53 protein-coding genes and 1 tRNA gene (2 of these 54 cut by a window edge) are annotated in these 56881 nt (G+C 67.0%); 25 read left to right on the top strand and 29 right to left on the bottom strand.

What is annotated here, in order from left to right:
* The 7 genes from J8I82_RS09950 to J8I82_RS09920 form a co-directional block, all read left to right on the top strand.
* Positions 1–209, top strand: partial view of a PACE efflux transporter gene (locus J8I82_RS09950; protein ID WP_209756802.1) — the final stretch only. It extends 247 nt beyond the left edge of the window; only the last 209 of its 456 coding nucleotides appear in the window; its start codon lies off the left edge, out of view; its stop codon occupies positions 207–209.
* A 135-nt stretch (positions 210–344) separates the two neighbouring features.
* Positions 345–1598 carry a flavin-dependent oxidoreductase gene (locus J8I82_RS09945; RefSeq protein WP_209756800.1) on the top strand — a complete coding sequence of 418 codons (1254 nt, stop codon included), beginning with the start codon at positions 345–347 and terminating at the stop codon, positions 1596–1598.
* Between the two features lie 53 nt (positions 1599–1651).
* The gene (locus J8I82_RS09940) at positions 1652–2812 is read left to right on the top strand and encodes an ABC transporter substrate-binding protein (RefSeq protein WP_209756798.1); all 1161 of its coding nucleotides are present in this window, start codon (positions 1652–1654) and stop codon (positions 2810–2812) included.
* Positions 2809–3393 carry a MarR family winged helix-turn-helix transcriptional regulator gene (locus J8I82_RS09935; RefSeq protein ID WP_209756796.1) on the top strand — a complete coding sequence of 195 codons (585 nt, stop codon included), beginning with the start codon at positions 2809–2811 and terminating at the stop codon, positions 3391–3393. Before J8I82_RS09940 ends, J8I82_RS09935 begins: the two co-directional genes overlap by 4 nt.
* 44 nt (positions 3394–3437) lie before the next feature.
* Positions 3438–5063 (top strand): D-alanyl-D-alanine carboxypeptidase/D-alanyl-D-alanine endopeptidase, encoded by a 1626-nt coding sequence (gene dacB / locus J8I82_RS09930; protein WP_209756794.1) that lies wholly within the window; start codon positions 3438–3440, stop codon positions 5061–5063.
* Between the two features lie 190 nt (positions 5064–5253).
* Positions 5254–6069: an AzlC family ABC transporter permease gene (locus J8I82_RS09925; RefSeq protein ID WP_209756792.1), complete on the top strand. Its 816-nt coding sequence runs from the start codon at positions 5254–5256 to the stop codon at positions 6067–6069.
* A complete protein-coding gene (locus tag J8I82_RS09920; RefSeq protein WP_209756790.1) occupies positions 6066–6389 on the top strand; it encodes an AzlD domain-containing protein in 324 nt (107 codons plus the stop codon). The genes J8I82_RS09925 and J8I82_RS09920 overlap by 4 nt, the downstream gene beginning before the upstream one ends.
* 53 nt (positions 6390–6442) lie before the next feature.
* Here J8I82_RS09920 and J8I82_RS09915 read toward each other — a convergent pair whose 3' ends face one another.
* The 7 genes from J8I82_RS09915 to J8I82_RS09885 form a co-directional block, all read right to left on the bottom strand.
* On the bottom strand, positions 6443–7429 hold the full coding sequence (locus J8I82_RS09915) for an L-threonylcarbamoyladenylate synthase (protein ID WP_209756788.1): 987 nt from the start codon (positions 7427–7429) through the stop codon (positions 6443–6445).
* A gap of 44 nt (positions 7430–7473) precedes the next feature.
* Positions 7474–8718, bottom strand: coding sequence for a 5-(carboxyamino)imidazole ribonucleotide synthase (locus J8I82_RS09910; RefSeq protein ID WP_209756786.1), 1245 nt, complete (start codon positions 8716–8718; stop codon positions 7474–7476).
* Between the two features lie 41 nt (positions 8719–8759).
* Positions 8760–9257 carry a 5-(carboxyamino)imidazole ribonucleotide mutase gene (gene purE / locus J8I82_RS09905; protein ID WP_209756784.1) on the bottom strand — a complete coding sequence of 166 codons (498 nt, stop codon included), beginning with the start codon at positions 9255–9257 and terminating at the stop codon, positions 8760–8762.
* 53 nt (positions 9258–9310) lie between these two features.
* On the bottom strand, positions 9311–10219 hold the full coding sequence (locus tag J8I82_RS09900; RefSeq protein WP_209756782.1) for a phosphoribosylaminoimidazolesuccinocarboxamide synthase: 909 nt from the start codon (positions 10217–10219) through the stop codon (positions 9311–9313).
* A gap of 231 nt (positions 10220–10450) precedes the next feature.
* Positions 10451–11515 carry a class II fructose-bisphosphate aldolase gene (fba, locus tag J8I82_RS09895; RefSeq protein ID WP_029048146.1) on the bottom strand — a complete coding sequence of 355 codons (1065 nt, stop codon included), beginning with the start codon at positions 11513–11515 and terminating at the stop codon, positions 10451–10453.
* A gap of 50 nt (positions 11516–11565) precedes the next feature.
* On the bottom strand, positions 11566–13002 hold the full coding sequence (gene pyk / locus J8I82_RS09890; protein ID WP_209756780.1) for a pyruvate kinase: 1437 nt from the start codon (positions 13000–13002) through the stop codon (positions 11566–11568).
* 73 nt (positions 13003–13075) lie between these two features.
* Positions 13076–14272, bottom strand: coding sequence for a phosphoglycerate kinase (locus J8I82_RS09885; RefSeq protein WP_209756778.1), 1197 nt, complete (start codon positions 14270–14272; stop codon positions 13076–13078).
* A 370-nt stretch (positions 14273–14642) separates the two neighbouring features.
* On the opposite strand from J8I82_RS09885, the gene J8I82_RS09880 reads away from it, so the two are divergent.
* Both J8I82_RS09880 and J8I82_RS09875 read left to right on the top strand, forming a co-directional pair.
* Entirely contained in the window at positions 14643–15749 is a 1107-nt protein-coding gene (locus J8I82_RS09880; RefSeq protein ID WP_209756776.1) for a helix-turn-helix transcriptional regulator, read from the top strand.
* A gap of 111 nt (positions 15750–15860) precedes the next feature.
* Positions 15861–17000: a helix-turn-helix transcriptional regulator gene (locus tag J8I82_RS09875; RefSeq protein ID WP_209756774.1), complete on the top strand. Its 1140-nt coding sequence runs from the start codon at positions 15861–15863 to the stop codon at positions 16998–17000.
* 493 nt (positions 17001–17493) lie between these two features.
* On the opposite strand, the gene J8I82_RS09870 is transcribed toward J8I82_RS09875, so the two are convergent.
* Together J8I82_RS09870 and J8I82_RS09865 are read right to left on the bottom strand one after the other, a co-directional pair.
* On the bottom strand, positions 17494–18513 hold the full coding sequence (locus tag J8I82_RS09870; protein ID WP_209756772.1) for a Bug family tripartite tricarboxylate transporter substrate binding protein: 1020 nt from the start codon (positions 18511–18513) through the stop codon (positions 17494–17496).
* Between the two features lie 151 nt (positions 18514–18664).
* Complete coding sequence (locus tag J8I82_RS09865) at positions 18665–21703, bottom strand: DEAD/DEAH box helicase (RefSeq protein WP_209756770.1); 3039 nt, start codon at positions 21701–21703, stop codon at positions 18665–18667.
* Positions 21704–21867: 164 nt separating this feature from the next.
* On the opposite strand from J8I82_RS09865, the gene J8I82_RS09860 reads away from it, so the two are divergent.
* The 6 genes from J8I82_RS09860 to J8I82_RS09835 all read left to right on the top strand — a co-directional run bounded on the left by J8I82_RS09860 (position 21868) and on the right by J8I82_RS09835 (position 26503).
* A complete protein-coding gene (locus J8I82_RS09860) occupies positions 21868–22788 on the top strand; it encodes a branched-chain amino acid transaminase (RefSeq protein WP_209756768.1) in 921 nt (306 codons plus the stop codon).
* A gap of 95 nt (positions 22789–22883) precedes the next feature.
* Positions 22884–23078 carry a zinc-finger domain-containing protein gene (locus tag J8I82_RS09855; RefSeq protein ID WP_209756767.1) on the top strand — a complete coding sequence of 65 codons (195 nt, stop codon included), beginning with the start codon at positions 22884–22886 and terminating at the stop codon, positions 23076–23078.
* Positions 23079–23238: 160 nt separating this feature from the next.
* Positions 23239–24261: a lipopolysaccharide heptosyltransferase II gene (waaF, locus tag J8I82_RS09850; RefSeq protein ID WP_209756765.1), complete on the top strand. Its 1023-nt coding sequence runs from the start codon at positions 23239–23241 to the stop codon at positions 24259–24261.
* Between the two features lie 18 nt (positions 24262–24279).
* Complete coding sequence (locus J8I82_RS09845) at positions 24280–24720, top strand: YybH family protein (RefSeq protein WP_209756763.1); 441 nt, start codon at positions 24280–24282, stop codon at positions 24718–24720.
* A gap of 78 nt (positions 24721–24798) precedes the next feature.
* On the top strand, positions 24799–25893 hold the full coding sequence (locus J8I82_RS09840; protein ID WP_209756761.1) for a YheT family hydrolase: 1095 nt from the start codon (positions 24799–24801) through the stop codon (positions 25891–25893).
* 43 nt (positions 25894–25936) lie between these two features.
* Positions 25937–26503, top strand: a complete 567-nt coding sequence (locus tag J8I82_RS09835; RefSeq protein ID WP_209756759.1) for a DUF2946 family protein — start codon at positions 25937–25939, stop codon at positions 26501–26503.
* Positions 26504–26530: 27 nt separating this feature from the next.
* On the opposite strand, the gene J8I82_RS09830 is transcribed toward J8I82_RS09835, so the two are convergent.
* A complete protein-coding gene (locus tag J8I82_RS09830) occupies positions 26531–28348 on the bottom strand; it encodes a M48 family metalloprotease (protein ID WP_209756757.1) in 1818 nt (605 codons plus the stop codon).
* Positions 28349–28430: 82 nt separating this feature from the next.
* Between J8I82_RS09830 and moaC the strand changes: the two genes are divergently transcribed.
* The 4 genes from moaC to J8I82_RS09810 all read left to right on the top strand — a co-directional run bounded on the left by moaC (position 28431) and on the right by J8I82_RS09810 (position 31481).
* Positions 28431–28916 carry a cyclic pyranopterin monophosphate synthase MoaC gene (gene moaC / locus J8I82_RS09825; RefSeq protein WP_209756754.1) on the top strand — a complete coding sequence of 162 codons (486 nt, stop codon included), beginning with the start codon at positions 28431–28433 and terminating at the stop codon, positions 28914–28916.
* Positions 28917–29073: 157 nt separating this feature from the next.
* Positions 29074–30285, top strand: coding sequence for an NO-inducible flavohemoprotein (gene hmpA, locus J8I82_RS09820; RefSeq protein ID WP_209756752.1), 1212 nt, complete (start codon positions 29074–29076; stop codon positions 30283–30285).
* 232 nt (positions 30286–30517) lie between these two features.
* Positions 30518–30958 carry a hypothetical protein gene (locus J8I82_RS09815; protein WP_209756750.1) on the top strand — a complete coding sequence of 147 codons (441 nt, stop codon included), beginning with the start codon at positions 30518–30520 and terminating at the stop codon, positions 30956–30958.
* A gap of 16 nt (positions 30959–30974) precedes the next feature.
* Positions 30975–31481, top strand: coding sequence for a hypothetical protein (locus tag J8I82_RS09810; RefSeq protein ID WP_209756748.1), 507 nt, complete (start codon positions 30975–30977; stop codon positions 31479–31481).
* A 1-nt stretch (position 31482) separates the two neighbouring features.
* Here the strand turns inward: J8I82_RS09810 and J8I82_RS09805 are convergent, their stop codons facing one another.
* The 8 genes from J8I82_RS09805 to recA all read right to left on the bottom strand — a co-directional run bounded on the left by J8I82_RS09805 (position 31483) and on the right by recA (position 39916).
* Complete coding sequence (locus J8I82_RS09805) at positions 31483–33291, bottom strand: PglL family O-oligosaccharyltransferase (RefSeq protein ID WP_209756747.1); 1809 nt, start codon at positions 33289–33291, stop codon at positions 31483–31485.
* A 93-nt stretch (positions 33292–33384) separates the two neighbouring features.
* On the bottom strand, positions 33385–33879 hold the full coding sequence (locus J8I82_RS09800) for a pilin (protein ID WP_209756745.1): 495 nt from the start codon (positions 33877–33879) through the stop codon (positions 33385–33387).
* 317 nt (positions 33880–34196) lie between these two features.
* A complete protein-coding gene (locus tag J8I82_RS09795) occupies positions 34197–34892 on the bottom strand; it encodes a TerC family protein (RefSeq protein ID WP_209756742.1) in 696 nt (231 codons plus the stop codon).
* A gap of 254 nt (positions 34893–35146) precedes the next feature.
* The gene (gene sucD, locus J8I82_RS09790; protein ID WP_062796940.1) at positions 35147–36028 is read right to left on the bottom strand and encodes a succinate--CoA ligase subunit alpha; all 882 of its coding nucleotides are present in this window, start codon (positions 36026–36028) and stop codon (positions 35147–35149) included.
* Between the two features lie 99 nt (positions 36029–36127).
* Positions 36128–37294, bottom strand: coding sequence for an ADP-forming succinate--CoA ligase subunit beta (gene sucC / locus J8I82_RS09785; protein WP_209756740.1), 1167 nt, complete (start codon positions 37292–37294; stop codon positions 36128–36130).
* A 91-nt stretch (positions 37295–37385) separates the two neighbouring features.
* On the bottom strand, positions 37386–38093 hold the full coding sequence (locus J8I82_RS09780; protein ID WP_209756737.1) for a DUF2889 domain-containing protein: 708 nt from the start codon (positions 38091–38093) through the stop codon (positions 37386–37388).
* Positions 38094–38294: 201 nt separating this feature from the next.
* Positions 38295–38765 (bottom strand): recombination regulator RecX, encoded by a 471-nt coding sequence (gene recX, locus J8I82_RS09775; protein WP_209756735.1) that lies wholly within the window; start codon positions 38763–38765, stop codon positions 38295–38297.
* A gap of 95 nt (positions 38766–38860) precedes the next feature.
* Positions 38861–39916, bottom strand: coding sequence for a recombinase RecA (recA, locus tag J8I82_RS09770; protein WP_133093781.1), 1056 nt, complete (start codon positions 39914–39916; stop codon positions 38861–38863).
* 226 nt (positions 39917–40142) lie between these two features.
* Here recA and J8I82_RS09765 point away from each other — a divergent pair, with 226 nt between their 5' ends.
* The 5 genes from J8I82_RS09765 (at position 40143) to J8I82_RS09745 (ending at position 44944) form a co-directional block, all read left to right on the top strand.
* Positions 40143–40832, top strand: a complete 690-nt coding sequence (locus J8I82_RS09765) for a response regulator transcription factor (RefSeq protein ID WP_116317177.1) — start codon at positions 40143–40145, stop codon at positions 40830–40832.
* A 66-nt stretch (positions 40833–40898) separates the two neighbouring features.
* A complete protein-coding gene (locus J8I82_RS09760) occupies positions 40899–42452 on the top strand; it encodes a sensor histidine kinase (RefSeq protein ID WP_209756732.1) in 1554 nt (517 codons plus the stop codon).
* Complete coding sequence (locus J8I82_RS09755) at positions 42449–42778, top strand: DUF4212 domain-containing protein (protein ID WP_209756731.1); 330 nt, start codon at positions 42449–42451, stop codon at positions 42776–42778. The genes J8I82_RS09760 and J8I82_RS09755 overlap by 4 nt, the downstream gene beginning before the upstream one ends.
* A 250-nt stretch (positions 42779–43028) precedes the next feature.
* On the top strand, positions 43029–44726 hold the full coding sequence (locus J8I82_RS09750) for an MFS transporter (protein WP_209756729.1): 1698 nt from the start codon (positions 43029–43031) through the stop codon (positions 44724–44726).
* A gap of 141 nt (positions 44727–44867) precedes the next feature.
* Positions 44868–44944, top strand: a tRNA-Met gene (locus tag J8I82_RS09745).
* A 102-nt stretch (positions 44945–45046) separates the two neighbouring features.
* Here the strand turns inward: J8I82_RS09745 and J8I82_RS09740 are convergent.
* From J8I82_RS09740 to hpsN, 10 genes are all read right to left on the bottom strand, one after another.
* Positions 45047–45787, bottom strand: a complete 741-nt coding sequence (locus J8I82_RS09740) for a GntR family transcriptional regulator (protein WP_209756727.1) — start codon at positions 45785–45787, stop codon at positions 45047–45049.
* A gap of 117 nt (positions 45788–45904) precedes the next feature.
* Positions 45905–46936, bottom strand: coding sequence for a Bug family tripartite tricarboxylate transporter substrate binding protein (locus J8I82_RS09735; protein ID WP_209756725.1), 1032 nt, complete (start codon positions 46934–46936; stop codon positions 45905–45907).
* 77 nt (positions 46937–47013) lie between these two features.
* Positions 47014–48039, bottom strand: coding sequence for an Ldh family oxidoreductase (locus J8I82_RS09730; protein ID WP_209756722.1), 1026 nt, complete (start codon positions 48037–48039; stop codon positions 47014–47016).
* A complete protein-coding gene (locus J8I82_RS09725) occupies positions 48036–48971 on the bottom strand; it encodes a hydroxyacid dehydrogenase (protein ID WP_209756846.1) in 936 nt (311 codons plus the stop codon). Before J8I82_RS09725 ends, J8I82_RS09730 begins: the two co-directional genes overlap by 4 nt.
* Positions 48971–50146 (bottom strand): UxaA family hydrolase, encoded by a 1176-nt coding sequence (locus J8I82_RS09720; RefSeq protein ID WP_116317169.1) that lies wholly within the window; start codon positions 50144–50146, stop codon positions 48971–48973. The genes J8I82_RS09725 and J8I82_RS09720 overlap by 1 nt, the downstream gene beginning before the upstream one ends.
* 54 nt (positions 50147–50200) lie before the next feature.
* Positions 50201–50482, bottom strand: a complete 282-nt coding sequence (locus tag J8I82_RS09715) for a UxaA family hydrolase (protein ID WP_029048819.1) — start codon at positions 50480–50482, stop codon at positions 50201–50203.
* Positions 50483–50615: 133 nt separating this feature from the next.
* Entirely contained in the window at positions 50616–51629 is a 1014-nt protein-coding gene (locus J8I82_RS09710) for an alcohol dehydrogenase catalytic domain-containing protein (protein WP_209756720.1), read from the bottom strand.
* Between the two features lie 70 nt (positions 51630–51699).
* Positions 51700–53043 carry an MFS transporter gene (locus tag J8I82_RS09705; protein ID WP_209756718.1) on the bottom strand — a complete coding sequence of 448 codons (1344 nt, stop codon included), beginning with the start codon at positions 53041–53043 and terminating at the stop codon, positions 51700–51702.
* A 95-nt stretch (positions 53044–53138) separates the two neighbouring features.
* Positions 53139–53930 (bottom strand): (S)-sulfopropanediol 2-dehydrogenase HpsO, encoded by a 792-nt coding sequence (hpsO, locus tag J8I82_RS09700; RefSeq protein WP_209756716.1) that lies wholly within the window; start codon positions 53928–53930, stop codon positions 53139–53141.
* Between the two features lie 2 nt (positions 53931–53932).
* Positions 53933–55243: a sulfopropanediol 3-dehydrogenase gene (gene hpsN / locus J8I82_RS09695; RefSeq protein WP_209756714.1), complete on the bottom strand. Its 1311-nt coding sequence runs from the start codon at positions 55241–55243 to the stop codon at positions 53933–53935.
* Between the two features lie 272 nt (positions 55244–55515).
* Between hpsN and J8I82_RS09690 the strand changes: the two genes are divergently transcribed.
* On the top strand, positions 55516–56505 hold the full coding sequence (locus tag J8I82_RS09690; RefSeq protein ID WP_284183048.1) for a LacI family DNA-binding transcriptional regulator: 990 nt from the start codon (positions 55516–55518) through the stop codon (positions 56503–56505).
* 33 nt (positions 56506–56538) lie between these two features.
* Here J8I82_RS09690 and mepK read toward each other — a convergent pair whose 3' ends face one another.
* Positions 56539–56881: the 3' portion of a peptidoglycan L,D-endopeptidase MepK gene (mepK, locus tag J8I82_RS09685; protein WP_209756712.1), read on the bottom strand. It continues 218 nt past the right edge of the window; the window shows 343 of its 561 coding nt (coding positions 219–561); its start codon lies off the right edge, out of view — the gene reads right to left on this strand; it ends in the stop codon at positions 56539–56541.

Genomic DNA, 56881 nt, shown 5'->3' with positions numbered 1-56881 from the left:
TGTTCGAGCTGGGCCTGCTGGTGGTGTTTTTGCCGGCGCTGGCGTGGTACCTGAATATCAGCCTGATCGATGCGCTGATCATGGATATCGCGGTGGCCGTCTTCTACATGCTCTACGCGCTGGTGTACAACTGGCTTTACGACATCGTTTTCCCGGTGCCGTCGCTGAAGCAAGCCGCGGCCAGGCCCGACGGCGTGGCAGCCGGCTGAGGCCGGGTTTTTCCTGACCCCGGACAGGCCACTCCGGGGTGTTCCCCGCCTTGCCCAGCGGACGCGAGTTGTTATACTACATAACAAAATTCGACGACCTGGCGCGTACCTGCGCGCCACAAGCGGGGAGACAACATGAAGATCGCAATCGCCGGCGGCGGCATCGGCGGGCTGACGCTGGCGCTGCTGTGCCACCGCCACGGCATCGACGCCGAAGTCTGGGAAGCCAGCGAATCGCTGCGCCCGCTGGGCGTGGGCATCAACCTGCTGCCGCACGCGGTACGCATCCTGTCCGAGCTCGGCCTGCGCGATGCACTGGCCGAGCTCGCGATCGAGACCTCGTCGCTCTCCTACTACAACAAGCTGGGCCAGCGCATCTGGCATGAACCGCGCGGACTGGCGGCGGGCTACGACTGGCCGCAGTTCTCGATCCATCGCGGCGAGTTCCAGATGTTGCTGCATCGCACCGTGGTCGAACGGCTAGGTGCCGATGCGGTCCACACCGGGCATGCGTTCGAGACCGTGCTCGATACCGGCGCGCGCGGGCCGGCGCGTTTCGGCCTGCGCCGCCGCGGCGATGGCGCCGAGGTCGAAGCCAGCGCCGACGTGCTGGTCGGCGCCGATGGCATCCACTCCGCGGTGCGCCGCCACTTCTTTGCCAGCGGCGATGCCCCGCGCTTCTCGCGCCGCATGTTGTGGCGCGCGGTCACTGAGGCGCCCCCCTATCTCGACGGACGCTCGATGTTCATGGCCGGTCACCAGGACCAGAAATTCGTCGCCTATCCCATCTCCGAGCCGCTGCGCCGGCAGGGCCGCTCGCTGGTCAACTGGATCGCCGAGCTGCGCGTGCCCGACAGCGTGCCGGACACCCCGCCGCGCAGCGACTGGAACAAGCAGGTCGACAAGTCGGTGTTCCGGGCACAGTTTGCCGGCTGGCAGTGGGACTGGATCGACATCCCCGCGCTGATCGACGGTGCCGAGGCGATCTATGAATTCCCGATGGTTGACAAGGACCCGCTGCCGCGCTGGACCTTCGACCGCGTCACGCTGCTGGGCGACGCCGCGCACCCGATGTACCCGATCGGCTCGAACGGCAGCGCGCAGGCGATCCTGGATGCGCGCTACCTGCTCGACAGCCTGCTTGGCACGCAAGACACGGCCTACGCGCTGCGCGAGTACGAGGCCGAGCGCCTGCCGCGCACTGCGGGCATCGTGCTGCGCAACCGCATGAACGGGCCGGAGCAGGTGATGCAGCTGGCGGAGGAACGCGCGCCCCAGGGGTTCCACGATGTCGAACAGGTGATTCCGCGCGCCGAGCTGGAAGCGATTTCGCTGCGCTACAAGCAGCTGGCGGGGTTCGACCGGCAGTCGATGCAGGGCGGGCGATAACAACCGCGGTCCGCCAGACTACAACCAAGAATAAGCCTACAAGAGCAGACAACATGGTGTCCCCGAACCTCACCCGCCTCACCCGCCTCACCCGCCTTGGGCTGGCCGCCGCCCTCGCCTTCGGCACCACCGCCGCCCTGGCCGATATCACCGTCGGCGTCAGCCTGTCGACAACGGGCCCGTCCGCCTCGCTCGGCATCCCGCAGAAGAACTCGATGCCGTACCTGCCGCAGAAGATCGGCGGCGAGGCGGTGCGCTACATCGTGCTGGACGATGCCTCCGATCCTACCCAGGGCGCCAAGGTCGCACGCCGCTTCGTGTCCGAGGACAAGGTCGACATCATCCTCGGCTCCTCAGCGGTCGCGCCGTCGATCGCCATCGCCGAGGTCGCCGAGGAAAGCCAGACCGTCCAGCTGGCCTTCTCGCCGATCGAGCTCAAGCCCGGCCGGGGTGCCTGGACCTTCCGCCTGGCGCAGCCGGTGCGGCTGATGGCCAACGCCGTCGCCGCCACCGCCAAGACCAAGGGCGTCAAGACCATCGGCTTTATCGGCTTTGCCGACGCGTACGGCGAAACCTGGCTGAAGGATTTCACCGCCGCAGCCACCGCCAATGGCCTGCGCCTGATCGCCACCGAGCGCTACGGCCGCGCCGATACCAGCGTGACCGCGCAGGCCATCAAGCTGATCGCCGCCAAACCCGACGCCATCCTGATTGCCGGCGCCGGCACCGGTGCTGCGCTGCCGCACACCACGTTGCGCGAGCGCGGCTACGGCGGCGCCATCTACCAGACCCACGGCGCCGCCACCAAGGACCTGATCCGCATCGGCGGACGCCTGGTCAATGGCGCGATATTGCCGGCGGGCCCGGTGATCGTGCCGGAGCAACTGCCGGCTGGCGATCCGGTCCGCAAGCCGGGACTCGACTACGTCACCCGCTACGAGAAGCAATACGGCGCCGAGTCGCGCACGCAGTTCGGCGCGCATGCCTACGATGCCGGACTGGTGCTCGAGCGGATCGTGCCGGTGGCGTTGAAAAGCGCCAAGCCGGGGACGCAGGCCTTCCGCCAGGCGCTGCGCCAGGCGCTGGAGACCGAGCGGGACATCGTGGTGTCGCACGGCGTGCTCAATTACAGTGGGCAAGACCACTATGGCTTTGACCAGCGCGGCCGCGTTATGCTGACAATCGAAAACGGCAACTGGAAACTACTGAAATGATCCCCAACGCATCCGGTGCATCCGACGCACCCGCCGCGGCAGGCAAGGCTGGCAGCACGCACACCGCCAGCGCGCGGCGCAAGCCGCGCGAGCCGCTTGCGCCGGATCCGGCGGTGGCCGACGGCGGCTTCGATCCGCATGTGCCGAATGTCGACTATGGCGTGCTCGACAGCCTGATCGGCTACGCCATCCGCCGCGCGCAGATCCGCATCTACGAGGATTTCGTGCTGTCGCTGTCGCAATGGCAGATCACTCCGCCGCGTTTTTCGGCGCTGGTGATCATCTCGCGCAATCCGCACCTGAAGCTGACCGAGCTGGCGCGCATCCTGGGGATCGCGCGCTCCGGTGCGGTGCTGCTGGTCGATGCGCTGGAAGAGATGAACCTGGTCGCGCGCCGCCCGGCGGCGGGCGACCGGCGCGCCTACAGCCTGGTGCTGACGCCATCGGGCCGCAAGACGCTGGACGCTGCCACCCGCGCGGTGGTCGAGCATGACGCGCATGTGGGCAGCGCGCTGTCCGACAGCGACCAGGCCACGCTGAAATCGCTGCTGTCCCGGCTGGCGCCGCCGCGCGCCGGCTGAGCGCCACGCTGCCGTCATCCGGCGGGCGCCTGCCATGCGTTAACATGGCCGCCATGCCAAGAACAACCGCCACGCGAACCGCATCGCAAACCGGCGCGCTGCTGCGCCGCCTGTCGCCTCTTCTTGCCGCCGCCTTGCTGATGGCTGGCGGGCCTGTCATCGCGCCGGCGCTGGCCAAACCGCCGGCCAAGGTACAGAAATCCCAGAAGGTCCAGAAAAGCGCGAAAGCACAGAAGGGCCAGAGCGCCGGCAAGGCGGCAAAAGCCACGCCTTCCGCCGATGCCGGCCTGGTGCAGGCCGGCGTGCCGGCGCAGGTGGCCGCGGCCCTGCGCCGCGCCGGCGTGCCGGCTTCGGCCGCGAGTTTCTACGTGGTCAGGCTGGGCGCACCCAACGCGCGCGCCAGCTGGAACGCGCAGCAGCCGATGAATCCGGCCTCGACCATGAAGCTGGTCACGACCTTCGCCGGCCTGCAGCTGCTCGGCCCCGACTACCGCTGGCAGACCGCGCTCTACGCCGACGCGCAGCCCGGCTTCGACGGCACCGTCAACGGCAATGTCTACCTGCGCGGCCGCGGCGATCCCAAGCTGGTGCCGGAGGAAATGGCCAAGCTGGTCGCCAGCGCGCGCGCCGGCGGCGCCACCGCCATCAACGGCGACCTGGTGCTGGACCGCAGCTACTTTGCCGATGGACTGGATGGCAACGGCACCATCGACGGCGAAGTGCAGCGCGCCTACAACGTCGGCCCCGATGCCCTGCTCTATGCCTTCAAGACGCTGTCGTTCACGCTGACACCGGATCCCGTCACGCAGACGGTGGCGGTCAGCGTCACGCCGGAGCTGGCGCAACTCAAGCTCGACAACCAGCTGGCCTTGACCAACGGCCGCTGCGGCGACTGGCAAAGCCGTGCCACTCCCAGCGTGCAGCCGCAGACCGACGGCACCGTGCTGGCATCCTTCGCCGGCGACTATTCGAGCGACTGCGGCGAACATGTGCTTAACATCGCCACGCTGTCGCACCCGGAATTCACCTGGGGCGGCTTCGTCGCCGAATGGCAGCGCGCCGGCGGGCGCTTTACCCATCTGCCGGCGTTGCGCAGCGGCAAGGTACCGCGCGGCGCGGTGCTGCTGGCGCGCCACTATGGCCTGCCGCTGTCCGACATCGTGCGCGACATCAACAAGCTTTCCAACAACGTGATGGCGCGCCAGCTGTTCCTGACCATCGGCGCCGAGCTGGACCGCGGTGGCCCGGCCAGCCCCGAGCGCTCGATCCGCGTGGTGCGGCGCTGGCTCGCGAAGCAGGGGCTGGACATGCCGGGCCTGGTGCTGGACAACGGCTCCGGCCTGTCGCGCGAGGAACGCATCAGCGCCTACGACATGGCGCGCCTGCTGCAGCAGGCGGCGGCCAGCAACGTCGGCGCGGCGCTGGTCGATTCGCTGCCGGTGCTCGGCGTCGACGGCACGCTGCGCAACCGGCTGACCGGCGCCAATGCGGCCGGCAGCGGCTACCTCAAGACCGGCACGCTGGCCGACGTGCGCGCGCTCGCCGGCTATGTCGACGCGGAAGACGGCAACCGCTACGTGCTGGTGAGCATGATCAACCACCCCAACGCCTCGCAGGCGCGGGAGGCGCACGATGCGCTGATGCAGTGGGTGTATCGCGGCGCGCCCTGAGATTGCGCCGGCGTTGGCGAATGGGTCACCCCGCGTGGCCCGCCGCCAACGCCGGCGCGGCATTTTGTTAAGCGCTCACTTACCAGGGCGCGTTCCGACCCTATAATGCCAGGGTGCCGGCCGCGTCCTGCGGCGGCAGCTTTCCGGCCCGGCCCTCGGCGCCGGGCCTGCATTGCCCCTTTCCTCTGACATGACTTCCCGACAACCCTCGGTGTGGTTGCGCTTCTGGCATCGCTTCGCACCCGCCGAACGCGACGGCTTCATGGCCGGCATGCGCCGCTTTGCCCCGTCCCTTCCCGCGGTGTTTTCCTGGGGGCTGGTGACCGGCGTGGCGATGAGCAAATCGGTGCTGACGGTGCCCGAAGCCATCGGCATGTCGCTGCTGGTCTATGCCGGCTCGGCGCAGCTGGCGGTGCTGCCGCTGTTCGCCGCCGGGCTGCCGCTGTGGACCATCTGGCTGACCGCGGCCATGGTCAACCTGCGCTTCGTCATCTTCAGCGCCGCGATGCAGCCGCACTTCAGCTACCTGACGCTGGCGCGGCGCACGGTGCTGGGCTTCTTCAACGGCGACCTGCATTTTGTCTACTTCCTGCAGAAGTATTCGACGCCGGGCCATGAGCCCGGCAAGGAAGGCTACTTCTGGGGCATGGCGCTGACCAACTTTGCGATGTGGCAGGTGTCGTCGATCCTCGGCATCGTGCTGGCAAGCCTGTTCCCCGACAGCTGGGGACTGGGGCTGGCCGGCACCATGGCGCTGATTCCGGTGATGATCGCCACCATCAATTCGCGCTCGACGCTGATGGCTGTGGTGATTTCGGCGGTGTTGGCATTGTTGTGCTTTGACCTGCCGTACCGGCTCGGGCTGGTGGTGGCGGTGGTCGGTGCGATCGCTGCGGGCATGGCAACCGACGAGCTGGCGGCGCGGGCTACGCTGCGGGGTATCCGCCAGCGCAAGTCCCCGCCGCTCGGCAATGCGGCTGACGCGCCGCCGGGAGACCGGGCATGAGCCATGCCGAGATCTGGATCGCGCTGGTTGGCATGGCGGTGGTCACCGTGATTACGCGGGCGCTGTTCTTGATGGCCGGCGAGCATGTCACGGTTCCCGATCGCATCCAGCGGGCACTGCGTTATGCGCCGGCGGCGGCGTTGGCCGCGATCATCCTGCCGGACCTGATGACCTGGCAGGGGCACTTCACCATTGCGTTGTCCAACTACAAGCTGGTGGCTGGGGTTGTTGCTACCGCGTTCTATCTGCTGACGCGACGGATGGTGGGGATGATTGCCGTGGGGATGGTGGTTTATACGGTATTGAGGTTGCTGGGCTAGCTGGCGCTTGAGCGGCGGCATTGCTGCGGCCTGGCATCACAAGGCCGCAAGAATCAGCCAAACGCAGCAGCCGCCCTCTCCAGCCGATCGCGCACCCCGGCCCAATCCTGACCCTCAGGCAAGGTCTCGAACACCAGCTGCGAATAGCCCTGCTTGTCGAGCTTGCGCAGCATTCGGTACAGCTCCTGCGCATACGCGGCAGCATCGGCCGGCGCCTGCACCCACGTGCAGCGCTGATCCGCCAGCGGCGCGCGTCCTACCCATGCCACGCGCGCATCGGCCGGCAGGGCGACCAGCCGCGCGGCAGCCGCCTGCGCATCCGCCAGCAACAAGGGCGTGTGCGGCGCGTAATGGGCCTTCAGGGTGCCTGAAGCGCGTGGCGCGGCAGCATCGGGCGGCAAGGGCGCCTCGCCCAGTACCTGCGCCAGCATCCCCACCGTGACGGCACCGGGTCGCAGCAAGACCGGCCCGACGCCGGCGCCCAGGCGCGACAGGTCGACGATGGTCGATTCAATCCCGACCTCGACCCCATCGCCTTCCAGCACATAGACCGCGTCGCCGAATTCATCCCGCACATGCTGCGCGGTGGTCGGGCTCACCTGCCCGAACTTGTTCGCCGAAGGCGCCGCCACCCCGCCGCGCCCGCGCTTGAAGCGCGCCAGCAGCGCCTGCGCCACCGGATGCGACGGGCACCGCAGGCCAATGCTGTCCTGCCCCCCCGCCACCGCGGCATCGATATGCGAAGCGCGCTTCAGGATCAGCGTGAGCGGCCCCGGCCAGAACGCATCGATCAGCTTCTGCGCGGCTTCCGGGACCTCGTCGGTCCAGTAGCTGATATCCGCGCCATCGACCACGTGCACGATCACCGGGTGGTTGGACGGCCGTCCCTTCAGCGCGAAGATGCGGCCGACCGCCTCGGGATTCTCGGCGTCGGCGCCCAGGCCGTAGACCGTCTCGGTCGGGAAAGCGACCAGTTGCCCCGCCTCGAGCAGGCGGACGGCTTCATCGAGTTCTGCAGCCGTGGGCGTGCGCGGCGACATCGTGTTCCTTGCGTCGAATCTGAGCGGGATTTCAGAGCGGGATTTCAGAGCGAAATATGCAGTGCCTGCGCGGCGGCGGCAAAGGCCGCGTCGGCCGCCTCGGCATGCTCGCCGATGCAGTTGACGTGCCCCATCTTGCGCGACGGACGTGCATCGTTCTTGCCGTACAGGTGCAGCTTGGCGCCGGGTTGCGCCACCACCTCGTCCCACGCGGGCGTACGTTCCAGCCCGAATTCGAACCACACATCGCCCAGCAGGTTCAGCATCTTGCCGGCCGAATGCTGGCGCGTGCTGCCCAGCGGCAGGCGCGCCATGGCGCGCACCTGCTGCTCGAACTGGCTGGTCTCGCACGCATCCATGGTGATGTGGCCCGAGTTGTGCGGGCGCGGCGCCATTTCGTTGGCGACCAGCGAGCCGTCGGTCAGCACGAAGAACTCGATGCACAGCACGCCGACATAGCCCATTTCCGTGGCGATGGCGGCAGCCGCGGCGCGGGCGCGGTCGGCGATCTCCGGCGAGACGCTGGTCGACGGCATTTCCGTCGAGAACAGGATGCCGTCGCGGTGCACGTTTTCGGCCAGCGGCCAGGTCGCGGTGGAACCATCCGCGGCGCGCGCGGCCAGTACCGAGACTTCATAGGCCAGCGGCAGCATCTGTTCCAGCACGCACGGCACGTGCTGCATCGCCTTCCACGCGGCGCGCACGTCATCGCGCGTCTTGACGCGGGCCTGGCCCTTGCCGTCGTAGCCCATGCGCGCGGTCTTGAGGATGCCGGGCAGCACGTGGTCGGGCAGCTGGTCGACGTCTGCGTCGTGCTGGATCACCCAGTGCGGGGCCGTCGGCACGCCGGTGCGCTCGGCGCAGGCGGCAAAGAACTTCTTCTCGCCGATGCGGTTTTGCGCGATCGACACGCAGTAGCCGCGCGGCGCGACAAACGAACCCAGTTGCTCCAGGCGGTCCAGCGACAGCGACGGCACGTTCTCGAACTCGGTGCTCACCGCCGGGCACAGCTTGGCCATCTCGGCCAGCGCGGCCTCGTCGGTGTACTGGGCGCAGATATGCTTGTCGGCCACCGCGCCCGCCGGGCTGTCCTGGTCGGGATCGAGCACGCACACGCGATAGCCCATCGCCTGCGCCGCATGCGTGAACATGCGGCCGAGCTGGCCGCCGCCCAGCATGCCCAGCCACGCGCCGGGCAGGATGGGCGCGTCGGGACGGTCGACGCCGAACTCGGCGCGCGATTCCGGCGTGTGGGCTTCGGAGAGGTAGGGATGGATATCGGTCGGCATTGCTCGGTTCCGTGGAGGTCCGGAGGATTACAGCGGCAGCATTACAGCGGCAAAGTCATGGCGCGCGCGGCTTCGGTCTGCTTCGCGCGGAAGGCTTCCAGCGCAACGGCCAGCGCGTCGTCGGTGGTGGCCAGCGTGGCGATGGCATGCAGCGCGGCGTTGGCGGCGCCAGCCTCGCCGATGGCGAAGGTCGCGACCGGCACGCCCTTGGGCATCTGCACGATCGACAGCAGCGAATCTTCGCCGCGCAGGTACTTCGACGGCACGGGCACGCCGAACACCGGCACGATGGTCTTGGCGGCGATCATGCCCGGCAGGTGCGCGGCACCGCCGGCGCCGGCGATGATGGCGCGGATGCCGCGGCCGCGCGCGGACTCGGCATAGCGGAACATGTCGTCGGCCATGCGGTGCGCGGACACCACCTGGGCCTCGAACGGCACGCCGAAATCCTTCAGCATGGCCACCGCGTGCTGCATCACGTCCCAGTCGGAACTGCTGCCCATCACGACGCCGACCAGCGGCTTGTCTTGCTTGCTCACTTTATCTGTTCCTTCGATGGTCGTTCCCGCACACGCGGGAACGATGCCATGGCTTACTTCAGCTCTTCACCCGTCAGGCGCGTCAGCGCCTCACGATACTTTGCCGCGGTCTTCTCGATCACATCATCCGGCAGCTGCGGCGCCGGCGCGGTCTTCGGCCACGGCTTGCCGTCGATGCGCACGGCTTCCAGCCAGTCGCGCACGAACTGCTTGTCGAACGACGGCGGGTTGGTGCCGACCTGGTACGAATCGGCCGGCCAGAAGCGCGACGAGTCGGCGGTCAGCACTTCGTCCATCAGCGTCAGCACGCCGTTGTCGTCCAGGCCGAACTCGAACTTGGTGTCGGCAATGATGATGCCGCGCGTGGCGGCGAACTCGGCCGCTTCCTTGTACAGGCGGATCGAGATCTCGCGCATCTGGCGCGCCAGCGCGATGCCGATGCGGGCCTCGACCTCGGCGAACGAGATGTTCTCGTCGTGCTCGCCCATCTCGGCCTTGGCGGCCGGGGTGAAGATCGGCTCGGGCAGCTTCTGCGCATTCTGCAGGCCGGCAGGCAGCTCGATGCCGCACACCTTGCCGGTGGCCTGGTAGTCCTTCCAGCCGCTGCCGGCGAGGTAGCCGCGCACCACGGCTTCGACCAGGATCGGTTTCAGGCGCTTGACCACCACGGCGCGGCCCTTGACCTGCTCCACTTCCTCCGGCGCGACCACAGTTTCGGGCGCGATGCCGGTTTCATGGTTCGGCACGATATGCGCGAGTTTCTTGAACCAGAAGTTGGCCATCTGGTTCAGCACGCGGCCCTTGTCGGGGATCGGCTCGCCCATGATGACGTCGAACGCCGACAGGCGGTCGGTGGTGACGATCAGCAGCTTGTCAGCGCCGACGGCGTAGTTGTCGCGCACCTTGCCGTGGCCCAGCAGCGGCAGCGAGTTGATGGAGGACTGGTAGAGAGCGTTGGACATGATGTAGTTGGCAAATCGCCGTCCGGTTTGCTCCCCTCTCCCGCTCGCGGGAGAGGGGCTGGGGGAGAGGGGGAGCGCATCAACGGGCACCGTGGCACGGGCAACCGCCTGCCCTCTCCCCCGACCCCTCTCCCGCAAGCGGGAGAGGGGAGAAAACAATGCGGGGCTTCGTGCGGTAGCGAAGCCCCAGGCGTCAGCATCGGCCCCGTCGGTGCGGGGCCAGGGCACTGCTTACTGCACGACCTGCGCCAGCTTGCCCGACTTGTACTGCTGCGCGACGTCGACCAGCGTGACCGGCTTGATCTTGCTGGCCTGGCCTTCGCAGCCGAATGAAATATAGCGCGCCTTGCACACTTGCTTGGCGGCTTCGCGGGCCGGCTTCAGGTATTCGCGCGGGTCGAACTTGCTCGGGTTCTCGACAAAGAAACGACGGATCGCGCCGGTCATGGCCAGGCGGATGTCGGTATCGATGTTGATCTTGCGCACGCCGTACTTGATGGCTTCCTGGATTTCCTCGACCGGCACGCCGTAGGTTTCCTTCATGTCGCCGCCGAACTTGCGGATTTCTTCCAGCAGTTCTTGCGGAACCGACGACGAGCCGTGCATCACCAGGTGGGTGTTGGGGATGCGGGCGTGGATTTCCTTGATGCGGCTGATCGCCAGGATGTCGCCGGTGGGCTTGCGGGTGAACTTGTACGCGCCGTGCGAGGTGCCGATGGCGATGGCCAGTGCGTCCAGCTGGGTGGCCTTGACGAAGTCGGCGGCCTGCTCCGGATCGGTCAGCAGCATGGAGTGGTCCAGCACGCCTTCGGCGCCGATGCCGTCCTCCTCGCCGGCTTCACCGGTTTCCAGCGAGCCCAGGCAGCCCAGTTCGCCTTCCACGGTCACGCCGACGGCGTGGGCCAGTTCCACCACCTTGCGGGTGACGTCGATGTTGTAGTCGTACTCGGCCGGGGTCTTGCCGTCTTCGCGCAGCGAGCCGTCCATCATCACCGACGAGAAGCCCAGGTCGATCGCGCCCTGGCAGATCGCCGGCGACTGGCCGTGGTCCTGGTGCATCACCACCGGGATGTGCGGGTAGGCTTCGACCGCGGCTTCGATCAGGTGGCGCAGGAAATGCTCGCCGGCGTATTTGCGGGCGCCGGCCGAGGCTTGCATGATCACCGGAGCGTTGACCTCGTCGGCCGCCTGCATGATGGCCTGAACTTGCTCGAGGTTGTTCACGTTGAAGGCCGGCAGGCCGTAGCTGTTTTCGGCTGCGTGGTCCAGCAGCTGGCGCATCGAAACGAGTGGCATGTCTAACTCCTAAATAAAAATGGGGTGTCTCTGTATTCTTCTGGCGGCGCTCAATGCCCCACCCTGACGATCTTCAGGGTGTTGGTGCCGCCCGGCTGCCCCATCGGTTCGCCGATGGTCAGCACGATGAAATCGCCGCGCTGCACCACGCCCTGCGCCAGCAGCAGTTCTTCGGCCTGCTCCAGCGCGGTGTCGCGGTCGGCGCTGGATTGCAGCGGCAGCGGCACCACGTTGCGGTACAGCTGCATCTTGCGCTGCGAAGCCAGGTTGGGCGTCATGGCGTAGATCGGCACATGGATGCGGTGACGGCTCATCCACAGTGCGGTGGCGCCGGAATCGGTCAGCGCGGCAATCGCCTTCACCTGCAAATGATAGGCGGTGAACAGCGCACCCATCGCCACCGACTGGTCGATGCGCGAGAAGGTCTGGTTCAGGAAGTCGGTGTCGAGCTGCACCACCTCTGACTTCTCGGCCTCGATGCAGACCGCGGCCATGGCTTCGACGGTTTCGACCGGATAGCGCCCGGCAGCGGTCTCGGCCGATAGCATCACCGCGTCGGTACCGTCCAGCACGGCGTTGGCCACGTCCGACACCTCGGCGCGGGTCGGCACCGGGTTGACGATCATGCTTTCCATCATCTGCGTCGCGGTGATGGTGAGCTTGTTGGCTTCGCGCGCCAGCTTGATCATGCGCTTCTGCAGCGCCGGCACGGCCGCGTTGCCGACTTCAACGGCAAGGTCGCCGCGCGCCACCATGATGCCGTCAGACGCCTGCAGGATTTCTTCCAGCACGCCCGGATGGATGGCCTCGGCGCGCTCGATCTTGGCGATCATGCGGGCCTTGTGGCCGTGCGGCTGACCGGCCACTGCCGCCAGCTGGCGCGCCATTTCCATGTCGGTGGCGTTCTTGGGGAAGCTGACCGCGACATAGTCCGCGCCCAGGGCCATGGCAGTCTTGATGTCGTCCATGTCCTTGGCCGTCAATGCTGGCGCCGACAGGCCGCCGCCCTGGCGGTTGATGCCCTTGTTGTTGGAGAGGTCGCCGCCGATGCGCACGGTGGTGAAGATCTCGGTGCCGAGCACCCGGTCCACCACCAGCACGATCAGGCCGTCGTTGAGCAACAGCAGGTCGCCCGGGCCGACGTCGCGCGGCAGGTCCTGGTAGTCCAGGCCAACGCGTTCCTGATTGCCGAGCTGGCAGGCGGAATCGAGCACAAAGGGGTCGCCCGGCTTGAGCGTGACCTTGCCCTGCTCGAACTTGCCGACGCGGATCTTGGGGCCCTGCAGGTCGGCCATGATCGCCACTTCGCGGCCACAAGCCTGGGCGGCTTCGCGCACCAGGCGAGCGCGGTCGATATGGTCCTGCGCGGTGCCGTGCGAGAAATTCAGCCGCACCACGTCGACCCCCCCGGCAATCATGCGCGTCAGGATCTCCAGCGAGCTGGAGGCGGGGCCGATGGTGGCAACGATCTTGGTGGAACGGGTCATGCGCGGGTTTCCTTGGCCTTTGTTAAAGGACTGCGGGACTGCGGCCCGGTACGGCGCCAGGCCTGCGGATGCTTCAGCCTGCTGCGCGCTGTTCCAGCACTTCAAAGGCGGGCAGCTTCTTGCCTTCCAGGAATTCCAGGAACGCGCCGCCGCCGGTGGAGATATAGCCGACGCGGTCGGCGATGCCGTACTTGGCGATGGCGGCCAGCGTGTCGCCGCCGCCGGCGATCGAGAACGCCTTGGACTCGGCGATGGCCTGCGCCAGCACCTTGGTGCCGTTGCCGAACTGGTCGAACTCGAACACGCCCACCGGGCCGTTCCAGACGATGGTGCCGGCGGCCTTCAGTTGCTCGGCCAGCAGGGCGGCGGTCTTGGGGCCGATGTCCAGGATCATGTCGTCGTCGGCCACGTCCTTGACGTCCTTGACGGTCGCCGCGGCGGTCGCGCTGAATTCCTTGGCGCAGACCACGTCGACGGGAATGGGCACCGAGGCGCCGCGCCCGGCCATGATGTCGATGATGGCCTTGGCGTCGCCAACCAGGTCGGCTTCGGCCAGCGACTTGCCGATCTTCAGGCCGGCCGCCAGCATGAAGGTGTTGGCGATGCCGCCGCCGACGACCAGGTTGTCGACCTTGTCGGCCAGCGACTTCAGGATAGTCAGCTTGGTCGAGACCTTGGAACCGGCCACGATCGCCACCAGCGGACGGGCCGGCTGGCCCAGCGCCTTGCCCAGCGCGTCGATCTCGGCGGCCAGCAGGGGGCCGGCGCAGGCGATCGGGGCGAATTTGGCGATGCCGTGGGTGGTGGCCTCGGCGCGGTGCGCGGTGCCGAATGCGTCGTTCACATAGACGTCACAGAGCTTGGCCATCTTCTGCGCCAGCTCGTCGCTGTTCTTCTTCTCGCCCTTGTTCACGCGGCAGTTTTCCAGCAGCACCACCTGGCCGGGCGCAACCTCGACGCCGTCGACCCAGTTCTGCACCAGCTTGACCGGCTTGCCCAGCAGTTCGGACAGGCGCGTGGCGATCGGCGCCAGCGAGTCTTCCGGCTTGAACTCGCCTTCGGTCGGGCGGCCCAGGTGGGAGGTGACCATCACCGCTGCGCCGGCGGCCAGGCAGGCCTCGATCGCGGGCACCGAGGCGCGGATGCGGGTGTCCTCGGTGATATGGCCGGCGTCGTCCTGCGGCACGTTCAGGTCGGCGCGGATGAACACCCGCTTGCCGGAGATTTTGCCTTGGGAAATCAGATCGGAAAGACGCAGGACAGTGGTCATGACGGTGAAAGGCGCGAGATTTCGCTGAAAAATCGGGGAAACGGGGATTTTACCTGATCGCGGTCGACGCTTTGGCGATTCCGGGCTGCAATGGACTTACAATGTGTACCAATGCGCACAATTAGGTTTCCTGGCGAAAGTCTCGTTTCCCTGCCTCCCCACCAAAGAAGGGTCAGGCGAATGTCCCCCAGGTCCCCCGAGTGCGGTAATGTATGCAACGTCTGCTACAACAGACACGCAATGACACCAGAGCCGGTCAGGCAAACGGCCAGAACAGCACCAGGCGGATAACAACAAGGCATGCCGGCGTGCGCGTGGGCGCACAGCCGGCGCCGCGCATTGTTTTGTCGCGAATGCAGGGGGTAATCAGATGAAAGAAGCCGACATGCACGGAGCGATCCGTGGCTTGTACGAGGGCATTCTCGATCCCGGTGCCTGGCAGCAGAGCCTGCGCACCCTGACCGATATGGCCGGCTCGGCGCACGCCTCGATGATGGTCTGGGACACCGTACGCGACCAGGTCACCGTCAATGAAATCGTCAATCCGGTGGTGGAGCTGTTCACCGAGTACGAATCGGATTTCCAGGCCATCGACCCGGCCAAGCACTTCGCGCCGCGGCTGCAGCCGGGCGCGTGGTATGTCGATGCGCGGGAACTGGGCGAAGGCGCCATGGCGCGCCACCCGTTCTACCGCGATTTCTTCCACCGCTACGACCTGCGCTCCTACGTGGCATGCCTGGTCGCGCGCCAGCCGCATTACGAAGTCTATTTCTCGATGCAGCGCGGGCGCACGCAGCCGCTGTTCTCGACCGACGACACCCGCGGCATGGACTGGATCATCCCGCACATGCGCAGCGCCATGGCCATGCGCGACCGCACGCTCGGCCTGACCGTGCTGGCGCGGCTGTCGTCGCAACTGGTGGAACGGCTCAATTTCGCGCTGCTGGTGTTTTCGCCGCAGCGCCAGGTGTTGCTGGGCAACCGTGCCGGCGAACGCTGGGTGCGGCGCCTTGACCCGGCGGGCAAGGTTTCTGACTGGACCCTGTCGCGCCCGTTCGGCGAAATGCTGGCCGCGGCTTGCGATCCGCAGCGCGCGGTGGCCGCCCAGGCCGCGCGCGCCACCGACGGCAACGGCGCCAGCGCGCAGGTGATCGTGCTGCCGCTGCCGCCCTCGCACGCCTTTGCCGCGCAGTGGCAGGAGCCGGCGGCGCTGGTGGTGGTGCACGAGCACGACAACGCGCCCCTGTTGCTGGCACCCGTGCTGCGCGACCTGTACGGCCTGACGCCGGCGGAAACGCGGCTGGCGACCCAGCTCGCTGGCGGCCAGGGCCTGCCCGAAGCCAGCCAGCAGCTGAACATCCGCCATGAAACGGCGCGTACGCAGCTCAAGGCCGTCTTCCTCAAGACCGGCACCAACAGCCAGGCCCAGCTTACCCACCTGCTTTCGCGCCTGGGCGCTGCGCTGGAAGGGGCCTGAATTCCACCCTCGCGCGGTACGCCGGCCGGCAACACACCGGCAGCCCTGGCACAGCCGCACGAAGGAAGTACCAAAAGTACGAAAAAGAAGAAAGAAGAAAGAAGAAAAACCATGAGCGACACGCCGATGCATGACACCATCCGCGCGCTGTACGAGGGGATCTTCGACGCCGATGCCTGGCGCCGCAGCCTGGCTGCGCTTTGCCAGGCCAGCGAAAGCTCGCATGCGCTGCTGCTGGTGCGAGATACGGTCCACGAACGCGTGCTGGTGAACCAGGTGGTCAATCCCGTTCCCGAAGCGGTGGCCGCCTATAGCGAATACTACGAAACCATCGACCCCGCCCTGCCCTTCGCCCAGCGCATGTCGGTGGGCAACTGGTACATCGATTCGCGCGAGATTGGTTCGCAGGCGATGCGCCACTCGCCGTTTTACGGCGAGTTCCTGCGCCAGTTCGAGCAATCGTCGGTAATGGCCTGCCTGATCGAGCGCAAGCCGCACTATGAAGTGTTCCTGTCGCTGCAGCGGCCGCTGGGCGGCAACCAGTACTCGCCCGAGGACGCGCGCGCGCTCGACTGGGCGATTCCGCATGTGCGCCACGCCATGGCGCTGCGCGACCGCACGCACCAGGTGTCGGCGCTGGCGCATGCGTCGAGCCAGTTGCTGGAGCGGCTGCCGTTTGGGGTGATCGTGCTGCGGGATGATGGCAAGACGCTGCTTGCCAACAGTACGGGGGAGGCGTGGGTACGGCGGCTGCTGCCGGCGGTGTCGATCGACACCGGCGCGGCGGCGGTGTCGGCGGCAGGCGTGCGGGCTGACGAATGGCGGCTGTCGCGGCCGTTCGCCGAGGCCTTGAAGGCCGCGTGCGATCCGGGCAATCCGCAGCCGGCGCAGGCGCTGCGGGCGGTGGATGGCGGCGGGCGGCAGGCGCAGGTTATTTTGCTGCCATTGCCGCCGGCGCATCAGCTGTCGATGGATTGGCAACGGCCCAGCGTGCTGGTGGCGATCCATGAGCCCGGGGTTGCGCCAATGACCTTGCCGGCTGTGCTGCGGGACTTGTATGGGCTGACGCCGGCGGAGACGCGCCTGGCGCTGCAGTTGTCAACGGGGATCGGGCTGCCTGAAGCTTGCGAGCTGATCGGGATTCGGAGGGAAACTGGGAGGACGCAGTTGAAGGCGATTTTCAACAAGACTGCTACGGGGACGCAGGCCCAGCTGGCGCATTTGCTTACGCGGTTGGGTGTCAGGGCTTAGTCGGGTTTGGCTATTTGGCCTGGGGCCGGGGATTGCTGCTGACTGGCATCTGGCGGATGTTGTGATGCCCTGGTTTCGCCCATAAAGGGGCGAGTCACTTTTGCCCGAGCGGCAAAAGTAACCAAAAGCGCGTTTCTGGTCCTGGGCGGACGGCCACTCTTATCGTAGTGTGCGAAGGCTTTCGTACGGGGCTTCGCTTCGCCGCAAGGCCGGACTGCCTGCCGCATGGAGCGCCACGGTCGCTGGGGGTTGACGCGGCTTTTGAACGAGCCCAGAGCTGTAAGTGGCCCCGGCTGCCAGCGTCATGGCAGGAACGCCTTCGGCTGCGCTGCGCGCAGGCAGTGAACCCACAAACATGCCCCACCCACTGTATCCGCAGCCGCCTGTCTGCTCCCCTCTCCCGCCTGCGGGAGAGGGGCCGGGGGTAAGGGCCGGAGCCTCAACGAAGTGAAGCCCCTCATGTAGCCTCAGCCGTAGCCTCAGCCGATCAGCCTCAATCGATCGAAGCCCCCACCGTCTTCACCACCCCCGCCCACTTCTGCCGGTCCGCCTTGACGGTCGCCTTGAACTGCTCCACCGACTCGATCCGCGGCGTATTGCCGGCATCAACCAGCTTCTGCCGGATCGACGGGGTTTCCAGCGCGACCTTGACCGCGTCGTTGATCTTGCGCGCGATTTTCGGATCCAGCCCCTTGGGCCCGAAAAATCCAAACCAGATGGTGCTGTTGTAGCCGGCGACGCCGCTCTCGGCGATGGTCGGCACGTCCGGAATCACCGGCACGCGCTTGCTGGTGGTCACGCCCAGCAGCCGCACCTTGCCGGCGCGGTATTGCGGCAGCACGCTCTGCACCTGGTTGAAGATGCAGCAGACCTCGCCCTTCAGCACTGCCTGCAGCGCGTCGGGGCCGCCCTTGTACGGTACGTGGGTCATGTCCAGGCCCGCGCGGGCGTTGAATTCGGCGAAGGCCAGGTGCGTGCCCGTCCCGTTGCCGGTCGAGGCATAGTTGTACTTGCCCGGATTGGCCCTCACCTTCTCGATGAATTCCTTCACCGTCTTCACGTCGATCACGGCCGGATTGACGGTCAGCACGTTGGACACTTCGACCAGCGGCGCCACCGGCGTGAAATCGGCTTCGGCGTCGAACGGCAGGTTCTTGTACAGCGCCGGGTTGATGCCGTGCGTCGCCGCGGTGCCGAGCAGCAGCGTATAGCCGTCCGGCTTGGCATGCGCCACCACCTCGGAGGCAACGTTGCCGCCGGCGCCCGGACGGTAGTCATAGATGATCGTGGTCTTGAGCGACTTCTGCAGCGATTCCTGCAGTGCGCGGCCCACCATGTCGACGCCGGAGCCCGCGGTGAAGCCCATCAGGATGGTCACCGGCTGCGTCGGCCACTCGCCCTGGGCCTGGGCGGGCGCGCTCACGGCAGCGGCGGCGCACAGCGCGGCCATGCCTGAGGCCAGGCGGGAAGCGGAACGGAAGGACAAGCGCGGCAGGCGGGACAAAAAGGGCATGGGGGCACCGTCAGGAAAGTCAGCACAAGAAAACGGCCGGGGTCTGGGCCCCGGGCCAGCGTCACAAGATAGCAAGGATCTTGCCAAAACCCAACGAACCAGTTCGCTTGAAGGTATGCCGTGGTGGCATATGGTGCGCCCGGCTTGACGTTCAGCGGCGCAGCAGGCCCACCAGTTCGTCGATATCCGGCAATGGCGCACCGGTTCCCGCAGCACTTTCGTCATCCGCCTCCAGCAAGCCGTCGGCCAGCGCGCGCTTGTCGCGGTGCAGGTCGACGATGCGCTCCTCGATGGTGCCGGCGTTGATCAGCCGGTACACCGTCACGGGGCGCTGCTGGCCGATGCGGTGCGCGCGGCCCATGGCCTGGTCCTCGGCGGCGGGGTTCCACCACGGGTCGGCGATGATCACGTAGTCGGCCGCGGTCAGGTTCAGGCCGAAGCCGCCGGCCTTCAGGCTGATCAGGAAGACATCGCCCTCGCCCGCCTGGAACGCGGCCACGCGGCGTGTGCGCTCGGCCGCCGGCGTGGCGCCGTCCAGGTACTGCAGCGCCAGCCCGGCGCGCTCCAGGCCCTGGCGCAGCAGCTGCAGGAAATCGACGAACTGGCTGAACACCAGCGTCTTGTGGCCGCTGGCGGCCAGTTCGCTCGCCAGCGCCACGAAGGCGCGCAGCTTGGCGCCCTCTTGCCCCTTTCCCAGCTGGCTGCCGATTTCGGGCGTGGCCAGGCGCGGATCGCACGCGGCGCGGCGCAGCCGCATGATCTGCGCCAGCACATGGATGCGCGCTTGCGATTGCTGCTGCGCCTGCGCGAGGGCGCGTGCCTTGGCCCCTGCGGGCGCGCCTTGCGTGGCCTTGCGCGCCGCCTCCACGCGCGCCAGTGCCGCTTCTGCCTGGGTCTGCGCCTGCCGGCGCAGCGCTTCGTAGTGCGCCGCTTCCACCGCTTCGGGCTCGACCCGGATCACCAGCTCCGTGCGCGGCGGCAGTTCGTCGAGTACCTGGGCCTTGGTCCGGCGCAGCACGAAGGGCGCGATCATGCGGCGCAGGCGCTGGCGGGCTTCGCGCACGCCGCCGCGCTCGATCGGGTTGGCAAAATGCTCGTTGAATCGGGCCAGCGAGCCCAGCAAACCCGGGTTGCAGAAGCGCATCACCGACCACAGCTCGGCCAGCCGGTTTTCCACCGGCGTACCGCTCAATGCCATGCGGAAATCGGCCCGCAATTCAAACATCGCCTGGGCGCGCCGCGTGACGGCGTTTTTGAAGGCCTGCGCCTCGTCGGCGACCACGGTGTGCCAGTCGCGCGCGCAGAAATCCTTGCGCGCCTGCTGCAGCAGCGTGTACGAGACGATCACCAGGTCATGCGGCCCGGCCTGTGCCAGCAGCGTGTCGCGCGCATTGTCCGCACCCTCGGCATAGACATGGACATTGAGCGTGGGCGCGAAGCGGCGTGCCTCGGCGGCCCAGTTGCCGCAAACCGAGGTGGGCGCGATCACCAGCGCCGCGCCGCCGGCCGCGCGCGCCACCAGCACCGCCAGCGCCTGCACGGTCTTGCCCAGGCCCATGTCGTCGGCCAGGCAGGCGCCCAGCCCGGACGCGGCCAGCGTCATGGCCCAGCGGTAGCCGGCTTCCTGGTAGGGGCGCAGCTCCGCCGCCAGCGTGGCGGGCACGGTGACTGGCGTGTCGCGCGCCGCGCGCAGGCGGGCGATGCGCTGGCGGAAGTGCGCGTCGGGATCGACACCCGCGCCTGCAAGCACGTCGTCCAGCCACGGCGTGGCCATCTGCGGCACGCGGATGCCGTCGGGGATGCGCTCGGCCACCGAAGCCAGGTCGCGCAGCTGGCCGCGCAGTGCCCGCGCCAGCGCCACGTAGACACCCTGCCCCATCGGCACGAAGCGGCCGGCGTGGCTGCCGGTCCAGTCGATCAGCTTGCCCAGCTCCAGCACCAGTCCCTCGGCCACGCGCAGCTCGCCGGCCAGCCGGTACCAGGCGCCGCGGCTTTCGATGTGGACGCCGAGCTGTGGCAGGTCGGCGCGCACGATGCGGATTTCCTTGCCGCGCGGCCATTCCACGGCCTGCACCGCGGGCAGGCCAGGCAGCGCTTCGAGCACGGTCAGCGCGTCCTCCGGGTCGTCCAGCGTCCAGGTGTATTCCCCGCCCGGCGGCGACTGCGTGACCAGCACCGGCAGCGCGGCGAAGACCTCGGCCAGGCTGGCCAGTTCGGCATCGAGATCGCGCTGCGTGACCAGCGTCTCGCCGCGCACCGCGGCCATCAGGCGTTCCCTGCCCGCGCCCGGCGCCAGCCGCGGCCCGAGCTGACCCAGCGGCGTGACCACCAGCCGCATCGTGATGCCGCGCCCGGCCACGCCGCCGATGGGCGCGACCTCGGCGCGCAGCCGCGCTTCGGCTTCGACCGGGCGTGTGCCGGCAGCCTGGTCGGCATGGACCTGGAAGTGGCCGGCCAGCGCGCGCAGCGTGCGGTCGAGCTGGGTCTGGCCGTCTTCCGGGATCGCGAGCCCCTCGCCGATCAGCCGCGCGGCGTCGAACTGCGCCGGGGTGAAGCGAAGCACCTTGAGCCGGTGGGGCCCGTCGCGCAGCACCGTGACCTGGCGCAGCGCCTCGGCCTCCTGGCGCGCGGCGGCGGGCAGCAAGGCCTCCATCGCCGGCGCTTCGCGCAGCGGCGGGTAGAGGCGCAGCACGAAGCGGCCGGCGCTGTGCACGGCCTCCAGCGCGGGCGCGTCCTCGACCACCTCCAGTGTCTGCGACGGCGCGTGGGCAAGCACCACGGCCGGATGGCCGACCAGCGCCATGGCGGCGGCGGCGCGGTCCAGCACGTAGCGCCGGTTGTGCGAGGCATCGCGCCGGATCGCGCGCGCGATGCGTGCGTCCCATGGCTCGAGCCGGTCATCCTCGGCCACGCGCGCCAGCGGTACGGGCTTCGGCTTGCCCCAGCCGCGCGCCCCGCGCACCTGCTCGAGCGGCTCGATGGTGGCCAACGCGCCGTCCGGTTCCAGCGTCAGCGCCCACAGCAGGCGCCGGCCGCCCTCGCGGGCGGCGGCGGGCTCGGCGCTGGCGAGTGCGCGCAACGCTTCCAGCGCCTGCTCCCAGCCAGGCTGGCCGGGTTCGGCATGCGGGTCGGAATGTGTAGTCAAAGGCACGAGAAAATGGACTGGCGTCGCGGGGCAGGCCCCGACCATGCAAGCGGCGAGCCGGCAAACGCACGGAAATGAGGATTCTAGTCCGCCGCGGCGCCCATCTCTCGCCCTTTCCCCAGCCCTCCCCCCGCCGCTCGCGTTGGCACCCATGCCCCCCGGGCTTACAATGTCGTTTTTGCTACTTTCACGACGCTGGGAGAATGGACATGTCGATGGCGGATCGCGACGGCAAGATCTGGATGGACGGCAAGCTGATCGAATGGCGCGACGCCAAGATCCATGTGCTGACGCATACGCTGCACTACGGCATGGGCGTGTTCGAAGGCGTGCGCGCCTACAAGACGCCCGAAGGCACCGCCATCTTCCGGCTGAAAGAGCACACCCGCCGCCTGTTCAACTCCGCCAAGATCTTCCAGATGGCCATGCCGTTCGACGAGGCCACCCTGGAAGCCGCCCAGCGCGAAGTGGTGCGTGCCAACAACCTGGAATCCTGCTACATCCGCCCGCTGGTGTGGATCGGCTCGGAAAAGCTGGGCGTGTCGGCCAAGGGCAACACCATCCACGTGGCGATCGCGGCGTGGCCGTGGGGCGCCTACCTGGGCGAGGAAGGCATGGAGCGCGGCATCCGCGTGAAGACTTCGTCCTTCACCCGCCACCACGTCAACGTGTCGCTGGTGCGCGCCAAGGCCAGCGGCTACTACATCAACTCGATCCTCGCCAACCAGGAAGCGACCGGCCTGGGCTACGACGAAGCGCTGCTGCTCGATACCGACGGCTACGTCAGCGAAGGCTCGGGCGAAAACGTCTTCATCGTGCGCAACGGCGTGATCTACACCCCGGACCTGGCCTCGTGCCTGGACGGCATCACGCGCGACGCCACGCTGACCATCGCGCGCGACCTGGGCATCGAGGTGCGCGAAAAACGCATCACCCGCGACGAGATGTACTGCGCCGACGAAGCCTTCTTCACCGGCACCGCCGCCGAAGTCACGCCGATCCGCGAGCTGGATGACCGCATCATCGGCGAAGGCCGCCGCGGTCCGGTGACCAAGCAGATCCAGGACGCATTCTTTGCCGCCGTGGGCGGCACCAATGAAAAGTACAAGAAGTGGCTGACGCTGGTCTGAGCACCGGCCGCCAGCCCCCGTGCCCCGCAACCGCCGCCGTGCGCGCGGGGCATGCCTTGTTTTGACGAACAATAAGCCTCAATCCCTGCAACACCATGACGCAAACCGCCACCATCATCGAAATCGGCGCCGAAGACATTCCGCTGCACTGCCCCACCGCCAACACCCCGGCCTGGAACCACCACCCGCGCGTATTCCTGGACGTGGCCGACACCGGCGAAGCCAAGTGCCCGTACTGCGGTACCGTCTACAAGCTCAAGCCGGGCACCGTGCTGAAGGGACACCACTGATCCGAGCCGCCGGTTTTCGCACGACCCTGACGCTCCGGGCCGCCCGCAGGCGGCCCGGAGCGTTGCTGTTCCCGGCGATCTTGTCTGCGCCCGGGTCTGCACGCGTCCTTGCGACCGTGCCGACGACTGCGCCGGCGAACCGGCTCCCCGTGCCCCGCCCATGAAGAAAGCCCTCGTCATCGCCCCCAACTGGATCGGCGACGCCCTGATGGCGCAGCCGCTGTTCGCGCTGCTCAAGGCGCGCCATCCGCGCCTGGTCATCGACGCCCTCGCGCCCAAGTGGGTGGCGCCGGTGCTCGCCCGCATGCCCGAGATCGGCCGCGTGTTCCCGTCCGACCTGGCGCACGGCAAGCTGCAGCTGTCGGCGCGGCTGATGTTCGCGCAGCAGCTCAAGAACGAAGGCTACGACCTCGCCTACGTGCTGCCGAATTCGCTCAAGTCGGCGCTGATCCCGTGGCTGGCCGGCATTCCGCTGCGCATCGGCTACCGCGGCGAAGCGCGCTTCGGCATGCTCAACGTGCGCCATGCCAACCCGCCGCGCGACCACCGCCCGCCCATGGTCGAGCACTATGCCCGCCTCGCGCTCAAGCCCGGCGCGCGCTTGCCCGAGCACATCCCGGATCCGCGCCTGCGCGTCGACCCGGCGCGCATGGCGGCGACCGCGGAGCGCTTCGGCATCGCCCCGCACACGCGCGTGATCGCGTTCTGCCCGGGTGCCGAGTACGGCCCCGCCAAGCGCTGGCCCGCCGGCCACTTCGCCAGGCTGGCGCAGATGCTGCGGCGCTCCTACCCGTACGCGCAGATCATCACGCTGGGCTCGGCCAAGGACGCCGAGATCGCCGCCGAGATCGTCAAGGACGCACCGTTCGTGCGCAACCTGTGCGGCCAGACCTCGCTGGATGACGCCGTCGACCTGCTGGCGCTGTCCGAGGCCGCGGTCTGCAACGATTCCGGCCTGATGCACGTGACCGCGGCGCTGAACCGGCCGCAGGTGGCGGTCTATGGCTCGAGCGACCCGCGCCACACGCCGCCGCTGTCACAGGCTGCGAGTATCATGTGGCTGCAGCTGGAGTGCAGCCCGTGCTTCAAGCGCGAGTGCCCGCTTGGCCACCTGCGCTGCCTGAAAGAGATCGAACCCGAAATGGTCTTCGTTGAGCTGCGCAAGCTGCTGCACCGGCCCTGATACCCTGACACTGCCACCATGCCTCGTTTTGCCCGCCTGTTCGATTCTGCCGAAGACATCGTCGAAGCCTTCCGCGAGGCGCTCAAGCTGCGCGATGCCGAGGGCGCGCTGCGCCTGTGGCTGGACGAGGATTCGATCACCTGCGTGCTGCCCGACGGCCAGCGCATGATCGGCCACGAACAGCTGCGCCAGGCGTTCTCGCAGCTGCTGGAAGAGCAGCCGGTGCTGGTCGACGCGATCGAAACCAGCAGCCACGCGTCGATGGCCGTGTCGATCTTCGACGTGACCGAAGCGCTGCGCTTTGGCAGCGACCGGGTCGAGGCCGACCTGTACGTGCACACCACCTATGTGCTGATGCAGAACCACGAAGGCTGGCGCCTGGCGCATATCCACTGCAGTCCGGCCAACGCCGTGCAGGTGGCGGGGGTGGCTGCAGCGCCCGGCCAGGCGCTGCACTGAGCCTTTGCCCGCCGGGCCGCACGGCCCGGCTGCAACCGACAGGACTGCAACACTGCAACACTGCATTACCGAGCTGGCATGACGCAGCGCCCCGATCTCCTGACGCACCGTTTGCCTGTCGGCGCCGCGCCGCACGAGCATGGCCACGGCTACGGCGACGGCATCGCCATGCCCTGGTGGCTGCGCGGCGGCCATGCCCAGACCATCATCCCCGCCCGCTTCACGCGCCGCCCGCCGCGCGTGACGTTCCGGCGCGAGCGCTGGGACACGCCTGACGGCGACTTCATCGACCTGGACTGGACCACCCACCCGGTGCGGCCGGACACGCCGCTGGTGGTGATGTTCCACGGGCTGGAGGGCGATTCGAACAGCCACTATGCGCAGGCACTGATGCACGCGCTGGGCACGCGCGGCTGGCAGGGCGTGGTGCCGCATTTCCGCGGCTGCTCGGGCGAGCTCAACCTGGCGCCCCGCTTCTACCACTCCGGCGACTCGGCCGAGCTGCGCTGGGTGCTGGAACGCGTGCACCGCCAGCACTGCGCGCAGGGCCGCAAGCTGCTGGTGGTCGGCATCTCGCTGGGCGGCAATGCGCTGCTGCGCCTGCTGGGCGAGGACGGCAATGGTGCCGGCCATGTGCATGCCGCGGCCGCGATCTCGGCGCCGCTGGACCTCGCCGCGGGCGGCGCGGCGCTGTCAGCCGGCTTCAACATGCTCTATACGCGCATGTTCCTGCAGACGCTCAAGCGCAAGTCGCTGGCCAAGCTCGGGCAGTTCCCCGGCTTGTTCGACCGCGAGGCAATGCTGGCCAGCCGCGACCTGTACGCCTTCGACAACGTGGTCACGGCGCCGCTGCACGGCTACGCCGATACCGACGACTACTGGCGCCGCGCCGCCAGCAAGCCGGTGCTCGGCGCGATCGCCGTGCCGACGCTGGTGCTCAATGCGCGCAACGATCCTTTCCTGCCCGGGCGGCACCTGCCCGGCCCGGCGGATGTCAGCCCGCAGGTCTGGCTGGAACAGCCGGAGCACGGCGGCCATGTCGGCTTCATGACCCCGCATGAAGGCTGGCGGCGCCATCTGTGGCTGCCCGACAGCCAGTCAGGGGTAGCGTTCGGCGGCCATATCGAATGGCTGCCGGCGCGGATCCTGCGTTTTTTCGACAGCATGATGTAGAGCCGGCGGCATGCGTGGCGCCTTGCCGGCAGAGGAGACGGAGATGGACGACATCGTCAGGCAAGCCATGGCGCGCTGGCCCAACGTGCCCAACGCCTACGGCTGGCTCGCGCTGGACCGGCGCGGGCAGTGGCGCCTGCGCAATGAGTACGCCCAGCAGCACGGCCTGTCCGGCGAGCCGGTGCGCAACGAAGCGCTGGTCGCCTTCATCGAGCGCAACTACCTGTGCGACGAGCGCGGCGCGTGGTATTTCCAGAACGGGCCGCAGAAGGTGTTCGTGGCGCTGGCGTACGCGCCGTGGATCGTGCGGCTGCACCAGGGCGCGCTGGGTACGACCTCGCACCAGCCCTTTGCGCTGCAGGCCTGCTACGCGGACGAGCATGGCAACGTGGTGCTGTCTGGGACGGTCGACGGCGTTGACGGCACGCAGGCCGCCCTGCTGCACGACCACGACCTGGAAACCTTCAGCGGCAGCAGCACCTGGCATGGCGAAGCCTGCGGCACCGAACTCGGCCTGTTCCACCACGAAGGCCGCGACCTGCCGATCGAGCCCATCGCGGAGAGCGAGGTGCCGAAGCGCTTCGGCTTTGTGCGCCAGCCGGCGGCCTGATGCCGTCCGGGCCTGAGCGGGCTTGCCTCAGTTCGGAATGCCCTTGCTGTCCTGCTTGTCCTCGCGATACTGGCGTTCCAGCTGGTGCAGGCGGGCGTCGACCTCGGACAGCGTATAGAAGTCGCCGTCGCCGGCCTTGCGCGCGATCTGCAGCTGTTCGATCGCGGCCTGGTAGGCGCCATCCATCGCGTACTTCTCGGCCAGCGCCTGGTGCTGCTGCACCCGCTTGCCCTGGCCGGCGTACGCGCGCGCCAGCATCTCCCACCAATCGCTGCGGGTGGTTTCCTGGCGCGTGCGTTCGCGCAGGAAGCGCACCGCCTCGTCATAGCGCCCCGAGCCGACCAGGGTTTCGGCGTAGGCGACCGATACCGCATGAGAGAGCGGGAAGGCTTTCATCGACGTGGTGGCCTGTGACAGCGCATCGGGCACGCGGCCCTGCGTGCGCGCCAGCTGGATCGCCATCACGTCGAGCATGGGGCTGCCCGAGCTGGCACCGGGGATGGTGCCGTACAGCCGCCGCGCCTCGGCCAGTTCCTGCTCGGCCGCGGCGGGACGGCCGAGCCGCTGCTCGGTGAAGGCGAGGCCGTAGTGCAGCGCCGGCGCGCGCAGCGCCGAGGCACCCGGCAGCTGCGCCCGCAGCGCGTTGCGCAAGGTCTGCAGGTCGCTGGGCGACGATTCCTGGATCACGCGCGCGCGCATCCGGGCGAACTCGTATTCGGGCGTATTGGGCACCTTGCGCGTGTTGACATGGCTCACGCGGTCCTGCATGTCGGCCAGCCGCTCGGAAGTCAGCGGGTGAGTGCGCACATAGGACGGCACCGAGCTTTCCGAGATGCCGGACACGCGCTGCAGCCGGGCGAAGAAATCGGGCATGCCCTGCGGGTCGAAACCCGCCGCGGTCATGATCTGGAAGCCGACGCGGTCGGCCTCGCGCTCCGCGCCGCGCGAGAAGGACAGCTGGTTGGCAACGGCGGCGCCCTGCCCGCCCATGGCCAGCGCCGCCGCGGCATCGGGGCTGCGCGTGGCGGCGAGGCCGGCCAGCACCATCGACGCCAGCGCGATCCACATCGACTGGTCTTGCGACGTGATGCCGCGCGCGATATGGCGCTGCATCACATGGCCGATTTCATGGCCCAGCACCGAGGCCAGTTCCGACTCGGTATCGGACTGGACCAGCAGCCCGGTATGCACGCCGATATAGCCGCCCGGCAGCGCGAAGGCGTTGATGCTGCGGTCGCGCACCGCGAACAGGTCGAAGCCGGTGGCAAAGGTGCCGGCCCCGGTCGAGCCCGAGATGTTCTGCCGCCGCGCCGCCTGCACCAGCCGGTAGCCGAGCGCGTTCAGGTAATCCGACAGCAGCGGATCCGGCACGTACAGCGGATCGCGGCGGATGTCGCGCATGATGCGGTCGCCCAGGCGCTTTTCCATGTCGGGCGACAGCGATGCCGTGGACGGGTCGCCCAGGTCGGGCAGCTGCACCCCGCCACTCTCGACCACCGCATTGTTGGTGCGCAGGCCGAACTCGGACTTCTGGCCCGCCTTGATGCTGCGGTTCAGGTTGTCGTAGACCTGGTCGCTGGCCTCGCCGGCCAATGATGGCACCGGCTCCGGCGCCCGCACCGATGCGACCGGCCTGGCCGGCGCTGCCGCGGCCGAGGCCGGTGTTCGCGTCGTCGCCTGCGGCCACGCCGGCGACGCAATGGTCAGCGCCAGCAGCGCCGCCAGCGAACGCCGCCATGGCGACCCGGGGCGACCAGGATGTGACGCCGAACCGGCAGGCGCGGCGCCGGCAGCGGCACAATGGCCGGGCGCGGCAGGCCTGCGAAGCGATGGTTGTGTTGGCATGTTGCTATGATAGCGGCCTCCGGTGGCCGTTCCCATCAGACGGTTCTTCCCCCGCCAAAGGCCTCCCGCACAAAGCCCAGCCATGACCCAGCTCACCCATTTCGATACCGCCGGCCAGGCCCACATGGTCGACGTCGGCGACAAGGCCAGCACGCACCGCGTGGCCGTGGCCACCGGCACCATCACCATGCTGCCCGACACCTTCGCGCTGGTGCGCGACGGCCATGCCAAAAAGGGCGACGTGCTCGGCATCGCGCGGGTGGCCGCGATCATGGCCACCAAGCGCACCGCCGACCTGATCCCGCTGTGCCATCCGATCGGGCTGACCAAGGTCGCGGTCGACTTTGCGCTCGACGAGGCCAACGCCACCGTCGCCTGCACCGTGCGCACCGAGACCCGTGGCCAGACCGGCGTCGAGATGGAGGCGCTGACCGGCGTGCAGGTGGCGCTGCTGACGATTTACGACATGTGCAAGGCGGTGGACCGCGGCATGGTGATCGGTAATGTGAAGCTGCTGGAGAAGCACGGCGGCAAGTCAGGCGACTGGGTGGCGCCCGCAGGACAGTGATCGGCCTTGCTACACCGTCCGTGGACGGGCACGCGCCAATCGGCAATCACGGCACCTAGACTAGACATTGCTCAGGGCAGCCGGGGAACGCGCATCGCACCCGCGTGGGCAGAGCGTCATCGCCTGGCGCCCATCACCTTGCCAAAGGAGACAGGCAATGCTGACCCAGAAGACGAAGGACATTGTGAAAGCCACGGCGCCGGTATTGGCGGAACACGGCTACGACATTATCAAGTGCTTCTATAAGCGCATGTTCGAAGCGCATCCCGAACTGAAGAACGTGTTCAACATGGCGCATCAGGAACGGGGCGAGCAGCAGCAGGCATTGGCGCGGGCGGTGTACGCGTATGCGGAGAACATCGAGGACCCGAGCAGCCTGATGGCCGTGCTCAACAACATTGCCAACAAGCACGCGAGCCTGGGCGTCAAACCGGAGCAATATCCGATCGTCGGCGAGCACCTGCTGGCGGCCATCAAGGAAATCCTGGGCAGCGCGGCGACCGAGGAAATCATCTCCGCGTGGGCGCAAGCCTATGGCAACCTCGCCGATGTCCTGATGGGCATGGAGAGCGCGCTATATGAAGGTTCGGCCGAGCAGGCAGGCGGCTGGACCGGGTGGCGGTCCTTTGTCGTCCGTGAAAAGCGCCCCGAGAGCGGCGTGATCACGTCCTTCATCCTTGAGCCGGTCGACGGCAAGCCGGTAGCCAACTTCAAACCCGGTCAATACACCAGCATTGCCGTCAATGTGCCCACGCTAGGCCTGCAGCAAATCCGCCAATACAGCCTGTCCGATATGCCGAACGGGCGCAGCTATCGGATTTCGGTCAAACGGGAAGGCGGCGGCACCCAGCCTCCTGGCCATGTTTCAAACCTGCTGCACGATCACGTCAATGTCGGCGATGAGGTCAAGCTGGCTACGCCGTACGGGAGTTTCCACATCGACGTCAATGCTACGTCGCCCATTGTGCTGATCAGCGGCGGCGTGGGGCTGACCCCCATGATCAGCATGCTCAAGACCGCGCTGCAGGCGCCGCCGCGGAAGGTTGTCTTTGCGCATGGCGCCCGCAATAGTGCAGTGCATGCCATGCGAGACAAGCTGCGCGAGGCGGCAAAGACCTATGAGAACTTCGAACTCATCGTGTTCTATGACCAGCCCCTGCCGGAGGACGTGCAGGGGCGCGACTACGATTACGCGGGACTGGTCGACGCCAGGCTGATCGAAAAGTCGATTCTGCTGCCGGACGCCGATTACTACATCTGCGGCCCGATTCCCTTCATGCGAATGCAGCATGATGCACTGAAGGATCTTGGCGTCCACGAATCGCGCATTCATTACGAGGTGTTTGGTCCGGACCTGTTTGCCGAATAAGCCGGCAGCGGCGGATCCAAGGACGACGGACCTGTCGTGTCGCGCCAGGTCACGGCGTCTTGCCGGTCCGTCGTTCCCCGGTAATAAAAGTAACGCCGCATTTCCACTTGCGCCGCCGCGGAGCCTGCGCACGACAATTTGGTATTCAATACGATTGCGGGCCGGCGCATTTCGCGGCCGGCTGCCACTGCCGCGGCGAGCCTGCCGGCCACGCTGGGAAAAGGTGAATACCATGAACGGGCGCAAGCTCTGCCAGCTGGTACTGGCACTGGCGGCCACGGCCGCAAGCGGCGCCGCCCTTGCCGGGCGGGCTGATATCCACAATGCCGGCTGGCATGACGCGGACACACGCGGCGGCATGATCAAGACACGTGTCGGAGTGGGCTTCTATTTCGGCCCCAGCGTCGTGTTCGGCGGCTATCCGTATTACTACCCTGCCTACCCTGCGCCGTATTACTACCCGGCTCCGGTCGTCACCGTGCCGGCCGAGCCACCTCAATACATCGAGCAGGGCCCCAACGGCCCGGTGCCCGCCCCGGGGCCCGAGCGCTCAGTGCCGCAGGACCAGGGCTGGTGGTATCACTGCAACCAGCCGGAAGGCTACTACCCCTACGTGCAATCGTGCCCGGGAGGCTGGCAACGCGTGCCGGCCCAGCCGCCGGCCAATTCCTGACAGCGTGGAGCACAGCATGCGAGTCCTGACCCGCGCCACGCTCGCCGTGGCGACTCTGGCCCTCGGCGCCTGCGTCGTGATGCCTTCGGGCCCGAGCGTGATGGCGCTGCCGGGCACCGGCAAGAGCTTCGACCAGTTCCGCACCGACGACTACAACTGCCGCCAGTTCGCCTTCGGGCAAGTCGGCGGCGTGAGTTCCTCGCAGGCCGCCAACAACGCGGCGGTCGGCAGTGCGGTCGTGGGCACCGCGCTGGGAGCGGCGGCTGGTGCAGCGTTCGATGGCGGATCGGGTGCGGCGGTCGGCGCCGGCCTGGGTCTACTGACAGGCGCCGCGGTAGGCGCGGGCAACGCGCAGTACGCGGGTTATGGCACGCAGCGGCAATATGACGCCGCCTATGTGCAGTGCATGTATGCCAGCGGCAACCGCGTGCCGGTACCGGGACGGGTGGCCGCGGCACCGGCGCCTGCGCCGCGGTACTACTATGCGCCGCCCCCGCCGGCCTACTACGTGCCCTACTACTAGGTCAGTTGCGTCCCCACCCGGAGAACCGGCGCGAGCGGTCGATGGCCCAGGCGCAGAACGCCTGCGGGCGCTCGGCCTCGGGCAACTCGCGGCATGACTTCGCGATCTCGGCGTACTGTGTCGTTTCATCGCCAAGGTAGTACCAGCGCAGCCGTTCCATCCACAGCCGGCCCTGCGCGGCATCGCCTGTCAGCGCCAGCAGCCACGCCGTGCGCGCGATCATCGTGGGGGTCGGCAGCAAGTGCACGGCGGCGATATGCGCGGGCAGCAGTTCGGCTGCGTTCTGTGGCGTGATGACGGCCAGCCCTGCGGCATCGGCCTGCGCATGCTGGCGGAACCAGAAGCGCGGCATCGGCAAGGTGTTCCGGGTTTCGCTCGCGGCGTATTCGCGTGCTTCGGCGCGGCGGTAGTCTTGCCACATGGTTGCCAGGATCGCGACGGCAAGCGCCACGAATGCCACGCCCAGGCCCTTTGCCACGCCGGCCGGGACACGCCATGGTCCGACGGCGGCAGGCTCCAGCCAGCCCAGGAGGAAACAGAACGGCAGGAAGAAGTACAGGTAGTGCAGCGGATATTCGAGCATCGAATGCGCGCACAGCATCGCTAGCCACGTCAGCATCAGCACCGCTTCACGGCGGTCTCCATTTTCTGCCAGCCAGAGCCGCGCCCGCACCACGCGCCACAGCCATGCCGCGAGAATCAGCGCGGCGCCGAGCGTGCCGGCGATACCGGTCTTGGCCAGCAGATCGAGCACTGCGTTATGGGCGTGCAGGGACATCTCCACCTTCACGCCGACCTGAGGCAGCTGCATGAACTGCTCCCACCCGAACTCGCCCCAGCCGACGCCGAGCCAGGGATGCGCTCGGAACATCGCCAGCGCATGCGCCCAGAGCGCGCCACGGGCGGACATCTGGTCTTCGGCTTCCAGCTGCGCGATGGTGTCGAACAGGCGCCAGTCAAACAGCTGGCCGGCGGCGCGGATCGCTGGCTGCAGCACCAGCAGCATCACGACCATGGCGACCGCGGCCACCAGCATTCCGGTCGTGCGCCGCATCGGATCCGCCTCGCGCGGCGTGCCGCGTGCCAGCCATGCGGCCACCAGCGCGTAGACGGCGGCCAGCCCGACATGCAGCACGCCGGTGCGCGATCCGGATAGCACGACGCCGCTCTCCAGCAATGCCACGGCGGCCAGCCACATCGGGAAGCGCAGCCTGCCGCGCGATGCCAGCCAGACTGATGCGACCAGCGCGAGGCCGTGCACAGTGGCCTGGTGGTTGGGCTGGTTCAGGTTGCCCCACAGGCGGCGATTGTCGTCGTAGAAGTAGGTGGAAACAAGACCGAACGCGCTGCGCTCGAGATGGAAGAGCTGGACCCACTGGGTGACGGTGCCGAGCAGGCCGGCGATCAGGAAGGCGATGGCAAGGGTGTCGCCGGCGTTGAGCGTCTCGGATGCTGGACTGCGGCGGTACGACCACGCGGCACATGTCACGGCTGCGCCGAGCAACAGGGTCAGGACAGTGAGGGTGGCGCTGCCGGTGATATCAACGTGGCCGAGCGCGGTGCGAGTCAAGCCGACGGCGGCGAGCCAGAGGAACAGCGAGGCTACCCACGGCAGTGAAATCGTCGTGGTTGCCGCTGGTGTAGCGGGCGTGCGAAGCGCCAGGAACGAGACCAGGGCGAGCGCACAGCATGCGGCAGTCCATTCGCCGTAGAACGTCGCGAGTGGGAGCGTATGCCGGGAGACTAGCAGCGGGAAAACGATTGCTGCGATGAGGGCAGCCGACGGGAGGGTTGTCCGGGACGGCGGCATTGAGGCGCCTGGTTTGGGGAAAGGCGCATGATAGCTTGTGGCGCGGGCAAAGAAAAAGCGCCCGAAGGCGCTTTTCTCTCTCAAATGACCGACTTAGACACCAGTCTGAGCACGCGTGCACGTGCCGCCGAAGGTCGTCCCAGCCCAAGTGATAGCGTTCGCATTGCTGGTACCGCGAAGGCGGACACTACATGTGTTGCCCGAACCCAGATTAGCCGCGGTGGCAACCATTTCAATATCAATTTGCGTAGCCGTGGCTGCAGCCGTAGCTCCCGCACCAAAAGTCAACGTCACACCAGTCGGCGCCGGCACGGCCGGATAACCCGTCGCTGCAGTGAGCTTGGCAATCGTGTCGCAGGTCGTCAGATCACCACCAGAAACCTGTGCGCACTGGGCAATTGCTTGCTTCAATGGCGCGACTTCCGAGAGGGGGCTCGACCACCGGCTACGCGTCACGTAATCCTGATACTGCGGAATAGCGATTGCCGCCAAAATACCAATGATCGCCACCACGATCATCAGTTCGATCAGCGTAAAGCCCTTCTGAACACGACGGCCCAGTTTCTTCAGTTGTTGTACCCGTTGCATGATTTGACCCCTCGAAGAGATTTTGGTTAAGCGTTGCACGTCTTCGGTTTCGTGACGCGGGGGCTAACCAGCAGTAAGCGTGCCAGCCATATCCCTCGTCCGCAGGGGGCAAAAAGCGACAAATTTCGTCACCCGACAGCGGGAAGCCCGCCACTTGCGCCAAATTTTGTCACGTGGGCGCGCTACCACCACCCGAAGCGACAAAAAGTGCGATCACTCACATGAGTTAGTTGGCAATCCCACCGACAAGGAACGTCCGTCAAGGGCAACAAAAAGGGCGGCCAACCGGCCGCCCTTTCGTGCGAAGCAGAACCTCGTCAGGCCGTCTGCGCAGCCCGGCGGCTCAGCAGCTTGCCCATAAGCACCACCAGGATCGCACCAGCGGCGCCGAATACCAGGTGGGCATGCGGCACGTGGACTTCGAACCAGGCGGCGTCGACCGGGTCGCTGACCAGCATTTCGCCAGCCAGGTAGCCCAGCAGCGCGGCGCCCAGCACGATGATGACCGGGAAGCGCTCCATCACCTTGAGCAGCAGCGTGCTGCCGAACACGATCAGCGGGATCGACAGGCCCAGGCCGATGATCAGCAGCATCAGCTGGCTGCCCTCGGGGCCCTTCTGCGCGGCGGCGGCCACGGCCACCACGTTGTCCAGCGACATCACCAGGTCGGCGATCAGGATGGTACGGATGGCGGCCCAGATATTGTCCTTGCCGTCGTGGCCTTCCTCGTCGTCATCGCCGGTCAGCAGTTGCACGCCGATATAGACCAGCAGCACCGCGCCGACGATCTTCAGGTAGGGCAGGCTCAGCAGCTTGACCGCGGCCACGGTCAGCACCACGCGCATGATGATGGCGGCGGCGCTGCCCCAGAAGATAGCCTTCTTCTGCTGGGCGGGTGGCAGGTTGCGCGAGGCGAGCGCGATCACCACCGCGTTATCGCCGGACAGGACGATGTTGGTCAGGATGATCGATCCCAACGCAATCCAGAAAGTGGTGGAAGACAGCAGTTCCACGGGGAGGCTCCTCGAGTTCTATGTAGTGGCGGTTCTATGTAATCGCGCGCCCCGTCATCTGACGGGTGTTCGGATGTCTGAAAGCGCAGACATGACTGTTTAACCCACGAACCTTTCGATTACATTTCAATCCTGTAATGTTCCGGGGTTTTCGTGGCGCCGGGATCACTCACCGCAAAAAACAATGCCCCCGCCGAAGGGCGGGGGCATCACAAGTCTGTCATTCCCGCGACAGCCGGAATGACAAGCTGACCTTACAGCATCGCCTTCAGCAGGCGGCCCATCTCCGACGGGTTCTTGGTCACCTTGATACCGCAGGCTTCCATGATTTCCAGCTTGGCCTGGGCGGTGTCGGCACCACCCGAGATCAGCGCGCCGGCGTGGCCCATGCGCTTGCCCGGAGGCGCGGTCACGCCAGCGATGAAGCCAACCACCGGCTTCTTCATGTTGTCCTTGATCCAGTTGGCCGCATTGGCTTCGTCCGGACCACCGATCTCACCGATCATGACCACGGCGTCCGTTTCCGGATCGTCGTTGAACATCTTCATCACGTCGATGTGCTTCAGGCCGTTGATGGGGTCGCCACCGATGCCGACAGCCGACGACTGGCCCAGGCCCAGCGCGGTCAGCTGGCCCACGGCTTCGTACGTCAGGGTGCCCGAGCGCGACACCACGCCGATGCGGCCCTTCTTGTGGATATGGCCCGGCATGATGCCGATCTTGATTTCGTCCGGCGTGATCAGGCCCGGGCAGTTCGGCCCCAGCAGCAGGGTCTTCTTGTTCTCGCGGCGCATGCGGTCCTTGACTTCCATCATGTCGCGCACGGGGATGCCTTCGGTGATGCAGACCACCAGGTCCAGGTCGGCGTCAACGGCTTCCCAGATCGCGGCGGCGGCGCCTGCGGGCGGCACGTAGATGACCGACACGGTGGCGCCGGTCTGGGCCTTGGCGTCCTTGACGCTGGCGTAGATGGGAATGCCTTCGAAGTCTTCGCCGGCCTTCTTCGGGTTCACGCCTGCGACGAAGGCGTTCTTGCCATTGGCGTAGTCGCGGCAGCCACGGGTGTGGAACTGGCCGGTCTTGCCGGTGATGCCCTGGGTGATGACCTTGGTGTCTTTGTTGATCAGAATCGACATGCTGTAATCCTTTGCTTGGCTACGAGCGGCGCGCACAGGGGCTCAAGGGAGCGCCTGCGCACGGCTCGCGTTCGCGTATGGTTGCGTTCGTGCGACGGCTTACTTGCCAGCGGCAGCGGCCACCACCTTCTGGGCGGCTTCTTCCATCGTGTCGGCGGCGATGATGGGCAGGCCCGATTCGGCCAGCATCTTCTTGCCGAGATCTTCGTTGGTGCCCTTCATGCGCACGACCAGCGGCACGTTCAGCGACACGGCCTTCGAGGCCGAGATCACGCCTTCGGCGATCACGTCGCAACGCATGATGCCGCCGAAGATGTTGACCAGGATGGCCTGCACGTTCTTGTTGCTCAGCATCAGCTTGAAGGCTTCGGTCACCTTCTCGGTGGTGGCACCGCCGCCCACGTCGAGGAAGTTGGCCGGCTCGCCGCCGAACAGCTTGATGGTGTCCATGGTGGCCATGGCCAGGCCGGCGCCGTTCACCAGGCAGCCGATGTTGCCGTCCAGCGAGATGTAGGCCAGGTCGAACTTCGAGGCTTCGATTTCGTTGGCGTCTTCTTCATCCAGGTCGCGGTAGGCGACGATTTCCGGATGACGGAACAGCGCGTTCGAGTCGAAGTTGAACTTGGCGTCCAGCGCGATGACCTTGCCTTCGCCGGTCAGGATCAGCGGGTTGATTTCGGCCAGCGAAGCGTCGGTGTCGTAGAACGCCTTGTACAGGCCTTGCAGGGCCTGGCGAGCCTGGGCAACCGAAGCGTCGGGCACGCCGATCTTGCGGGCGATGTCGTCGGCGTCAGCGTCGGTCAGGCCGGTCGACGGCTCGATGATCAGGGTGTGGATCTTTTCCGGGGTGTGGGCAGCGACTTCTTCGATGTCCATGCCGCCTTCGCTCGACGCCATCAGCGCGATCTTCTGCGAAACGCGGTCCACCACCAGCGAAACGTACAGTTCCTTCTTGATGTCGGCGCCTTCTTCGATCAGCAGGCGGTTGACCTTCTTGCCTTCCGGACCGGTCTGGTGCGTGACCAGCTGCATGCCCAGGATGTTCGAGGCATAGGTCTTGACGTCTTCGATGCTCTTGGCAACCTTGACGCCGCCGCCCTTGCCGCGGCCGCCCGCATGAATCTGAGCCTTGACAACCCACACCGGGCCGCCGAGCTGTTCTGCGGCCTTCAGGGCCTCGTCAACCGAGAACGCGGGAATGCCGCGCGGAACCGGCACATTGTATTTGCGCAGGATTTCCTTGCCTTGATACTCATGGATATTCATGCGTGTTTCCTTTCGGGTAGGCGTAAAAGGTAGAAGGGAAGAATCTGAAAAAGGAGACGAACTCTCTCGTCTGGCTGGCTGATCCTGAGAATCAGCCGGAAGTACCGGTTGGCCTGTCGGCCGGGACAGCTTCGTTGCCGTCGTCGTTGGCTTGACCACCGCGGTCGCCATTGGCCACGGCGGGCGCCCGAGGCGCGGGTGCGACGGCAGGTGCGGCCTCGGCCCTTGACTTGGGCGTCGGCTGGTGACCATACCAGCGCGGGTAAAACTCACGGACCACCTCGCCGTCGAAACGCAGCGCATGGCAGCCGTGCAACTGATAGGGCGGCTCCGGATTCGGATCGTCCTCGCCGTTGTCGCGGATACTGATGACTTCGCCGGCAAACGCCTGGATCGCGGTGCTGGGCAGCACGCCGGCGGCTTCGGTCAGGTGGGAGCAGCCGTTGATGCCGCCCAGGCGCTCGCGCACCGCCTTGCGGAAGCCCTTGCGCAGGTTCAGGCCGATCAGCTTGCGGTAGGCCGGGCCGATGGTGTCGCACTGCGACGGGTACGGCACCCAGTCGGAGCAGGCCTCGGCATCCAGCACCGTCATGTCCTCGTTGATCGTGACGCGCAGCCACAGGTCGTGCAGGGGCTGGCCCACCGGGCGGATACGGTCGCCGGCAAGTTCGATATCACGGGGCTTGGTGTCGGTCAGGCGCACCTCGACATCCCACAGGCCGTCCTCTCTCTGGTACGCCTCGGCCGTGATGGCACGGCGGTGGCGCAAGGAGCGGTTGACGGGCTGGGACAGAGGCATGGCCAGGCTGGAATACTGGGGGGCTTGGGAACGGCGGCGCCGGGGCACCGAATAACCCGGGGAGTTTAACATGCCGCGCTGGCTTGACCGGGAACATCCTTGTGCGGCGACTGTCGCGCCGCATTGTCGGGCGACCAGGGCGTCAATACACCCCTGATGCCAGTGCAGGTAATGCCCCGGCAAGCGGACGATACCGCACGCCTACGCATCGTCGTCGCCGTACGCTTCGTCAGCCCCCTGGATGATCTTGCTGACCACCGCGCGGGAGAATCCTCGCGCCACCATGAAGCGGATCTGCTTGGCACGCGCCTCCGGCGACTCCGGCGGCACGCCGAAACGCTTGCGCCAGACCTCGCGGGCACGCTCGGACTCGGTGGCGCGCAGCCTTTCCTGCAGCTCGCCCAGCTGTTCGCTGTCCAGCTTGTGGATCTTGGCTTCCTGCATCACCCTCGCCGCGCCATAGCGGGCGCCGCGGCGATGGACCAGGCTGTCGGCAAAGCGCTGGTTGGACAGCCAGTTCTCGCGCTCGAGCGCATCGAGCAGCTGCTCGAGCTGCTCCGGCGATTCGGCATGGGGCGCCAGCTTGCGCGCCAGCTCGGCCCGGCTGTGCTCGCGGCGGGACAGGTAGCCGACGGCGCGGGCCTTCAGGGACAGGGGGGGACGGGTGGCCATTGAGGTCGTGAAGTTTCCACCGTGGGCCGAAACAAAAAGGCCGGCGCATCGGCGATGCCCCGGCCCTTCCGGTTGCTCCAGCGGCTGGCCGGCGCTCAGTCTTCCAGCACTTCGGCCGGCACGACGTTGGTCGGCGCCACGCCCAGCGCGGCACGCACCTTGTTCTCGATCTCTTCGGCGATGTCCGGGTTCTCGCGCAGGTATTCGCGCGCGTTGTCCTTGCCCTGGCCGATCTTGTCGCCGTTGTAGCTGTACCATGCGCCCGACTTCTCGACGATCTTGGCGTCCACGCCCAGGTCGATGATCTCGCCCTGGCGGGAGATGCCCTGGCCGTACAGGATGTCGAAGAAGGCTTCGCGGAACGGCGGCGAGACCTTGTTCTTGACCACCTTGACCTTGGTCTCGTTGCCGATGACGTCGTCGCCCTTCTTGATCGAGCCGATGCGGCGGATATCCAGGCGCACCGAGGCGTAGAACTTCAGCGCGTTGCCGCCGGTGGTGGTTTCCGGCGAGCCAAACATCACGCCGATCTTCATGCGGATCTGGTTGATGAAGATCACCAGGCAGTTGGTGCGCTTGATGGTGCCGGTCAGCTTGCGCAGCGCCTGGCTCATCAGGCGGGCCTGCAGGCCGGGCAGCGAGTCGCCCATTTCGCCTTCGATTTCGGCCTTGGGCACCAGCGCGGCCACCGAGTCGATCACGATCAGGTCGATCGAGCCCGAGCGCACCAGCGCGTCGGTGATTTCCAGCGCCTGCTCGCCGGTGTCCGGCTGCGAGATCAGCAGGTCGCCGACGTTCACGCCCAGCTTGCCGGCGTAGCTGACATCCAGCGCGTGCTCGGCGTCGATAAAGGCGCAGGTGCCGCCCAGCTTCTGCATCTCGGCCACGACCTGCAGCGTCAGCGTGGTCTTGCCCGACGATTCCGGACCATAGATCTCGACCACGCGGCCGCGCGGCAGGCCGCCGACGCCAAGTGCGATGTCCAGGCCGAGCGAACCGGTGGACACCACCTGGATGTCCTTCTCGACCTCGCCGTCGCCCAGGCGCATGATCGAGCCCTTGCCGAACTGCTTCTCGATCTGGGAGAGCGCGGCGGCAAGCGCCTTCTGCTTCTCGGCGCTCACGCCGGCACCTGCCTTCTTGTCGTCCATGGTCGTCCTTGAATCAAATGGTGTATAAATAGGCCGCATGTGGCGCGGCACCGGCTTTTTGCCGGCTCCAGCGCCGGCCCGGCTGTCCGCGCGGCCGCCACTCAGGAAGCATCCCGGGCGGCCCCAGCGGAATGTGCGGGTACTGTATAAAAAAACAGTATGCTTGGCAAGCCCCATCGCGCCCATTCCGCGGGCGCCCGGCTATGCCGGCCAGGTGGAGACAACCATGCGTATTCTGATCGCCGAAGATGACGACACGCTGGCCGATGGCCTGACGCGCTCGCTACGTCACTCGGGCTATGCCGTCGACCATGTTGCCGACGGGCTGGGCGCCGACTCGGCCCTGTCGACCCAGACCTTCGACCTGCTGATCCTGGACCTGGGACTGCCGCGCATGTCCGGCCTGGAGGTGCTCAAGCGCCTGCGCGCCCGCGGCGCGATGCTGCCGGTCCTGATCCTGACCGCGGCCGACAGCGTCGACGAGCGCGTCAAGGGCCTGGACCTGGGCGCCGACGACTACATGGCCAAGCCTTTCGCGCTGTCCGAGCTGGAAGCGCGCGTGCGCGCGCTGGTGCGCCGCGGCGCCGGCGGCGGCGCCACGCTGATGCGGCACGGGCCGCTGGCCTTCGACCAGGTCGGCCGCATCGCCTACCTGAACGAACAGATGCTGGACCTGTCGGCGCGCGAGATCGGCCTGCTGGAGATCCTGCTGACGCGCTGTGGCCGGCTGGTGTCCAAGGAACAGCTGGTCGACCATTTGTGCGAGTGGGGCGAGGAAGTCAGCAACAACGCCATCGAAGTCTACGTGCACCGCCTGCGCAAGAAGATCGAGGTGGGCGGCATCCGCATCGCCACGGTACGCGGCCTGGGTTATTGCCTGGAAAAATTCCAGCCGGCCGTGGCCGCGCAGCATTGACGCGGCCCGTCCCTTAGCCCCACCCTTGCAGGCGAGCACGACCGCACCCGAGCGACAAACGTCGAGATGAGCCTGCTGCAACTGCCCTGGCGGCGCGCGCACCGCGCCGTGCCGCCACCCTCCCCTGCCACGCCGCCGGGCACCGCCGACCAGGAACTGGCCGACGCCTTGCCGCACCTGGAGGAAAGCACCGCCACGCCCGCGCCGCGCTCGCTGTTCGGCGAGATCCTCGACTGGATGCTGGCGCCGCTGCTGCTGCTGTGGCCAATGAGCATCGCGGTGACTTACCTGGTGGCCAAATCGATCGCCAACGGGCCGTTCGACCGGGCGCTGGAAGCCAGCGCCATCGTGCTGTCGCAACAGTTGCGCGAGGTCAACGGCCGCGTCACGCTGCAGTTGCCCCTGTCGGCACGCGAGATCCTGCGTGCGGACGAGACCGACAATATCTATTACCAGGTGGTCGGCAAGCGCGGCGAATTCATCGCCGGCGACCACGACCTGCCGCTGCCGTCGGAAGAGGACCAGGGCCACGCCGGCCTGGTGTCGCTGCGCGACGACCGCGTCGCCGGCAACGATGTGCGGGTGGCCTACACCTATGTCGACCTGCGCCAAGTCAGCGGCAACCAGCCGGTACTGGTGCAGGTGGCCGAAACACTCGACAAGCGCGCGCGCCTGGCCAACGAGATCATCAAGGGCGTGATCCTGCCCCAGTTCGTGATCCTGCCGCTGGCGGTAGTGCTGGTGTGGTTCGGGCTCTCGCGCGGGCTGGCGCCGCTGACCGCGATCCAGCAGCGCATCCGCGCGCGCAACCCGGGCGACACCAGTCCCATCGACGAACGCGCGGCACCGCAGGAGATCACGCCTCTGGTAGGATCGTTCAACGACCTGCTGGCGCGGCTGGACCAGTCGGTGCAGACGCAGAAGCGCTTTATCGCCGATGCCGCGCACCAGATGAAGACACCGCTGGCGGGGCTGCGCATGCAGGCCGAGCTGGCGCAGCGCGAGCAGTCACCGGAAGAGCTGCGGCGCTCGCTGGCGCAGATCGCCGGCAGCTCCGAGCGCACCGCGCACCTGGTCACGCAGCTGCTGTCGCTGGCGCGCATGGAAAACCTGGCCGGCGCCGGCGGCATGGGCGAGCTCGACCTGGGCGCACTCGCGCGCGAGGTGGTCAAGGACTGGCTGCCGCAAGCCTGGGCGCGCGACATCGACCTGGGGCTGGAAGCGGACGACCATCCGGTGACCGTACTCGGCAACCGGCTGATGCTGACCGAGATGCTCAACAACCTGCTCGACAATGCCATCCGCTACACGCCGCGCGGCGGGCACGCGACGGTGCGCGTCAGCGCCGATGCCTTCGAGCCGTTTGCCTACCTGGATGTGGAAGACACCGGCCCAGGCATTGCGCCGGCCGAGCGCGAACGCGTGATGGAGCGCTTCTACCGCGTGCTCGGCACCAATACCGAAGGCAGCGGGCTGGGCCTGGCCATCGTGCGCGAGATCGTGCAGCAGCACGGCGGCGATGTGCAGATTTCCGACCACGTCTATCAGCAAGCGCCGCGCCTGGCCGGCGCGCACTTCCGCGTGACACTGCGCCGCCCGACCGTAACTTCGACCTTATGAACGACGTGCCCGCCCCTGACCTCGCCGAAGCACGCCAGCGCCAGGCCTGGCACCTCAACCTGCGCTGGATCGCCGGGCTGCTGGCGGTCTGGTTCATAGTGACCTTCGTGGTGGCGTGGTTTGCGCGCGAGCTGCGCTTTGACTTTTTCGGCTGGCCGTTCTCGTTCTGGGTGGGCGCCCAGGGGGCGCTGGTGGTCTACGTGCTGATGGCGGCCCTGTACGCCTGGCGCATGAACCGCGCCGACGAAGCCCCCGACGACGCTGTCGCGCCCGCCCCCCTGCCTTCGCAGGGAGCCTTGCGCGGGCCGGGCTCCGATGCTGCATAGCGATATGCCGGCGAGCCCGCGCGGCAATGCCATGTGAAGCTAAAGCTGGCTGCACCGCAGCAAGCGCTGCCCTGAAATCGGCTAGCGTATACCCCGACATTTTTGGCACTTGCGCGCCCAAATCTGTCAGAACTCAGTAAGTTTCGCGAACCACAATCCACTGCAACTCAGGCTCCCGGCCAGCGGCACGGGCCTTTTCCGCGATGTTGCCGCGCCTTGCCCGAGATCCATTCCAGACGGAGGAGACAAGATGGCAAACGTGCAAAACGTTGCGGTACCCGGAGGGGGTGCGCAAAACGCACCGATGACACGCGAGGAGCGCAAGGTGATCCTTGCCTCGTCGCTGGGCACGGTGTTCGAGTGGTACGACTTTTATCTCTACGGCTCGCTGGCGGCGATCATCGCCAAGCAGTTCTTCGCCGGCCTGGATCCGACCTCTGCCTTCATCTTCGCGCTGCTCGCGTTTGCCGCCGGCTTTATCGTGCGGCCGTTTGGCGCGCTGGTGTTCGGCCGCCTGGGCGACATGATCGGGCGCAAGTACACCTTCCTGGTGACCATCCTGATCATGGGCCTGTCGACCTTCATCGTCGGCCTGCTGCCCGGCTTTGCCACCATCGGCTGGGCCGCCCCGGTGATCCTGATCGCCTTGCGCATGCTGCAGGGCCTGGCCCTCGGCGGCGAGTACGGCGGTGCCGCCACCTACGTGGCCGAACACGCGCCGCACGGCAAGCGGGGGGCGTACACGTCGTGGATCCAGACCACCGCCACGCTGGGCCTGTTCCTGTCGCTGATCGTGATCCTGCTGTGCCGCGAGATGACCGGCCCGAACTTTGAAGTCTGGGGCTGGCGCATCCCGTTCCTGCTGTCGATCCTGCTGCTGGGGATGTCGGTCTATATCCGGCTGTCGATGAATGAATCGCCGGCGTTCCAGCGCATGAAGGCCGAGGGCAAGACCTCCAAGGCTCCGCTGACCGAGTCGTTCGCGCAGTGGCGCAACCTGAAGATCGTGATCCTGGCCCTGCTCGGCCTGACCGCCGGCCAGGCCGTGGTCTGGTACACCGGCCAGTTCTACGCGCTGTTCTTCCTGACGCAGGTGCTCAAGGTCGATGCCAAGACGGCCAACCTGCTGATCGCCGGCGCACTGGTGATCGGCACGCCGTTCTTTATCTTCTTCGGCTCGCTGTCGGACAAGATCGGCCGCAAGTGGATCATCATGGCGGGCTGCGCGCTGGCCGTGCTGACCTACTTCCCGCTGTTCAAGGCGCTGACCCACTACGCCAACCCGGCGCTGGAGCGCGCCCAGCACACCGCGCAGATCGTGGTGACCGCGGATCCGAAGCAGTGTTCGTTCCAGGGCAGCCCGATCGCCCGCGAGATCGACTTCCGCAGCTCGTGCGATATCGCCAAGCGTACCCTGGCCCAGTCTTCGGCCAGCTATGAAGTGGTGGAAGCCCCGGCCGGCACGGTGGCAACGGTCAAGATCGGCGACAAGGAGATCAAGGCGTTCGACGCCAAGCTTGCCAACAGCCATGCCTTCGACGATGCCAGCAAGGCCCAGATCGCGGCGTTCAAGAAGGAGGTGAGCGGCGCCATGTCCGCCGCCGGCTACCCGGCCAAGGCCGACCCGGCGCAGATGAACACGATCATGGTGCTGGTGATCCTGGTCATCCTGGTGATCTACGTGACCATGGTCTACGGCCCGATCGCCGCCATGCTGGTGGAGCTGTTCCCGACCCGAATCCGCTACACGTCGATGTCGCTGCCCTACCATATCGGCAACGGCTGGTTCGGCGGTTTGCTGCCCACCATCTCGTTCGCGCTGGTGGCCCAGAACGGCAACATCTACTACGGCCTGTGGTACCCGATCATCATCGCGGCCATCACCTTCGTGATCGGTGCGCTGTTCGTGCGGGAAACCAAGGACGTGGACATCTACGCCCACGACTGAACGGTCGGCTGGACGAGACCGTGACCACAACGGCAGGCCGCCCCGGCCTGCCGTTTTTTCATGGACGCCGGCGCCCCGAAAAAATCTTCGTACGAGGGTGTTGACAGTGCCGAAAGCCCATGTATAATCTCAGTCTTCGTTGGCGAATTAGCTCAGTCGGTTAGAGCGACGGAATCATAATCCGCAGGTCCGGGGTTCGAGTCCCTGATTCGCCACCATCTATTTGAAAAGCCGCGTTCTCGCAAGAGAACGCGGCTTTTTGCTTTGGACTGCCAGGCGCGCTTCCGGTCGATAGCTCTCGATGCCGGAAGCGTCACGCCCTACGGCTGCGACAACAGGAATTCATGCCGGCTGGTATCGAGCCGTGACACGCGGTACTCGATCCGCTCGTCGTGGTAGGACGAGGCCACGCGCAGGATCTTCAGCAACGGGCTGCCCACGGCAACGCCCAGCAGCTCGTGGTCATCCTCGTCGGCCAGCGCCGAGCGCAGCCGCTCTTCGGTGCGGATGATATTGATGCCGAAGGTATCCTGGTAGAAGTTGTAGAGCGTATTGGGCCGCTCGCGCAGCTGCTTCTCCGTCAGGCCCTTGAAGCGCTCCTCCGGCACGGTGATGGCATCGATCATCATCGGCGTGCCTTCCAGCGACAGGACATTGGCGAAGCGAAACACGGGTTCGCCAACAGCCAGCCCCAGGGCGGCCGCCTCCTCCTTGTCGGCCTTCGCGCGCCGGAACCTGGCCAGGCGCACGGTCGGATATTCGCGATGGCCATCCTGGCGCACGATCCGGAAGAAGCGGAAGAAGTGATCCTCCTGCCGGTGCGTGGCGACGAAGGTGCCGCGGCCCTGGTGCCGGATCATGATGCCTTCGGCCACCAGTTCGTCGATCGCCTTGCGCAACGTGCCGATCGACACGCCAAAGCGCTCGATCAGCTTGCGCTCGGACGGAATGGCTTCACCCGGCTTCCACTCGCCCTCCGCCAGTGCGGAGAGAATGGCCTGCTTGACGTCCTTGTACAGGACACCGCCGATCGCGCTGGCGGCATCAAATCTGGCACCCACGTTGAAATCCCTGTTCGCTGGCCCGCGCCGCCTGACGGCATTCGCGGGCCGATTCATCTGGATAAGCCAGATCATACCGGAGGCCCTCTGGTGCCTGGCACGGCCGGCCAGCCGGCGCTATTCGGCGCGGATATGCTTCTCTTCGATCAGCCTTGCCCACCGCGTCACCTCACCGTTGAAGTATTCGGCGAAGGGGCCGCTGGTCTGCGGCGCCGGGCTGAATCCGGCCGCCACGATGCGCTCGCGCAGCGCGTCGGACTGCAGCATGCGCGCCACCGACGCTGCGACCTTGTCGACGATCGGCCTGGGCGTCCCCGCCGGCATCATCAGGCCGGTCCAGTTCTCGACGATCAGGTCAGGATAGCCCGCCTCGGCCACCGTCGGCACATCGGGCAGCAGCGGATGCCGCTCGCGCGTGGTCACCGCCAGCGCGCGCAGCTTGCCGCCCTTCACATAGGCCAGCGACTCCGGGAAATTCGAGAACACCACATCGATCTGGCCGCCGATCAGGTCCGTCATCGACGGCGCCCCGCCCTTGTACGGCACATGGGTCAGGTTGGCGCCGGTCAGGCTTTCGAACAGCGCCAGCGTCAGGTGCGGCGGCGTACCGTTGCCGCTGGAGCCGGCATTGAGCTTGCCCTTCTGCGCCGCCGCGGCCAGGTCCTTCATCGACTTGACCGGCGAACTGGCCGGCACCACCACCAGCATGGGCGACGAGGCGATGCGCGCCACCGGCACCAGGTCCTTCTGCATGCTGAACGGCAGCTTGGGGAACAGCGTGACATTGGAAGCATGGGTCAGCGTGACCGCGAGCCAGGTATAGCCGTCGGCAGGTGCCTTGGCGACCTGGTCGGCGCCGATGTTCGCGTTGCCGCCGGGCTTGTTGTCGACCACCACGGGCCGCTTCCATTCTTCCGCTAGCTGGTGCCCGACCAGCCGCGCCATGATGTCAGTCAGGCCACCGGCCGCGAACGGCACCACGTAGCGGATCGGCTTGCCTGGATAGTCATGGGCGGGCACCGACGCCTGCGCGGTGCCCTGTGCGGCGGCCGGCGCCGAGGCCAGTCCGGTAAGCGTGGATACTGCGGACAACGCGACAAGCGCGCCGGCTCCGTACCTGAGCGCGGTGCGAATCAAACCTCGATACATGGTGTGTCTCCGTTTTGTGGTCGCTGGCCCGTTCTGTGTCGGGTCCGCTTTCGTGGTGGGAATCGAATCGAAAACCGCTAGGCCTTGCCCTCCTGCACCGCCTCGCCCGCCAGTTCGCGCAGCGCATCGAGCAGGGCGTCGGGGATGTCTATGCCGTGGGCCTGCGCGTCGGCCTGCGCGGCATCGCGCCGCGCGCCGGGCAGGCGCGTGCCCTCGTCATCCAGCATCGCCTGCAACAGGGCTTCGACACGTCCGGCATAAGCGTCGGAGCCCGCGAACGCACCCGGGTCCAGCACCATGAAGAGCTGGCCGATACGCGGCCGGTTACCGGCGTCGGTGAAAAAGGAATCCGCTTCGGCGCCGAAGCTGGCGCCCGCCAGCGAAGTCACCAGCAGCTCGACCATCAGCGCCAGCATCGCGCCCTTGACGCCGCCCGCGGGCAGCATCGACCCGCGCAGCGCGGCCTGCGCATCGGTCGTCGGCTGGCCGGCCTCGTCCAGAGCCCAGCCCAGCGGGATCGGCTTGCCCTGCTTGGCAGCCACCATGATCTTGCCGCGCGCGACCTCGGACAACGACAGATCGATCACGACCGGCGCGTGGCCCCGGCGCGGAAACACCGCGGCAATGGGGTTGGTGCCGAACAGCGGGCGCCGTCCTCCCCAGGCAGGCATCGCTGCCGGCGAGTTGCCCATGGCGATGCCCACCATGCCCACGCGCGCCACCGCATCGAGCGGCAGCGCGGCAGCGCCGAAGTGGTGGCTGTTGGTGACCGCCGCGACACCGACACCGGTTTCATAGGCCCGGCCCATTGCCTCGGCGATTGCCAGGTCGCATGCCGGGAAGGCGAAGCCGCACCCCGCATCGACCAGCGCGGCACTGGCCCGTGTGCGGCTCACCGTGGGCGTGGCACGGCCGTCGACACGATCCGCGTGCAGGTGCGCCACATACATCGGTACGCGCGATACGCCATGCGACGCCAGCCCCGCCGCATCGGCACGCACCAGCGCCGCAGCCGTGGCATCGGCCTGCAGCTTGCTCGCCCCCGCACGCCGCAGCGCGGCATTGGCGATCCGCTCCAATTGCGTGACCGGCACCCGGCTCATGTCATGTCCTCCAGCGTCTGTCGCACCTGTTGCGCGATCATCATCGAGACCCGCGCATTGGCCTCCTGCGTCACGCCGCCGATATGCGGCGTCAGGATCAGGTTGGGCACGTCGGCGAGTACGCTGCCTGCGGGCAAGGGTTCATGTTCGAAGACGTCGAGCGCCGCGCCGCCGAGATGCCCGTCCCGCAGCGCCTGCGCCAGTGCGGCCTCGTCGACCACGCCGCCGCGGGCCGTGTTGATCAGCACCGCACCACGCTTCATGCCGGCGATTCGCCGCGCGTCGAGCAGATGCCGCGTGGCGGCGACCAGCGGCACATGCAGGCTGACCGCGTCGGATTGCGCCAGCAGCGTGTCGAGCGCAACGCTGCGCACGCCGGTCCGCGCCCATGCCGGGTCGGCCGCGGACAGCATCGGGTCATGCGCCACTACCTGCATGCCGAACGCCTGCGCCAGCGCGGCGGCCTGCCTGCCGATGTCGCCGAAGCCCACCAGCCCCAGCGTCTTGCCGAGTGCCTCCCTGCCGCCGGACAGTCGTGCGCGCGGCCACTGCCCTGCGGCCACTTGCGCGCTGCTGCCGTAGGCGCCGCGCAGCAGCAGCGCCGCGGTGGCGACCACGTACTCGGCCACCGAGCGCGCATTGGCCCCGGCCGCGGGGATCACGCGGATGCCGCGCTCGCGGCAGGCCTCGACATCGATATTGTCGAGCCCGACCCCGAGCCGCCCGACCACGCGCAGCGACGGCGCACCGGCGAGCAGCGCCGCGTCGACCTGCGTGCGGTTGCGCACGATCAGCGCCTGCGCGCCGGGCAGCGCATCGAGCAGTTCGGCGCGGCGGTCCACCCAGCCCGGCTCGTAGCGCAGGTCGAAGCCCGCCCGCAGCGCCTGCACCGCCGCATCGTCCATGAACTCGCTGATGCAGATCCGCTTCATCATGCCGACTCGTGGATGCGGGTCAGCACGAACTCGCGGTGACCGAGCGCTTCCGCCGCGGTCCAGCGCCCGTTGACCGTGGCCAGCATGCACTCGAGCAGCTTGTCGCCGGTCTGGTCCAGCGTCAGCTCTCGCTGCAGCAGGCCCGAGCAATCGACGTCCATATGCTCGCTCATCAGCCGCACCGTGCGCGGATTAGCGCACAGCTTGATCACCGGCACGATCGGGTTGCCGATCACGTTGCCCTGCCCGGTCGGGAAGAAATGCACCACATATCCGGCGGCGGCGCACAGCGTGACCATCTCCGCCGCGGCCGACGACGAATCCATGAACCACAGGCCCGGGTGAGTCGGCTCCTCGGCCTTGTCGAGCACGCCGTCGACCGTGCACTTCTTGCCGATCTTCTGGATGTTGCCCAGCGCCTTCTCTTCGATCGTGGTGAGGCCGCCGGCGATATTGCCCTTGGTCGGCTGCGACTCCGACAGGTCCGAGGTCTTCCAGCGGTCGATCATGCCCTGGTAGCGCTCGAACATGGCCATGAACTGGTGGCGCACTTCGTCGTTGGCGCAGCGCGCCGCCACGATATGCTCGCCGCCGGTCAGCTCGGAGGTCTCGCCGAAGACCAGCGTGGTGCCGAGCGGATGCAGCTTGTCGAAGGCATTGCCGACGGTGGGGTTGGCGCCGCAGCCGGATGTCGTATCCGACTCGCCGCACTTGGTCGACACCCACAACTCGCTGATCGGACATTCCACGCGGTGCAGCGCGGTGGCGTACTGCACGTACTCCTTCGCGGCCTTCGACGCCCGCATGATGGTGTCATGGTCGCCATGGCCCTCGATGCCGAAGCCGACCACCGGCTTGCCGGTCCTGGCGATGCCATCGACCACCTTCTTGGTCCAGCCGTCCTCGATGCCGATCACCACCACGGCGGCGACATTGGGATTGCTGCCTGCGCCGATCAGCGTGCGGAAGTGCAGGTCCAGGTCCGGCCCGAACTGCAGCCGGCCATACGGATGGGGAATCGCCATGGTGCCCTTGATGGCGACGGCAACCGCCTCGGCGGCGGCGTTGGACAGGTCGTCCAGCGGCAGGATGATGACGTGGTTGCGCACGCCGACGCGGCCGTTGTCGCGGCGGTAGCCCCAGAAGGTGGTGTTTTGATCGATCACGGACATGGCTTGGGTCTCGGGTATGGGGTGGGGAGATGAATGGCGGGGACAGGGCGCGGCTTACCAGCGCTTGGTCTTGATGTTGTGGACGTGGGCGTGTTCGCCCGCCTTGATCGGCGCCACCACCTTGCCGATGTCGATGCCGTACTTGTAGACGGTGTCGTTGGGATCCATGTCGCACAGCGCCACCTTGTGGCCGATGGGGATCGGCTGCAGCGCGGTCACGGTCACGATCTTGTCCTCATCCATGATCCAGGCGTTCAGCTTGGTGCCGGCCTGGATCCCTTCCACCACGGCCACCGCCACGGTGTCCTTGGCGTCGTGCAGCACTACGTGAATCATCGTTGTCTCCTCTGTGGGTCGGTTGTGCGGGTTGTCTGTGAAACCATCTTAGGCAAGCTAAAGATCCATGTCAACTAACTCATATATATCACTTGGTTGAGCATGAAACGGCATTTTGTCCGGCCTCGATCCGTCAGGCCGCTTCCGGCAGCAGCACGACCTTGGCAGCCGCAACGCGGCCCGCTGCCAGGTCGGCAAATGCTTCCGGCCCCTCAGCCAGCGCACGGGTCTCGACCCACGCCAGGTCGCCGAAGCTGCCGGCCGCCAGCGCAGCAACCGTGGCGCGCAGGTCGGCCATGGTGTACGTGTACGTGCCGAGCAGCGTCAGCTCGGCGAGCGTGAGCTTGCGCATGTCGATCTCGCTGGCCCAGTCCTGCAGCCCGATATGCATGACGACGCTCCCCGGCCGTGCCGCCGCGAGCGCGAGGTTTCGCGTGGCCTTGGCGCCGACGGCATCGACCACCAGGTCATACTCGGACGTCTGCGGCGGGGCTGACAGCGGATCGACGGTTTCACAGTCCACGTGCCGGGTAATGGAGGCGCGGCGCAAGGCATTGGTTTCGGCCACCGTGACGCGGCGCCCGCCGTACGATTTCACCAGGGCAGCCGTGAGCATGCCGATCGCACCGCCGCCGATGACGAGCGTTCGCGCCTCCGGCAGGGGCCGCACCATCGCCCGCATCGAGAGATTGAGCGCGTGCAGCGCGGTGGCCGCGGGCTCCGCCAGGGCCGCCGGTACGCTGGCAAGCTGGTCCGGGATCGGGATCGCGCAGCGAATCGGAACCGACAGGTATTCAGACAACGCACCGGGCCGACTCATGCCGACCATGCCGCGATTGGCGCAGAGGTTGTCGCGTCCTTGCAGGCAGAAGTCGCAGTGCCCGCAGGTGACCAGCGGGTTGGCAGTGACGCGGGTACCGGCAGGCATCCGCTGCGGGTCGGAAGTTGCCACCACGGTGCCCGCGAATTCATGTCCCAGCACAAGCCCCGGCTTGCGACGCGGATCGTGGCCATGATAGGCGTGCAGGTCGGAGCCGCAGATGCCGGTGGCATCGATGCGCAACAGGGCTTCACCCGGCTGCAGGGTCGGCATGTCGCGCTCGAGCAGCGCGACCGCATTCGGTTCGGTATAGACGATAGCTTTCATGGCTTGGCCATCCGAGGCGGATCAAGGGAAAAAAAACAGGGGAAGGCGGCACAAGCCGCCTGGGAGGAAATCAGGCGTTCGCCTCGGAGGGTGCGAGGCTGCCGCAGGCGCCTGCGCGCGTCTGCCGCCGGGCGATCCACATGGTGCATGCCGCGCTGAGCAGGCCGATGGCCAGCACATAGGCGCACAGGTACCAGGGTTCGCCGCCCGCCCGGGCATTGAGCCAGGTCGCGATGATCGGCGTCAGCCCGCCCGCGAACACGCCGGCGAACTGGTACACGAACGAGATGCCGGTATAGCGCACGCCTGCGTCGAACACCTCCGAGAACATCGACGACATGGTGCCGAACACGGCGGCGTGGAAGACACCGAACGGCAGGATGATGGCCGCCCATACCAGCCACACGTTGCCGCCCGAATGCTGCATCAGCCAGAACGCGGGAAACGCCGACAAACCCGCCAGCAGCGCGCCGGTACCGTAGACCAGCGGACGGCCAAGCCGGTCGGACACCGCCCCCCAGAGCGGGATGAAAAAGGTCATGACGCCAGCACCGATCAGCACGCCCAGCAGCGCATCGTTACGCGACAACTGCAGTGTCTGCGTGAGATAGGACAGCGAGAACACGCCGAACACATTGAAGAACACGCCGTCGATGAAACGCGCGCCCATGCATGCCAGCACTACGCCCGGGTATTGGCGCAGCATCGTGACGAAGGGCAACGACTTCGGCCTTGCCGTGCCGCGTTGCCGCTCGGCGAACTCGGGCGACTCTTCCACGTGCGTCCGCATGTACGAGCCGATGATCACCATCACCGCGCTGAGCAGGAAGCCGATCCGCCATCCCCAGGCGAGGAAATCCTGGTCCGACAGCAGGAACGACAGCAGCGCAATGATGCCGCTCGCCAATACCAGCCCCAGCGACATCCCGGTCTGCGGCAGGCTGGCGAAGAACCCGCGGCGCCGGGCGGGCGCGCTCTCGAACGTCATCAGCACCGCACCGCCCCACTCTCCGCCGAGCCCGATGCCCTGCGCGATCCGGCACACCAGCAGAAGGACCGGCGCCCAGAGCCCGATCTGTTCATAGGTCGGGATCAGGCCGATCGCCGTGGTGGCAACGCCCATGATCATCAGCGTGAGGACCAGCATGCGCTTGCGGCCCAGCGTGTCGCCGAAATGCCCGAAGATGACGCCGCCCAGTGGCCGCGCCACGAAGCCCGCCGCGAACGTGGCGTACGCCAGCAGGGTGCCCACGACAGGATCGGCGGCAGGAAAGTAGAGCTTGTTGAACACCAGCCCCGCCACGACCCCATAGAGGAAAAAGTCGTACCACTCGACCATTGCGCCGATCGTGCTCGACGTCACCACCTTGCGTAGCTTGCGCCCTGGGTCTTGCCCCGGGATCTCTGTTGTCATGGCTGTCTCCTGTTGGCTATGTCGTGTGCGGGCGCGGCCGGCGCCCGGTTTTTTTGCTGTGCGGCATGGCACGTGTGCATCGCACTGCCCCGCACTCACCGCGCGGTGTAGCCGCCGTCGACCATGAAGGTCTGGCCTGTGATGTAGGCGGCCATATCGCTGGCGAGGAACGCCGCCAGGCCATGCAGGTCGGACAGCTCGCCGTTGCGGCCGATGCAGGTGCGGTCGGCGTGGTGCCGGGCCAGCGCCACATCGGCGAACACCGGGCCCGTCAACGCGGTCGGGAAGAAGCCAGGCCCGATGGCGTTGCAGGTGATGCCATGTGGCGACCATTGCTCGGCGATCGCGCGCGTGAGCTGCACCACCCCGCCCTTCGCGGCGCCGTAAGGCGCACTGTTGGCGAATGCCCGGTACGACTGCAGCGACGCAATGTTGAGGATGCGGCCCCAGCCGCGCTGTTGCATTGCCGGCGCCAATGCCTGGGTCAGGAAGAACGGCGCGCCGAGGTGCGTGTCGAGCTGCAGGCGCCAACTGGCTGGCGTGACATCCGCGAAGGACTCCCGCAGGTTCATCCCGGCGGCATTGACGAGGATGTCGACTTGACCATGGCGGCGTTGCAAGGCGCTGACTGCCGCGGGAATGGCGTCGAGATCCGCGACATCGCACGCCATCGTATCGACCGCGATGCCCATGGCATCGAGCTTGCCCGCAGCCGCGTCCAGCTGGGCCTGGCGGCGCGAGGCCAGAACGACCCGGGCACCGGCGCTTCCGAGCGCGCTGGCAATGGCCTCGCCGATGCCGGAACTACCGCCAGTCACTAGCGCTTGCCGGCCGGACAAGTCGGGCGCAATGCCTTGCGCGCGTATCACATCGCTGGCTTTGGCCATGGTCATACCTCCACGGGCGCGCCCATTTCGAAGCGCGCGTTCGGGAAGTACTTGGCCATCCGGTCATCCGCGGTGCGCGCGTGCGCCTCCATTCCTTCCAGGCGCGAAATGCGGGCGGTCACCTGACCGATCTGGCGCGTGGCTTCGCGCGTCATCTTTTGCCAAGTCAGCGTCTTCATGAACTTGTGTACCGAGAGCCCGCCCGAGTAGCGCGCCGCGCCTTTGGTCGGCAGTACATGGTTGGGGCCGCTGGTCTTGTCGCCGAACGCCACGGTCGTTTCTTCGCCGAGAAAGAGCGAGCCGTAGCAGGTCAGGTGCCGCAGCCACCAATCGAGGTCGGCGGCATGGACCTCCAGGTGCTCCGAGGCATAGCGATCGGAGACTTCGACCACGGCCTCGCGGCTGTCGCACAGGATCACCTCGCCGTAGTCACGCCACGCGGCGGTGGCAGCATCGCGCGCGGTCGGCGGCAAGCGCTCGATCAGCGTTGGCACCAGCGCCATCACCTGCTCGGCCAGTGCGCGCGAAGTGGTGAACAGCCAGGCCGGCGACTCATGCCCATGCTCGGCCTGCCCGACCAGGTCGCTGGCCACGATCGCTGCGTCGGCAGTGTCGTCGGCAATCACTGCGACCTCCGACGGGCCGGCGAAGACATCAATGCCGACCTGCCCGTACAGCGTGCGCTTGGCTTCGGCGACAAACTTGTTGCCCGGACCCACCACCACGTCTGCCGGCTTGCCGGTGAACAGTCCGTAGGCCATCGACGCGATCGCCTGCACGCCACCAAGCGTCAGGATCAGATCGGCGCCCGCCGCCTGGAAGGCGTAGAGCACGTGCGGATGAATGCCGTGGCCCCGGAACGGGCTGGAGCATGCCACCACGGTCTTCACGCCGGCGGCCTTGGCAGTCGCCACGCCCATGTAGGCCGAGGCGATGTGGGCATAGCGCCCGGCCGGTGCATAGCATCCGACCACGTTGACCGGAATCACGCGCTGTCCTGCTGTTACGCCCGGGTGCAGTTCCACCGAGAACTCCTGCAACGACTCCCGCTGGGCGACGGCAAAGTCATGGACCTGCCGGATTGCAAAGTCGATATCGGCGCGGACGGCGGCGGGGACGTCCTGCGTCTGCCGACCGATTTCGTCGCGACTCAGCACGATGTCCCCGTTCCAGGCGTCCAGCTCACGCGCGTATTGGCGTACGGCATCTTCGCCGCGCGCCTGGATCTGGCCCAGCATCTCGGTCACCACCTTCTGCGCGGTGCCGGTTTCAGTCTGCGGGGATTTTGCTGCCTTCTTCAGGTAAGTGATCATTGCGGAAGTCCTTTGAAAAAAATGAAAGCGATACCAATCATGTACGCAACTGATTGATTCCACTCTTTCGTGGACGCGATTTCATTGGCACGAAACCAAATGAAAGCGCTTTCATTTTCAGGATAGGCGGCTACCCGGGATTCGCAAGAAAGGGTTTTCCCGGAAACAACGACAGGTCGCTCTCCCCCATGTGACCGTCACTTACAAAGATCGGGGACAATTGGGCAACAACGTTGGGAGCGATGACCGTGCGGCGCAGCAGGCTCGAAGATGTGGCAAGACTTGCGGGGGTGTCGATGGCAACGGTGTCGCGCGCGCTGTCGTCGCCCGAACTGGTGCGCGAGAACACCCTGGCGCGCGTGCGCCAGGCCATCGACGCGCTCGGCTACGTCCCGGACGCCTCGGCGAGGACGCTGGCCTCAGGCCGCTCGCGCACCGTCGCGGCGGTCGTGCCGACACTGGACAACGCGATCTTCTCGCATTCGATACAGGGCATGCAGAGCGTGCTGGCGGCGAACGGCTACCAGCTGCTGCTCGGTTCCCACGACTACAACCTCGATGCCGAGATCGGTGTCGTGCGCGCACTGGCGGAGCGCGCTGTCGATGCCATGGTGCTGGTCGGCGCGGATCATGCGCCTGAAACGCTGTCGATACTCAACCAGTCCGGCACGCGCGCGATCCTGACCTGGTCGCTTTCCAGCCAATATCCGTGCATCGGTTTCGACAATTTCGAAATCGGCGCGTTGGCAGCGCGGCACCTGTTCGACCTGGGCCATCGCCGCTTCGGCATGATTTCCGGCATTGCCAAACACAACGACCGCGCAAGGCTGCGCACGGAAGGCTTTCTCGGCACGCTGCGCGCCTTGCGCGCGGAGCCGGCGCCCGCCTCGTTATGCGAGCAGCCTTACAGCTTTGCCGGAGGGCGCGCAGGGCTGCGGCAAATACTAGGCGACGCTGCCGGCCGTCCTACGGCGGTGTTCTGCGGAAATGATGTGCTGGCGCTGGGCTGCCTGTTCGAGGCGGCCGCGATGGGCATCGACGTGCCAGGCCAGCTTTCGATCGTGGGCTGTGACGACCTGCCGATCACCGCGGAGATTTCCCCGCCGCTGACGACGATCGCCTTGCAAAGCAAGTCGCTGGGCGAGAAGGCCGCGAAGGCATTGATGGTGTGGCTGCAGGACGGGATCGAGCCGGGCCGGACGGTGCTGCCCGTTTCGCTGGTACAGCGAGGCACGACCGCGCCTCCGCCCCGCGAGGGCTAGGCAGTCCAGGTGCGGCCCGGACTGCCGGTGCTATTACCAGTAGCGTACCCGGCCCGTATCCAGGTGTACGAATTGCTCGCCCTGGTAAAAACCGACACCGCCGCCCTTCAACGTCTTCGCGGCATCGCGCAGGTCGCCCAGCGGCACGCCGGCCACGCGAATGTCGATGGCCTTGCCATCCATGTGCAGGCTGTGCCTGGCGACTCCGCCGCCACGCGAGCTTCGCAGGCGCGAATTGGTGGCCGGGCTGCGATAGCCCGAGATGACCTGGAACGGCTCGTTGGTGCCAAGTTCACGGCGCAACTGGAAGAGCAGGTCGAACAGTTGCGGATCGATCACACCTACCTGGCCGGAATAGTGGTCGCGCAGGAAACCG

The sequence above is a fragment of the Cupriavidus consociatus genome (genome assembly GCF_017814975.1).
GTDB classification, from domain to species: domain Bacteria; phylum Pseudomonadota; class Gammaproteobacteria; order Burkholderiales; family Burkholderiaceae; genus Cupriavidus; species Cupriavidus consociatus.
Note: the sequence above shows the minus strand (reverse complement) of the source record. Positions and strands in the feature narration are given on the sequence as shown.

Excerpts from the sequence above, each read along its gene's own strand:
- waaF (WP_209756765.1), top strand. The coding sequence starts at position 23,239 with ATGAAGAAAGCCCTCGTCATCGCCCCCAACTGGATCGGCGACGCCCTG.
- J8I82_RS09870 (WP_209756772.1), bottom strand. The coding sequence starts at position 18,513 with ATGCCCTTTTTGTCCCGCCTGCCGCGCTTGTCCTTCCGTTCCGCTTCC.
- J8I82_RS09845 (WP_209756763.1), top strand. The coding sequence starts at position 24,280 with ATGCCTCGTTTTGCCCGCCTGTTCGATTCTGCCGAAGACATCGTCGAA.
- J8I82_RS09835 (WP_209756759.1), top strand. The coding sequence starts at position 25,937 with ATGGACGACATCGTCAGGCAAGCCATGGCGCGCTGGCCCAACGTGCCC.
- J8I82_RS09710 (WP_209756720.1), bottom strand. The coding sequence starts at position 51,629 with ATGAAAGCTATCGTCTATACCGAACCGAATGCGGTCGCGCTGCTCGAG.
- dacB (WP_209756794.1), top strand. The coding sequence starts at position 3,438 with ATGGCCGCCATGCCAAGAACAACCGCCACGCGAACCGCATCGCAAACC.
- recX (WP_209756735.1), bottom strand. The coding sequence starts at position 38,765 with ATGGCCACCCGTCCCCCCCTGTCCCTGAAGGCCCGCGCCGTCGGCTAC.
- J8I82_RS09815 (WP_209756750.1), top strand. The coding sequence starts at position 30,518 with ATGAACGGGCGCAAGCTCTGCCAGCTGGTACTGGCACTGGCGGCCACG.
- J8I82_RS09760 (WP_209756732.1), top strand. The coding sequence starts at position 40,899 with ATGAGCCTGCTGCAACTGCCCTGGCGGCGCGCGCACCGCGCCGTGCCG.
- J8I82_RS09910 (WP_209756786.1), bottom strand. The coding sequence starts at position 8,718 with ATGCCGACCGATATCCATCCCTACCTCTCCGAAGCCCACACGCCGGAA.
- J8I82_RS09830 (WP_209756757.1), bottom strand. The coding sequence starts at position 28,348 with ATGCCAACACAACCATCGCTTCGCAGGCCTGCCGCGCCCGGCCATTGT.
- J8I82_RS09925 (WP_209756792.1), top strand. The coding sequence starts at position 5,254 with ATGACTTCCCGACAACCCTCGGTGTGGTTGCGCTTCTGGCATCGCTTC.
- moaC (WP_209756754.1), top strand. The coding sequence starts at position 28,431 with ATGACCCAGCTCACCCATTTCGATACCGCCGGCCAGGCCCACATGGTC.
- J8I82_RS09880 (WP_209756776.1), top strand. The coding sequence starts at position 14,643 with ATGAAAGAAGCCGACATGCACGGAGCGATCCGTGGCTTGTACGAGGGC.
- J8I82_RS09735 (WP_209756725.1), bottom strand. The coding sequence starts at position 46,936 with ATGTATCGAGGTTTGATTCGCACCGCGCTCAGGTACGGAGCCGGCGCG.
- J8I82_RS09840 (WP_209756761.1), top strand. The coding sequence starts at position 24,799 with ATGACGCAGCGCCCCGATCTCCTGACGCACCGTTTGCCTGTCGGCGCC.
- J8I82_RS09915 (WP_209756788.1), bottom strand. The coding sequence starts at position 7,429 with ATGTCGCCGCGCACGCCCACGGCTGCAGAACTCGATGAAGCCGTCCGC.
- J8I82_RS09755 (WP_209756731.1), top strand. The coding sequence starts at position 42,449 with ATGAACGACGTGCCCGCCCCTGACCTCGCCGAAGCACGCCAGCGCCAG.
- J8I82_RS09945 (WP_209756800.1), top strand. The coding sequence starts at position 345 with ATGAAGATCGCAATCGCCGGCGGCGGCATCGGCGGGCTGACGCTGGCG.
- J8I82_RS09875 (WP_209756774.1), top strand. The coding sequence starts at position 15,861 with ATGAGCGACACGCCGATGCATGACACCATCCGCGCGCTGTACGAGGGG.
- J8I82_RS09800 (WP_209756745.1), bottom strand. The coding sequence starts at position 33,879 with ATGCAACGGGTACAACAACTGAAGAAACTGGGCCGTCGTGTTCAGAAG.
- hpsO (WP_209756716.1), bottom strand. The coding sequence starts at position 53,930 with ATGGCCAAAGCCAGCGATGTGATACGCGCGCAAGGCATTGCGCCCGAC.
- sucD (WP_062796940.1), bottom strand. The coding sequence starts at position 36,028 with ATGTCGATTCTGATCAACAAAGACACCAAGGTCATCACCCAGGGCATC.
- hmpA (WP_209756752.1), top strand. The coding sequence starts at position 29,074 with ATGCTGACCCAGAAGACGAAGGACATTGTGAAAGCCACGGCGCCGGTA.
- J8I82_RS09715 (WP_029048819.1), bottom strand. The coding sequence starts at position 50,482 with ATGATTCACGTAGTGCTGCACGACGCCAAGGACACCGTGGCGGTGGCC.
- pyk (WP_209756780.1), bottom strand. The coding sequence starts at position 13,002 with ATGACCCGTTCCACCAAGATCGTTGCCACCATCGGCCCCGCCTCCAGC.
- J8I82_RS09860 (WP_209756768.1), top strand. The coding sequence starts at position 21,868 with ATGTCGATGGCGGATCGCGACGGCAAGATCTGGATGGACGGCAAGCTG.
- J8I82_RS09730 (WP_209756722.1), bottom strand. The coding sequence starts at position 48,039 with ATGAGCCGGGTGCCGGTCACGCAATTGGAGCGGATCGCCAATGCCGCG.
- J8I82_RS09885 (WP_209756778.1), bottom strand. The coding sequence starts at position 14,272 with ATGACCACTGTCCTGCGTCTTTCCGATCTGATTTCCCAAGGCAAAATC.
- fba (WP_029048146.1), bottom strand. The coding sequence starts at position 11,515 with ATGCCACTCGTTTCGATGCGCCAGCTGCTGGACCACGCAGCCGAAAAC.
- J8I82_RS09765 (WP_116317177.1), top strand. The coding sequence starts at position 40,143 with ATGCGTATTCTGATCGCCGAAGATGACGACACGCTGGCCGATGGCCTG.
- J8I82_RS09725 (WP_209756846.1), bottom strand. The coding sequence starts at position 48,971 with ATGAAGCGGATCTGCATCAGCGAGTTCATGGACGATGCGGCGGTGCAG.
- recA (WP_133093781.1), bottom strand. The coding sequence starts at position 39,916 with ATGGACGACAAGAAGGCAGGTGCCGGCGTGAGCGCCGAGAAGCAGAAG.
- sucC (WP_209756740.1), bottom strand. The coding sequence starts at position 37,294 with ATGAATATCCATGAGTATCAAGGCAAGGAAATCCTGCGCAAATACAAT.
- J8I82_RS09940 (WP_209756798.1), top strand. The coding sequence starts at position 1,652 with ATGGTGTCCCCGAACCTCACCCGCCTCACCCGCCTCACCCGCCTTGGG.
- J8I82_RS09810 (WP_209756748.1), top strand. The coding sequence starts at position 30,975 with ATGCGAGTCCTGACCCGCGCCACGCTCGCCGTGGCGACTCTGGCCCTC.
- J8I82_RS09720 (WP_116317169.1), bottom strand. The coding sequence starts at position 50,146 with ATGTCCGTGATCGATCAAAACACCACCTTCTGGGGCTACCGCCGCGAC.
- J8I82_RS09780 (WP_209756737.1), bottom strand. The coding sequence starts at position 38,093 with ATGCCTCTGTCCCAGCCCGTCAACCGCTCCTTGCGCCACCGCCGTGCC.
- J8I82_RS09750 (WP_209756729.1), top strand. The coding sequence starts at position 43,029 with ATGGCAAACGTGCAAAACGTTGCGGTACCCGGAGGGGGTGCGCAAAAC.
- J8I82_RS09805 (WP_209756747.1), bottom strand. The coding sequence starts at position 33,291 with ATGCCGCCGTCCCGGACAACCCTCCCGTCGGCTGCCCTCATCGCAGCA.
- hpsN (WP_209756714.1), bottom strand. The coding sequence starts at position 55,243 with ATGATCACTTACCTGAAGAAGGCAGCAAAATCCCCGCAGACTGAAACC.
- J8I82_RS09900 (WP_209756782.1), bottom strand. The coding sequence starts at position 10,219 with ATGTCCAACGCTCTCTACCAGTCCTCCATCAACTCGCTGCCGCTGCTG.
- J8I82_RS09855 (WP_209756767.1), top strand. The coding sequence starts at position 22,884 with ATGACGCAAACCGCCACCATCATCGAAATCGGCGCCGAAGACATTCCG.
- J8I82_RS09935 (WP_209756796.1), top strand. The coding sequence starts at position 2,809 with ATGATCCCCAACGCATCCGGTGCATCCGACGCACCCGCCGCGGCAGGC.
- J8I82_RS09705 (WP_209756718.1), bottom strand. The coding sequence starts at position 53,043 with ATGACAACAGAGATCCCGGGGCAAGACCCAGGGCGCAAGCTACGCAAG.
- J8I82_RS09865 (WP_209756770.1), bottom strand. The coding sequence starts at position 21,703 with ATGGTCGGGGCCTGCCCCGCGACGCCAGTCCATTTTCTCGTGCCTTTG.
- J8I82_RS09920 (WP_209756790.1), top strand. The coding sequence starts at position 6,066 with ATGAGCCATGCCGAGATCTGGATCGCGCTGGTTGGCATGGCGGTGGTC.